This window comes from Streptomyces ovatisporus (assembly GCF_042653885.1).
In the GTDB taxonomy this organism is placed as follows: Bacteria; Actinomycetota; Actinomycetes; order Streptomycetales; family Streptomycetaceae; genus Streptomyces; species Streptomyces ovatisporus.
Map to the genome: position 1 here is coordinate 56108 of NZ_JBHSFH010000012.1, position 56603 is coordinate 112710.

Here is a 56603-nt window from a genome sequence, read left to right on the forward strand (position 1 = left end):
CCTCGGAACGCGGCGCAGGGACATGGCGAGGCGGCCGGGCCGGCGGGGGCGCTTCTCGCGGGGCGGCCCTGCGGGTTCAGGGGCCTTGCGCGTCCTCTCCGCGCCGCGTGGTTTCGCGGCCTTGCGCGTTTTCCTGGTCCTGCGGGGGTTCTCCTTCTGCCCGGCCTTCCCGGTCCCGTCGGCCTTCCCGGCACCGTCTGCCCCGGCCCCGTCTGCCCCGGTCTCGTCTGCCCCGGTCCCGTCGGTCTGCCCGGCCCGTTCCGCATCCCGCGGAGCCGGGGGAGCGGTGGACGGGTCCGCGGAGTCCGCGGCGGTCGCGATCTTCTTCGTGCGGACGTTCTTCGCAGGGGTGGACGCACCTCCGTCGGCCTTCTCCGGAGTCCCTTCCGCCGGAACTCCCTCGCCGGAGCCGTCGCCTTCGGAGCCCGGCCTCTCCGCAACTGGCCCTTCCGCAGCCGGCCCCTTCGCATCCGTGCTCGCCCCCGCCTCGGGCTTCGCCGGGAGGTCGGTCTCCTCCGTCCCGGTGGCGGCAGTGTCGTTCCCCGTGCCGCCGGTGGTGGTCTTCGCCGGGTCGTCGGCGTTGGTGGCGGCAGCGCCCGCAGCCGGTCTGGCGGTGCCGCCGGTCGCGCCGCGACGCGAGGAACGGTTCGTGCGGTTCGAACGGGAGACCGGGCCGGAAGGTGACTTCGCGCCCTGTGCGGCTTTGGACATTGCAGTGCTCACCTCGTTGTCAGGGGAAGGGTCGACGGCGTCGGGGCGGAGGCCGGTGCCACCGCGGGCGTTGCCGGGGCGGGCAGTTGCGGGGTGGTTCCTGTCGCGGAGTGATAGAGGGCCATCAGCCGTTCTGCGCTGCGCGCGATGTCGTAGCGCTCCACGACCGGCGGTACGGGCAGCCGTCCGGCCCCTGCCTTCTGGTACTCCCGCAGCAGCGCGGAGAGTTGGGGCACGCCCGTGCCGATGCGGCGGGCACCGGGCGCCTCTTCCGGCGCCAGGTCGTCGACGGCGGGACAGGTGACGTACAGCGCAGGAAGGCCCGCGGCGAGCGCCTCCAGCACGGCCAGCCCGAACGACTCCTCGGACGACGGCGACACGAAGACGTCCATCGCCGCCAGCACCCCGGGGATCTCCCACTCGCCCCCGCCGCCGGACGCGGCGACCGTGCCGTCGCACTCGCCGAGCAGGTGGACACGGTCCACGGCGCCGAGCACCGAGGCGATGGCGTGCAGGCTGTCGCGTTCCGGGCCGTCACCGGCCAGCACCAGCCGGGCGTCCGGCAGAACGGACACGGCCCGCAGGAGCGTCTCGAAGTGCTTGCCGGGGACGAGCCTGCCCACCCCGCCCACCACGAAGGCACCCTCGGGGATGCCGAGCCGTGCACGGGTGGCCGCGCGCAGCGCCGGGTCGAAGCGGAAGCGGCTCGCGTCGATGCCGTTGGGCACGGTGTGCACCCGGGACGCGGGGACGCCCCAGCACCGCAGCCGGCGGGCCACGGTGTCGGAGACTGCGACTGTGGAGCTGCCGAGCCGTTCGGCTGCCAGGTAGAGCGCTCTGACGCCCAAGTTGAGGGGCCGTCCCTCGATCGCCTTCTCGCCGAGGGAGTGTTCGGTGGCGATCACGGCGCGGACGCCCGCCAGCCGTGCCGCGAGACGTCCGTACAGGCAGGCGCGGTAGAGGTGGGTGTGGACGAGGTCGTAGCCGCCGTCGCGGATCAGCTGCACCAGGAGTGGAAGGACCGTCACGTCGCAGTTCCCGCCCATACCCAGATGGGTGACGCGGTGGCCGTCGGCGAGGATGCCCTCCGCGACGGCGCCGGGAGCGGTGAGGGTGAACACGTCGCAGCGTGCCGGAAGGTGACGCAGCAGCAGTCGCAGCTGCTGTTCGGCGCCGCCCACACCCAGACCCGTGATGATGTGTGCGACCTTCACCGCTTGCTGCCGTTCTCGTCGTCGGCGCGCTCGGCCGTCCGGGCGGGCTCACCGGCTCCCGCCGGGCCCGGGTTCGCGTCTGCCGCCTCGTCAGCCGGCCTCACAGGCACGGGGGTTGTGGTCCCGGAGACGGAAAGCGGCTTGCGGCGCAGCGGGTGCAGAGCCCTCTTGAGGAAGAGCCGCACCGAGTTGTCGGAGGCGTCGATGTGCACCCGGGGCAGGGCGTGTACGCCGGTGAGCGGCCCGGGATCGATCGCACAGGCGTAGCCGTAGCCCGCGGTGCGTACGGCGTCGACCGCCCTGGCGTCGACGGTGCCGTACGGGTAGCAGAACCCCGCCGGTGCGGTGCCCGTGATGTCGGCGATCAGGGTGCGGCTGTGCCTGGTCTCGCGTTCGAGTGTCGCGTCGTCGGCCGTGGTCAGGTCGGTGTGCAGCAGGCCGTGCGAGCCGATCTCCATGCCCTCGGCTTCTGCTGTCCGGATGCCGTCGGCGCTCAACAGCGGTTTGCGCGGGCCCTGTTCGTCCCAGGCGTTGTCGCCGTCGAGCCGTCCCGGCAGGACGAAGACGGTCGCGGTGCAGCCGTGCCGTCGCAGCAGGGGCAGTGCGGTGTCGACGAAGTCCGCGTAGCCGTCGTCGAAGGTCAGCCCTACGAGACCGGCACCGCGGCCCGAGGCGCGGGCCCGCATGAGCTCCCCGACGCTCACGCCCGTCAGGCCGCGGCTGCTCAGCCACCGCAGCTGCCGGTCCAGCCGGTAGGGCGAGACGGTGATCCGGTACGGATCGTCGGTGCAGGCGGAGACCGAGTGGTACATCAGCACCCATGGCGGCCGGCGGCGCTGCACGATCATCGGCGCGGCCGAGGAAGCCGTCACCGGCGGCCGGGCAGCGGCCGGCACGGGAACGCGGCGCTGCGGCTCGGGCAGGGGATCGGACACCGCGGGCAGGCGGGTGCGGAGTTCACTGGACATGGGCGAGCCTTCGTTTGACGGTGGCGAACAGCTGCGGCACTTCCGGCGCCCGTACGAAATGAGCCACGGACGCGAAGACGACGAGCACGGCAACACCGCCGGCCAGGGCCGCGGCCAGCGGGTCGGGGACGAGCCGGGCAGCGCCCCAGCCCGCGAGGGCGGCGGCAGCGCACGCCGCCGCGAGCCGGGCGATCCCGGCCGCCACGCTGCGTACGTCGACGGCGACCACGCGGGCGCCCAGCCCCCGCAGCAGCAGCAACGCCGCGAAGGTGATCCCGACGGCGTTGGCGGCGGCGATGCCGTGCACGCCCCAGTAGCGCACCGCGATCGCCCCCGCGATCACGGTGACGGAGAGCCCGGCACCCATGGCAGCGGCCGGATACCACGTCGGCCGGGCGCCGGAGAAGAAGGGGCGCACCAGGGCGCCCACCATGCTGTGACCGAGCAGGCCACAGCTGTAGACCCGCATCACCGCGGCGGTGTCGGCGGTGTCGCGGGCGTCGAACGCCCCCCTCTGGAAGAGGAGTTGGATGATCTGCGGTGCGCAGGCCGTGACGTACGCGGTGCCCAGCAGCACGACGATCCCGACCAGCGCCAGGTCCCGTTCCACACGGCGGCGTGCCCGCTCCCTGTCCCCGTCGGCCATGGCGCGGGCGACGACGGGGAAGGTGACGGTGCACACCATGAGGGAGAGCACCATCGGCATCTGCGCCACCTTCTGCGCGTAGTTGAGGTGCGAGATGGCCCCGGCGGGCAGCGGTGCGGCCAGGAAGCGTTCGAAGAGCACCTGGCCCTGACGCGTCAGGGCGAAGCAGATCACCGGGGCGAGCACCCCGAAGCCCAGCAGTGCGACGCGCTGCTTGACGCGCCCCTCGACGCGTCGTTGTGCGCCCTCGCGGAGGCCGCTTTGCGGGGTGGCGCCGTCCGTCCCCGTGGGCGGGCCGGCGCCCGGCGTGCTTGCCGCGGAGGCGCTCACGGCGGGATTACGGGTGGCGGGCGCGGTGAGGGGCGGCGTGAGGGACGTACGGGACCTGCGGCGGGCCGCGCGTCCGGGCAACCGTGCGATGAAGGACGGGAGTTGGACGAGCACCATCAGCAGTCCGCCGACGGCGACGCCGAGTGCCGCCGCCTGTACGCCCAACGCGGCGTGCCCCGCGAACATCACAGCGATGATCGCGGCGTTGTAGGCGACGTAGATCGCAGCGGGAGCGACGAAGTGCCGGTGGGCGCGGAGCGCGGCGCTGCAGTAGCCGGCGAGTCCGAACGTCACGACGGTCAGCGACGTCAGACGCATGCAGTCGACCGCCGTGCTCGCGTCCGGCAGCCCCGGCGCCAGCACCCGCACCAGCAGCGGAGAGGTCCACGCCAGGGCGGCGGCCGCCGCGGCCAGCCCCAGTGACAGCCGGGGCAGCGTCGCCGTCACCACGGCCCACACCGGGTCGGGCCCGCCGGGCGGGTCCCCGTCCTCCGTACGGCCGCTCGCCGCGCGCTGCGACAGGGCGAGGCTGAACGCGGGGACCAGGACGAGCGCCATCGCGTCCTCGATGAGGAGAGTCGACGCCAGTTCCGGCACGGTCCACGCGATGAGGAAGGCGTCGGTGTCGGCGTCGGCGCCGAAGAGGTTCGCGATGGCCTGGTCGCGGAGCAGGCCGAAGAACGCCCCGGCCGCGGTGAACGCCGCGGTGATGGCGGCCGCCCGTGCCAGGAAGCGGCCGAGCCGAGGAGGTTCGCCGGCTCCCGGTCCGCTGCCCCTCGGTCCGGCGCCCCCCTGTCCGCCTTTCTTGCCGGACAGAGGTGCGTCGTCGGCCGTACGGGAGGCGTGCGTGTCCGTCATGGGGAGGACGCCTCGTCGTCGGCTCCGGGGGGAAGCGCCAGCGCCCACCACGCGACCGCTCCGAGAACGACCGCCGTCAGTACGGTCGAGGGGCCGCCGATGTCGGCGTAGAGGAAGTCGACGGCCTGCCAGACCAGCAGTCCGGCGGCGACGAGTCCGCAGTCGACGGTGCCCGGCGCGCCGGCCGTGCGCGGACGCCCGACGCCGGGGAAGTCCCCGGGGGCGGGGGCGGGGGCGGCCGGACGGGCCACCCGGCGCGCCCCGTGCAGACGCCGCAGGCAGCACAGGCCGAGCGTGGCGCCGCCTCCGACGAACGCCACGCAGCCGACGAGGCCCTGCTCGCTCAGCACCAGCAGATACATGTTGTGCGGGGAGAGCAGCGGCTCCCGCTGGAACTGCATCCCCGCCCCGGCCGTGTCGCTCCCGGAGGACAGGCCGAGGGAGGCGTGTCCGTCGCGGTGGGCGGGGAAGTTCTTCGGGCCGACGCCCGTGGCGGGATCGGCCCGCCAGATGCTCACCGCCGCCGCCCAGAGGCTGTAGCGGTCGGTGACGGACCGGTCCGGCGCGGAGTTCACCTCGAAGATGCTGCCGAGGCGCTCTTCGAACATCGCGGAGCCGACCCCCGCGCCCCCGACCACCACCATCGCCGCGGCGGCCAGCGAGACGAGGACCAGCAGTGCTCGGCGTACCCCCGCGAGCAGCAGCACGACTGTGCACGCCACTGCCGTGGCGATCCACGCACCGCGGCTGTAGGAGAGGACGAGGGGGGCCACGAGCGCGGCCGCACAGCACAGCGCGCCCGTACGCAGCCGGCGCGGCGTCCCCCCGGGCGGGGCGACGCCCAAGGCGAAAGCCGCGACCAGGCCGTAGGAGACGACCGTGGACATCCCCATCACGTCGAGCGCGCCGAAGGTGCCCACAGCGCGGATGTCCTGGCCCATGTACGAGGCGCCGGTCCCGGTCAGGTTCTGTACGACGCCGACGGCTCCCTGCACCAGCGCGAGCAGCACCAGCGCGCCGCACACGACCCGGAAGTCCCGGGCGTCGCGCATGAGCAGCAACAGGGCCGCGGGGACGACCACGAAGATCTGCACGTAGCGGACGAAGCCGGTCAGGCTCCCGGAAGGATCGGCGGACGCGGCGGTGGTGACGGCGAAGGCCACAGCGGGTGCCCCGAGCACCAGCGCCGCCTTCGGCGTCAACCGCCCGCCGCGTCCGCGCAGCAGCCTCACCAGGCACCACACCACCAGCACCAGGGAGGCCGCGTCTGCGACGGTGATCTTGCCCGAGGCCGTGACGTCGCCGGTCTGCACCGGCGCGCACAGCACGAGCACAGTGGCCACCGCGGGGAGCATCGGAGCCCAGCGCGTCCAGAACTCGCCCCGCATCCAGGGCTTCCGGCCGTCCCTGTCGCTCCAGTGGTTCCGACGGCTCCCGTCACTCTGTCCGGGCCTGTCCTGCCGGACGTCCCCGGGCCCGGGGGCCGCTCCGTCTGCGTGGTGCGGCTGCCCGGCGGTCCGCCGCCACTCGTCCCCATGCGGCGGACGCCGGCTCTCCGGCAGCAGGACAGTCACCACGCTCACCGTCCTTCGAGGCGGAAGAACGAGGTCACGGTGCGGCACATGATCTGGACGTCCTGCCACAGCGACCACGTCTCGATGTAGTGGTTGTCGAAGCGGGCGCGGTCCTCGATCGAGGTGTTGCCGCGCAGCCCGTGCACCTGAGCGAGGCCGGTGATGCCGACCGGTGAACGGTGCCGCTCCGCGTAGCCGGGGAGTTCGTCGCTGAACTGCTGGACGAAATAGGGGCGTTCGGGACGGGGGCCGACGAGGCTCATGTCGCCGCGCAGTACGTTCCACAGCTGTGGAAGCTCGTCCAGCGAGGTGCGGCGCAGCAGCCTGCCCACCGCGCTCATCCGCTCGTCGCCCGCGACGCTCCACAGGGTCGCCGCCTCCTTCTCGTCGGCGGGCCGGAGCGTGCGGAACTTCAGGAGCGTGAACGGGCCACCGCCCAGTCCGACCCGCTCCTGACGGAAGATCACACCGGGCCCGTCGGAGAGCCGTACGGCCAGCGCACAGGCCGCCAGCACGGGCGCCGCGAGGACCAGCGCGGGCGTGACCAGCACGAGGTCCAGCAGCCGCTTGCGCCAGCTCCAGCCCGGACGCGGGCACTCCAGGGACAGCCGGCGGCACGAGAAACCCCACACGTGCGCCGGCCCCGCACCGTGAGTGCCGTGTGCCCCCACCGCGCAGCCGGGCCGCACCATCCATCCGGCGACGCCCCGCTCGCTGAGCAGTCCCGCCAGCAGCGCGTTCTGCGGCTGCTCCCAGGGGGAGCGCAGAAAGACCGCGTCCTTGACGGTGTTCTGGATGACCGCCCTGGTCACGTCCTCCAGCGTGACGACCACCGGCAGCGGCGCATCACCGGCCGACGTGCCGTCCCCGCCCGTGCCTGTACGGGGCGCCGAGAGATCGACGAAGCCCACCGGCCGCAACCCGTAACGCGGCTGCTGCGCGAAGACCCCGGCGACCGTACGCGCCAGCTCGCCGCTGCCCACGACGAGCGCGGGACGCGGACGCCGGCGGGCCCTGACGTGCCGCAAGCCGTGCACCAGGGCGCGCGCGGCCGTCGCGAGTGCGGATCCGGCGGCGATGGCGGCGAGGAGCACCATCCAGTGCAGCGCGGCGGGACGGTCGAACGCCGCGAGCAGAGCCGCCCCCACGCACCAGGCGATCGCTGTGCGTGCGGTGAGAGCGGGCAGTTCGTCCAGCGCGTACGTCTGGAGTCCCGGCTGGTAGAGACCCTTGCGGGCGTTGAGCGCGAGGACTCCGCAGACGACCGCGCCCAGCAGGACCGGATCCGCGGTGCCGCCCCCCAGGGCGAGGACGACGGCCGTCGACGTCAGCGCATCGGCGGCGACGAGTGCGGCGGCACCGCGGTGCCGGCGGCGCAGCAGGTTCCGCCGGCGCCGCAGACCGCCGACGGGTGGGGGAGGGGCCATCTTCGGCGACGTGTGGGACGGAGCGAGTGCGATGCCGCTGTCGGCTCCGCCGTCCGTTCCGCCGCCGTCTGCTCCCGGTCCGGCCTGTGTGCTGTCCGTGCCGACGACCGTCCTGGTCGCCACACCGGTGACGTGCGCTCGCTCTTCGGTGCTGTCCGTCGTCATCAGGCCTGCTGCTCACTGTCCGCAGGGGCCGGTGCGCCGAGCACCTCGCGGTACAGGTCCAGTACGGCGGCTGCCGTCTGCCGTACGTCGAACTCCGCCCGTACGTGCTTGCGCGCCGCCTCACCGAGGTGGGCCCGCAGCTCGTCGTCGCGCAGTAGCCGTGTCACGGACGCGGCCAGCGCCTCGGGGTCGTCCGGAGGCACGAGGCACAGGTCCTCCTGCCCGGGCGGCAGGCACTCGCGAGCGCCGCCCACATCGGTGACGACCACGGGCCGTCCGCAGGCCATCGCCTCCAGCGGTGTCAACGCCATGCCCTCCCAGCGGGACGGCAGCACGGTCAGATCTGCCGCGGCGTACCACCGGCTGACCACGTCGCTCGCCCCGGCGAACAGCACCTGTTCCGGCGCTCCGTCCTCCAGCGCCGCGCGGTCCGGACCGTCGCCGACGAGTACGAGCCACGCCCCGGGCACGTGTTCGGTGACGCGGGACCATGCCCTGAGCAGAGAGCGCTGGCCCTTCTGGGGGCACAGCCGGCCCACGCACACCACGAGGGGTGCGTCCGGGGGCACCGCCCGCAGCTGCGGAAGGGCAGCCCGGCATGCGGCACGCGCGTCGTCGTCGTCCTCCTCTCCGCCCGCGGAGGAGGCAGCGGAACCCACCGGCTCGCCCGTGCCGGAGGCCCCGGCGAGAGCGGTGAACCTGCCGAGGTCCACACCGTTGGGCACGACGGCCCAGCGCCCGTCGATCCGTGCCTGCTCTCCCGTACGCCGTTCCGCCTCACTCACGCACAGCAGCCGGTCCGTCCAGCGGGCCGCCGAGCGCTCCCAGGCGCAGGCGAGCAGCGCGGTGCCGCCGTGGACGGCTTCGAAGGACCAGGCGTGCGGCTGGTAGACCGTCGGGACACGTCCGCGCAGAGCCAGCCTCGCGGCCAGTCCCGCCTTCGCGCTGTGCGCGTGGACGATGTGCGGACGTACCCGCCGCACCAGCTGATGGGCCCGTACCGTCTCCGCGGCAACCTGCGGGCCCAGTTCCCGGACCGCCGCCCAGTGCTCCACGTCCGCGCCCGCCGCCATGGCCCGTCCGGCGAGACTGCCGCCCGCCGGACAGCCCACGACGACGCGCACCCCGTCCCGTACCTGGGCCCCGACCAGATCGGTCACGACCCTCGCCACCCCGCCTTCGACTGGCTGAGCCAGGTGAAGAACCGTGAGACGGTTCTTTCTCTCTTTGCGCTGGGAAAGCACCCGAACGTCTCCTCAACGTCACTAGCGAAAATTTCTCCGGCGGGGTGGGGGAATTCAGCGGCGGGTGCCGAACTGGGCGAACACGGCGCCGAGCAGGTAGTCGTCCTCGGGCGACGCGAAGCGGAAAAGGAGACTGCTGGCGCCTGCGCGCAGTGCCTCTCCCGCGTCGAAGACGTCGGAGTCGTATCCGAGCGTGTTCCGGTGCGCGGGGACTCTGCCCGCCGCTGCACTTCCGCGGTCGGTGATCGTCGAATTGAACGTGTCGCCCGCCGGGTTCGCCGAATTCGAAAGCGGGGTGCCCGCGCGCCTGTTCGCGGCGAGAGTGAAGGACTCGCCGCCGGAGCCGCGGTCGCCGTCATAACCCACGACGCCCACGGACCCCTTGGCGTTCGCCGGGATGTTCGTGCGGCGCGTCGCGAGGGGAAGTCCTCCGGGGTGGTTCTCCGTCGCCGCGAATCCGTCCCAGATGGTCAGGTCCCGCAGCGGCGACTTGCTGTTCTCGTAGGCCACGACGAGCGTCCAGCCGCCCCACGCACCGGCCTTGGAGTGGCCCATCGCCACATTCAGCTGAGCGACGGTGTACGCACCCGGGCCGTGGTTCCTGACCAGGGACGTGACGTTCGCGGACGCCTGGTACGCGTCGGCGCCGTCGTGGCGGCGGTGTTTCCGCACGGTGTCGGCCTTGACCGCGCGGTAGCTCCCCCCGGGCTCGGTGACCAGCACGCGGCCGTTGTCCTTGGCGGGCTTGACCTCTCCGACGCGGAGATTGCCGCCCCAGTACAGGCGTGCGTAGGAGACCTTGGAGTTCTTCGGCAGACGCAGTGCCGCACGCGTGGAGTTGTACGTGTTCTTGTCGCGGTCGATGTCGGAGTAGAACATCTTGTAGCCGTCGTTACGCTCGGCCCCGCCCTGCTGCGCCGAATCGCACGGCGCTGAATCCCCGACGGCGCTGCGGCAGGTGATCGAGGAGTTCGCCGCGCGGGCGATACCGCCGTGTTTCACGGCGTGGTAGCGCTCTTTCAGCGCATTTCCGGAAGGTGCCTCCGCGGATGCTCCCCGCCCGGATGCCTCTTTCTGCGCCGCCGTGTGCGTCGCAGAACTCGCAGGCGCGGTGAGCGACACCGTCGCCGCCGCGCACAGGGCCGCGCACCACAGACCGTGAGCGGTTGTTCTTTTCTTGTCCACCATGGATGACTCCGCCTCCCGTCACGAAACAGAGCGACCTTGACAAAGGCGCGCATCGATTCCCGAGCGGCTCGCCGGTCATTTTTCCTTTTTCACTGACTAGCGGACACTCGATGGTCGCTACGGAGCCGAACGGAGCATGGGAAGGAGTCGAACTAATGGTGGGCTAGGGTCGAACTATGCCGCTGAGCTTCGAAATGGACCCGTCGATCACGCGCGAACTCCACGACGGTCTCGGCTCGTTGTGGGCGGACGTCACCAACGCGGACGGAGCGGTCGGCTTCCTGCCCCCGGTCACTCCCGAAGACATACGTCCGGATCTGCTCACCCACCTGGCGGCCGTCGACTCCGGCCGTGCCAGGATGCTGATCGGCCGCGACGAGCAGGGCAGCGTCGCCGCGAGCGCGTTCCTGGCCTTCAACGCCCACAGGCTCAAACGCCACTGGTGCTCGGTCTACACGGTGATGGTGCATCCCGCCTCACAGGGCATGGGCCACGGCCGGGACCTCATGTCGGCCGTCGAGAAGGAGGCGCGCGGCATGGACGGCATCGCGGCGCTGCGGCTCAGCTGCCGTGGCGGGCTCGGCCTGGAGCGCTTCTACGTCAGCTGCGGCTACCGCGAGGTCGGACGGCTGCCGGACGCGATCATGGTCTCCGAGGACGACTTCAGGGACGACGTCACGTTCTGGCTTCCGCTCACCCCGGTCCGGTCCTCCGGCAGCTCTCCAGGCCTCTCCCGCGGGCGGGCCGGGCACGGCGAGGGGCCGGGATGATCGCGTCGAGCCCTGTGTTTGACTGGAATGCGAGCCGCCCGGCGCCCGCGCGTACGTCCTGCCGGCACCCGGCGCCGTTCCGTCCGAGAAGTCCGGAGAAGAACCCGTGAGCAGCAAGTCGCACGCAACGCTCCGCTACACCGCCATGCGGGCCGGTATCTTCGCCGGCTGCTTCGTGGTCGTCGCGGTCCTGGCCTATGTGGGGATCATCCCGGAGGGCATCGGCAAGTCGAACCCGCTGTGGGTGGTGCTGATCGCCCTGGTGATCTCGGCGCCGCTCAGCTTCGTACTGCTGCGCAAGCAGCGGGACGAGATGTCGGCCCAGCTCGTGGACGGCGTCGACCGTGCCAAGGAGAGGCTCGCCGCCAACCAGGGGCAGGAGGACGGCGCGGCATAGCAGAGCGACGCCGCGCCACCCCGGGGTGCCTCCTCGGGGGCGTCCCGAATGTCATGCGAGTCACGCTCCACTCCTCGCACCGCCGGGAATGACCGCTGTGCACGGGCGCGTTGTGGGTCGTCGTACTCCGCGGAGGGAAGCCTTCGGGGAGCCCGACCCCACATCCATCGCCGAGCGGGAGTGCGACGTGACCTCGTCCCCAGATACCTCGAAGGACACCCCGACCGCGTCGCCTGCCGCGGCACCGGGACGCAGCCGGATACCCAGGGTCCCCTTCTGGGCGCAGATACTGCTGGGTCTGCTCCTGGGCGTCGCGCTCGGCTGGGCCGCACGCAGCGGTGACATCTCGTGGCTGGGGACGGCGCTCACCAAGACCGGTGAGATATTCGTGCAGTTGCTGAAGCTGGTCGTCGCCCCGCTCGTGTTCTTCGCGATCACGATCTCGATCACGAACCTGCGGAACGTCCACAACGCCGCCCGGCTCGCGACCCGGACGCTGCTGTGGTTCATGGCCACCTCGCTCATCGCGGTCGCCATCGGGCTCGTCATCGGCCTGCTCACCCACCCCGGTTCGGGCACCGGGCTCTCCGCCGGCGACGCCGCCGAGCCGGAGGAAGCCGGCACATGGCTGGACTTCCTGACCGGCATCGTCCCGACCGACATCGTCACGCCGTTCACCGAACTGCAGGTTCTGCAGATCGTGTTCATGGCCGTCGTCGTCGGCGTCGCCGCACTCAAGCTCGGCGAGAAGGCGGCACCGCTGCTCACCTTCGGCGAGGCGGTACTCGCGCTGCTGCAGAAGGCACTCTGGTGGATCATCCGGCTCGCGCCGATCGGCACCGTCGGCCTCATCGGCACCGCGATCAAGGACTACGGCTGGGACCTGATCGGCAAGTACGCCACCTTCACGGCCGATGTCTACATCGGCTGCGCCCTCGTCCTCTTCGGCGTCTACCCGCTGCTGCTGGCCACCGTCGCCAAGGTCAACCCCCTGCAGTTCTTCCGCGGGGCGTGGCCGGCCATCCAACTGGCCTTCGTCTCCCGCTCGTCGGTGGGCACCATGCCCGTCACCCAGAAGGTCACCGAACGCCTCGGCGTCCCGCGGGAGTACGCGTCGTTCGCGGTGCCCTTCGGATCGACGACGAAGATGGACGGCTGCGCCTCGATCTACCCGGCCATCGCGGCGATCTTCATCGGAGAGTTCTACGGGATCCAACTGGGGTTGCGCGAGTACCTGTTGATCGTCGTCGTCTCGGTCATCGGCTCGGCCGCCACCGCGGGCCTCACCGGCGCCACGATCATGCTGACCCTGACGCTGTCGACGCTGGGGTTGCCATTGGACGGCGTCGGCCTGCTGCTGGCGATCGACCCGGTCCTGGACATGATGCGGACGGCGACGAACGTCGCGGGCCAGGCCGTCGTTCCGGTGCTGGTGGCGGCGAGGGAGAAGATCCTCGACCGCGACAAGTACGCGAGCGCACGGGGCGCTGACCTGGACGGCTTCGAGCCGGAGCCGGAGCCGCAGCCGGCGCCCGCGGCGGCGTAGCGCGGTTCTGCCGCATCGGTGGCCAACTCCCCTGGCTTCTCCGGAGGTCGGGGGAGTTGCCTGTTCCGGTCCCATGCCAGGTGCCCTCGGTGGGGACGGTCCGTCTGGTATCTGCTGTGCTGCGTGCCGGGAGCTGGGCCTCGACAGTGAGGGCGCGAAGCTGATCCGCTTCGGCGAGAACGCGCTCTTCCGGCTCTCGGCTCGCCCGGTGATCCGCGGCCCCGGTTGGCGTCAGTGTTTGGTGTCCGCCCGGAGAGGCGGTCCAGTTGGCTCACCAGGCCCGCTGTCACAAGGTGCCAGGTGTGACACCCCGGTGCTTCAGTTGGGCCCGACCGCTGCTCGGGCCGGTGAGCGTATCCCGCTGTTCCGCCGTCTCGGGCAGGTCAGGGGATGCGCTGAGACAAGCAGGACAGGTGCAACACGTCTAGGACATCAGGAGTCCTGCTCCTCGTCCCCGCAGTTCGCGACGCCAGGATCTGGGGTCACCGATCCATGCGGGTCGACGTCGGCCAATTGCCCTTCGGGGAGCTCAGAGCCGTGGTTGACGATTCGGCCGGAGGTATGGCGTTCCCAGATGCGCCCGTAGCGGTCCTGGAAGTAGAAGCTGTGGAGCTTGGCGGAGTTGCCTCTGGGGGCCGCTCTGGCGGCGCGGGCGGCGTCAGCGAGGGCTGAAGCGTCGTCCAGCTTGAGGGCGGTGCAGGCGGGAAGGGCAGTGGGGCTGTGCAGGAGGAGACGGTCACCGCCGCTGACTTTGTAGGCAAGTCCCCAGCGGGGAAGCGGATCAAGGGACCGGTTCGTGATGACCACCGCTCCGGCTTCGGAGCCGGCGGGCCTGGTCCGTACGAAGCTGACAGTGGCGGCCTGGTCGCGCATGTCGAAGTAGTCGCGCATGGCCTGGCGATCGACGGCCCTGTCCTGGATGGCATTGGAGTTTTCCTGGGCGGCGGCCGTCACGGCCCCGACCCAGTAGGAAACGGCGACGGTGGCGAGGGCGGCCACGGCCGTAAGGACTGTGGCGGACGCCGTCGCGTCTAAGCGTCTGCGGTCGACCTCTCGGCCGTCAGGCCGTGTGGTGGTCCCGGAATCGTTTCCCTGGTTCGTACAAGGTTCTGGAACCGTGTTCACTGCGTCCTCCTCTGTGCGGTTGTGGTGGGTGTGGGTCCACATCGCGGGTCGTCTGCGGTCCCAGCAGCCGGTAGCCGAGCCGTATCAGCGCCACCTCCTCGGGCACGACGCGCTGGAGGTTCGATCCGGCCTTGAAGCCGAAGACTCGGGGCCCGCCGGCGTGCGGCTTGCCCTTTTTCCGCCGTTGCAGGAGGGGCTGTTGGTGCGCTCCGAACATGCGCTCGGTCTCCTGCTGGGCCACCGCGCCCCGGATGGTGAGACCATCCGGCCGTTGGCCGTTGGCCGTTGGCCGTAGCGGTGTCCTCGCCTTCGGTGGTGAAGAACTGCGGTCTGGCGGGCTCGATGGCGGCTCGGCCTCGTCGCGCTACTTGTAGATCTCGCGGTACAAGCCAGTGGGCGGGTCGCTCTTACCTCTGCGGCTGTTGCGGTTGTCCGCTGGTCGTTCGGCTAGAGGATAGTGGGCTCGGTCTGCCGCCGTCGCAGGTAACTGTGTTTGCAGCGCGAGCTGTTGGACGTGTTGCCGCCGAGGTGATCCTGGCTGGTGCGCGGCCCCGACGAGGGTGCCTCGGCAGGCCGCGAAGGGGCCGAGCCGGCCAGGTGCCCGCACACGCTCGGCTCGCCTGAGCCGACCGCGTAGGTCCGCGGATACGCGAAGACCGCGCGGCCAGGGCGCGAGGTCGAAAGCTAGCCAGTGCTCTGCTGCGGTGGTACCCGATCGAGCTTCTGCCGGATGTGCGACGACATCTTTTCGTCCAGCTGTATGTGCAGCTGCGTATTCCCGCAGGCCGCGCAGACGTAGGCGTCGAACAGTGGCTGCTTGGACCGGAACTTGCCCGTTCCCGCCTGGCGGAGCCCGGCCTGCGCCACGTACTCGCCCCGGTACACCTCGCCGCCGCCGCAGACCCCGCAGCGTCCGTAGCGCATATCCCCACTAGTCATGGGGATGAGCCTAGGTCCATGCACGGTCGAGCTGACGAATCAGCCCACGGCGCCGGATGCGGCCCTGCACGTCACCGCTTGACCATGACGTGTCCCTCAGTCGGTCAACCGCACTGGCCGACATGGATAGTTGGCGCACGGCGACGAACGTCGCGGGCCAGGCCGTCATTCCGGTGCTGTGGCGGCGAGGGGGAAGATCCTCGACCGCGACGAGTACGACGGCGCCCGCAGCATCGACCTGGACGCCTTCGCCCCGGAGCCCCGGCCGGTCACGGTGGCGGGGTGGTTACGGGCGACGTGCGCGGCGTGCGGCGTGCGGTGACGCCGCGCGAAGTCACCTGCGGCATCCGGGTCGTTCAGGCTGGGATTGCCCCCTTGAGAGGCCCCCGTCAGCCGATCACAGTGTGAGGCTGAGGTCCCGACCACGAGCGAAGCCGCAGGAGGAACGCCGACGTGGCAGTGATGTTGTTCGGGTCCTTGGACACCAAGGACCAGGAGTACGCATTCGTTCGCAGTCTCATCGTCGAGCAGGGACTCGACGTCGTGCTCGTCGATACGGGGGTGCTGGGGGCACCGGCCGTCGAGGCCGATGTGTCGGCCGCCGCAGTCGCCGAGGCTGCGGGAACGAGCCTGGAGGCGCTGCGCGCCCGGCGCGACCGGGGGCATGCGCTGGCCACGATGGCTGCCGGGGCCAAGGCCGTCGCCGAGGACCTGCATGCACGCGGGCGGCTCAGTGGCGTGCTGGCCCTCGGGGGAAGCGGCGGTTCCGCGGTCGCCGCGACCGTCATGCAGACGCTGCCCGTCGGCCTTCCGAAACTGCTGGTGTCGACGATGGCCGCCGGTGATGTCTCCCCGTACGTCGGCACATGCGACGTCACGCTGATGTACAGCGTGGTCGACATCGCCGGCGTCAACTCGGTCTCCAGGCAGGTCCTCGCCAACGCGGCGGCCGCCATCGCCGGGATGGCCTCCGCATACGACGCCCGGCGAATTGCCGGCGCCGCACCGCAGGACAAGCCACTCGTCGCGGCGACCATGTTCGGCGTCACGACGTCGGCCGTGGACACGGCCAGGCGGCGGCTGGAGGAACTGGGTTACGAGGTCCTGGTGTTCCACGCGACCGGCTCGGGCGGTCGCACGATGGAGGCGCTCGTGGCCGGTGGTCACCTCGCGGGCGTGCTCGACCTGACCACCACCGAGATCGCCGACGAGGTCGGTGGCGGCGTGCTGTCCGCGGGCCCGGACCGGCTCGGCGCGGCGGCCAGGGCCGGGGTGCCGCAGGTGGTCAGCTTCGGTGCGCTCGACATGGTGAACTTCGGTCCGCGGGGCACCGTGCCGGAGCAGTTCGAGGACCGCACGCTGCTGGTTCACAACGAGGCCGTGACGCTGATGCGGACGAGCACGGCCGAGGCCGCCGAGATCGGGGACGTGATCGGCAAGAAGCTCGCCGCGTCCACCGGCCCGGCCGCGTTGTTCGTACCGCGTGGCGGATTCTCCGCCCTCGACGCTCCGGGCGGGCCCTTCTGGGACCCCGGGGCGGACGCCGCGTGCGCGGGCGCCGTCCTCGCGGCACTCGAAGGCAGCGGCGTCGAGGTCGTCGACACCGATCTGCACGTCAACGACGCCGAGTTCGCGGAATCGGCCGCCGAGCACTTGCACCGACTCATCCAGAGGGAGCGCCATGGATCGTAATCAGGCACTCGCCGCCTTCCGCGCCCAGATCGGGGAAGGACGGCCGATCATCGGTGCCGGTGCGGGCACCGGGCTGTCCGCGAAGGCGGCCGAGGCAGGTGGCGTCGACCTGCTCATCGTCTACAACTCCGGGCGATTCCGGATGGCCGGGCGTGGTTCGCTGGCCGGGCTGATGCCGTACGGCGACGCCAACGCGATCGTGCTGGACATGGCCGGCGAGGTGCTGCCCGTCGTCGAATCCACACCGGTCCTGGCCGGGGTCTGCGGCACGGACCCGTTTCGCCGGATGCCGTGGTTCCTCGACCAGCTTCGGGCGATCGGGTTCACCGGCGTGCAGAACTTCCCGACCGTCGGCCTCATCGACGGGGTCTTCCGCGCCAACCTCGAAGAAACCGGCATGGGCTTCGACCTCGAGATCGAGATGATCAGGCTCGCTGCCGAACGCGAACTGCTCACCGCGCCCTACGTGTTCGACGCGGAGCAAGCCACCGCCATGGCCGAGTCCGGCGCCGACATCATCGTCCCGCACCTCGGCCTGACGGCGAAGGGCAGCATCGGCGCGAGGACGACCGTCAGTCTCGATCAAGCCGTCGACCGCGTCCAGGAGATGCGCGACGCCGCGGTCGCCGTGGCACCCCGGATCCACGTGCTGTGCCACGGCGGTCCGCTCGCGGAGCCGGACGACGTGCGCTACGTCCTGGACCGGACACAGGGCATCGCCGGATTCTTCGGCGCCTCGTCGATGGAGCGGCTGCCCACGGAGCGGGCCATCGCCGATCAACTGCGTGCGTTCAAGCAGCTTCCCGCCACCGGTTGACGGCGGGGCGTCACCCCTTGGAGAGGAGAGTCCACATGCGCCGAGAGCCGAGCGCGATCCCCACGATGGTCTTCGACTGGGGGTCGATCAAGTGGCACGTGACGCCCGACGCCGTTCCGGATGCGTCGTCGACCCTGGGAGAGGTCGTCATCAACCCCGGCAAAGGTCACGACAGGCACGAACACCCGGACGCCGACGAGATCCTCTACGTCATCGAAGGCGAGGGCAGGCAGACGGTCGGCGACGACCCGGAGTTCACGGTGCGGCCGGGCGACGCCGTCTGGATCCCGAAGGGCACGCCGCACTCCACGTTCAACACCGGATGGCGGCCCCTGCGGCTGGTTGCGACGTACACGCCCGGCGGTGCCGAGAACGCATTGCGCGGCATGCCCGGTTTCGTCGAGCTGGCACCGGGTGAGGTGCCGACCTGGGCGGTGGCGCCGGGGTGATGGCCCGGCCACGCCACCTTCGTCGCGTGGCACCCGTCAACCGCACCGGCCGGCCTCATGAGCTGGTGTGCGGCGACGAACGTCGCGGGGGCAAGCCGTTCTGGTTCTCCCGTCCAGCTGCTCGCCGGATCACCGGCCTCCGTGTGGGAGCCGGGTGACTCGGGCTGTCCCTGTGGGCCGGGCCGTCGAGAGCGGGACACAGGTCCGGAAACGTGGGTTTTACGTCCTTCGGAGGCAGGGCCGAGTGACGACACATCGGCATAAGGTCGCCTCATGAACCAACTGCGTGTGTTCGTAGTCGGATATCACGCGGCGGAGTTGCCGGACATCGCCTGCATGACGCCGAGCCCCGCCGCGGGGAACGTTCTCGGTGCCGCCCCGCCGTGAGAGGGGACCCGGGACACCACGAACGGAGCGCCCTCATGGCGCGACACGACGCGCGGACAGGCGAACGTCCGCACGCCGGGGAGAGTGCACGTCCCGCACTGCCCTAAGCAGCGATACGGGGTGACCGGCCGCGGGGAGGCCGTGGCGGGCCCCGGCACTACTCCCCGGGGAGCAGTGCTTGCGCCTCTCCGCGAGGGACGCTTCCCGGCGCGGGCCGCAGCAGACTGAGGCGCGGGCACAGGGCGGCAGGAACGGCTGCGTCTCGGCGGGAGAGACGCGATTGCGGTGTTCGCCGCCGCACGAGGGGCACGGCGCGGTTCCACGGGGGGCTGCCGCGCCGTGCCGCTGCTCGACGCGGACGCGGCACGCGGCCGACGGCCCGTTCGTGTACCTGGATCTCGCCCACGCGGCTTCTGTGCACGGACCGTTGTGCCCACCCCAGCTCCCCACTGACACCAGTCATCGGAGAGCCCATGTTGCGGGTGCACTTCACCAGCGAGGACATCGCCCGGGTCCGGGTCGCCGCGGCGCCCGATCCACTCTGGGAGATCACCAACAGTTTCCAGATCCTCATCACCAGAGGAGCTCCCCCGGTGTTCGCAGAGTGGCGCCACAGGGTCGGGCCCCGTCTGCCTGCGGCAAGCCGGCTGCTTGCCGAACTGCTGCCGGCGTCCGGCTACTCGCCCGACTTCCTCACACCCGACCTCGGTGGCCGCTTCGACCTGGGGAGTGCGGTGGAGACCGTGCTCGGCACGGCCAGGGCGGATCTGCGGAAGGACGTGGGCAGACTCGGCGCCTCGCGGGGCCGATTACGTCCGCTGTCAGCCGACGTCCGTGCCTTGGCCGACGGCGATGCGGCGACGCTGCGCCGGCTGCGGGCCGCTCTGTGCGGATACCACCGGAGCGCCCTCGCCCCCTTCTGGCCGCAGATCCGGGCGCAGGTGGACGCCGACCGCGCCATCCGTACGCGGGCGGTGCTGGAGGGCGGAATCGACGGGCTGCTGGCGAGCTTCAGACCCGTCCTGCGCTGGGAGCCCCCGGTGCTGGAGGCCGACTATCCGGTTCGCCGTGTCCTGCCCCTGGAAGGCCGGGGACTGCTGCTTCAGCCGTCCTTCTTCTGCTCCCGAAGACCCGTCACGCTGGCCGACCCCGACATGACCCCGACCCTCGTCTACCCCATCCAGCACACGCTCGGCTGGGCCGCGTCCCGAAGGGGCACGTCGGCGCGGGGCGCCGACCTGGCAGCTCTCATCGGCCGAACCCGTGCCGCTGTGCTGGAGGACGTCGCAGACGGCCGTACCACCGGCGAACTCGCCGAGCGGCTGAGCATCTCCGCGCAGGACGTCAGCTACCACACCGCCGTCCTGCGCCGGTCCGGCCTGCTGCTGAGCGTCCGGCGCAGCAAGAACGTGCTGCACACGATCACGCCTGCGGGGCTCACTCTCCTGACCGGTCCGTCGGGCACGCCGGGCGATGGATAAAAGCACATTTTTAGGGTGTCGCGGCGGTGAGGCCGCTGCCCCCAATCTGGCACCCACAACGGGGAACCACGGGGGGACACGATGCGAGGCCGCACCACTGCACTGATCGTCACCACCGCCGCGGTCCTGACGGCACTCTCGGGCTGTACGGAGGGCTCGGCGCCGCCGGCTGCCGGCGAAGGCGCGTCCCGCGCCCTCACCCGCGCCGAGCAGGCCCGCGTCGACCAGGCCGAACAGCGTTTGATCCAGGGCTGCATGAAGCGCAACGGCTTCCGGTACTGGGTGGAGCCGCCCGCCGGCGCCGACACCGTCCGGGCTTTCACGAACCGCTTCGTCCAGGACGACGTCGAGTGGGCGCGCGAGCACGGGTACGGCGGACGGCTCAGGAAGGCGTTCCTCGCCGCTAAGAATCACGACCCGAACCTCGCTTACCGCAAGCGTCTGTCCCCGGCCGAACGCGAGCGCTTCTCCGACGTGCTGGACGGTGGGTCGAAGACGCGGATGCTCTCCGTCCGGCTGCCCGCCGGAGGCGCCGTCAGGACCCTGGACGGCGGCTGCCGGCACTCCGCCCGTCAGAAGCTGTTCGGCGACACGAAGGTCTATTTCCGCACCGACAAGATCGCCACGAACCTCGTCGCGGTGTACACGCCGGAGATCAGGCGCGATCCGCGCTTCGCCAAGGGCCTCGACGCGTGGTCGCGGTGCATGCGCGAGGCGGTGGGCCGCGGCTTCGCAGAACCGGACGCCGCCCGTGCCCACGCACGCGAGCGGGCCGGGGGACTCAGCACCTCCGGAGCACACGCCGTCGAGGTGGAGCTCGCCGTCGCGGAGGCCGACTGCGCTCGGAAGACCTCCCTGCGCAGCACCCTCTCCCGGCTGGACCGCGAGCACGGCGACCCTGTGCGCGATCGGTACGCCGATGAGATCACCACCAGCAACCGGCTGAAACTGGCGGCCCTTCGAGAGGCGAAGCGGCTCGACCTCCGCGGCTGAACCGACCCCGGGCGCATCGACCGCGCCCGGACCTCATGACCGGGATACCGGTCACCCATCGAGTAATGGACGAAGGAGACACCATGCGCACAATCCGTGCGGTCCTGATGACCGCAGCAGTCACTCTGGCGGCGAGTACGTTCTTCGCGGGCACGGCCCAGGCGGCTCCCGAGCGCGTCACGGGGGCCAACTGCGACAGCCAGTACAGGGCTCACAAGGACGACGGGTACTTCCGGGCGTACGACGCGGTGGACTGCCGCGAGGAGCTCGGCGCGGCACAGGGCGACGACCCCAACTGGGCCGACGGCTCGGGGGCGTTCCGGGGCTCGGACAACGACAAGGCGACGTCGGTGCTGAACACCGGCACGTACTCGGGCGGCATCAACAACGTCCTGCTCTACCAGGGGGCGCAGGGCGGCAGCAACGGCGTGGGGTGCCTGTCCCACGGCGAGCTCTACGTCGACGACCTGCGCGACAACACCTTCACGGGCGGGGCGAACGCCAACAACAAGATCAGCCGCCACTCGTGGTCCAGCTCCTGCACCAACCCCTGGACCTGAGCAGCTTCTCGGCTCACCGACCGCATTCCTGAACGGCGTGCGGCGTGAGCTCTCCGAGGCACAGGGCAGCCCCGTCCGTGGAGGGGGCTGCCCTGTGCCGCAGGTCGGACAGTACGGCCCGGTGCCCGTCCCGTCCGGTGCTTCCCGGTCGCAGAACGCTCCGCGCAACATGCGCAGTTGGTGCGGGGCGGCGAACGTCGCGGGCAAGCCGTCTGCCGGTGGCGCGAGGTGAGAGGCGGACCTGCCCTCAGGCCGCCGGCCGGTTCCTTGTGCCGCGGGAATACCTAGGACTACTATGCATCACGGATCTAGGTATGAGGCAGGGAGGTCTCGTGAGAGTCACCAAGGATCTTGTGGCCGCCTCGGCGACACCGATGGTGCTCGGCATCCTGTCCGAGGGGGAGAGCTACGGCTACGCCATCCTCAGACGGATCAACGAGCTGTCCGGCGGAGAGCTGGACTGGACCGAGGGGCTGCTCTACCCGTTGCTGCACAGGCTTGAGCGCCTCGGGCACGTGGAGTCGAGCTGGCAGTCGGTCAAGGGGGAGCGGCGGCGCAAGTACTACCGCATCACCGACAGCGGCCTCGCCGAACTCGCCGAGCAGCGCCGTCAGTGGAACACGGTCGTGGACGCGCTCAAGCAGGTCTGGCTCGGCCCCGGCGGAGGAACGTTGTCGGCGCTGCCGCTGGAGGGCCGGGCATGACCCCGCCGGACGGCCAGGACGAACTGGAGGCCCAGTTCGCGCAGTGGCGGAGTTACGTGGAGCGGCGTCCGGAGCTGCGGAAGTCCGATGCCGAAGAGCTCGAGGACCATCTCCGGGGTTCGGTCGACGAGTTGATCGCGGTCGGCCTGCGGGCCGACGAGGCGTTCCTGGTCGCGGTCAAACGGATGGGCGGCCTGGACGACCTGTCCCGGGAGTTCGCCCGGGAACATTCCGAACGGCTGTGGAAGCAACTCGTGCTGACGGGCGAGACCGACGGCACGGGGGCGGACACCCGGTCGCGGCGTGATCTGCTCGCGATGGTCGTCTGCGCGGCGGGCGCGGCGATATCCGTCAAGGTGCCGGAACTGTTCGGGATGAGCTTCGAACACGATGGCGCGTTCTACGGACGCAACGTCAGCCTGTTCGCGCTTCCCTGGCTGGCGGGCCTGCTCGCCTGGCGCCGCCGGGCAGGGCAGGGGCTCGTCGGGGCACTGCTGGCGCTGTTCGCTCTCGGCGCCGTGGCGGCCAACGTCTATCCGCTCGCGGAGGACTCCCAGTCGGTGGTCCTGACCGCCATCCATCTCCCCATCGCACTGTGGTTCGTGGCCGGCCTGGCCTATGTGGCCGACGACGTGCGCTCGTCACGCCGGCGGATGGACTTCATCCGCTTCACCGGCGAGTGGTTCGTCTACCTCGCCCTCATCGCCGCCGGTGGCGGTGTGCTGATCGCCTTCGTCTTCGGGACCTTCGAGGCCATCGGGATCGTCCCGGAGGACGTCATCGCGCAGTGGGTCCTTCCCTGCGGCGGCGTGGCCGCGGTCGTCGTGGCGGGGTGGCTCGTCGAGGCCAAGCAGAGCGTCGTCGAGAACATGGCCCCGGTGCTCGCGCGGCTGTTCACCCCGCTGTTCGCCCTGGTGCTGCTTGCTTTCCTCGTGGCCTTCGGCTGGACGGGCGCCGGCATCGACATCGAGCGGGAAGCGCTGATCCTTTTCGACCTGCTGCTGGCCGTGGTGCTGGGGTTGCTGCTCTACTCGCTCTCGGCCCGCGATCCGCTGGCGCCGCCCAACGTGTTCGACAAGTTGCAGCTCATCCTCGTGGTCAGCGCACTCGTCATCGACGTGCTGGTGCTGCTGGAGATCACCGGGCGGATCAACGAGTACGGCACCACACCCAACAAGGCCGCGGCGCTGGGAGAGAACGTCGTCCTGCTGGCCAACCTCGCCTGGTCGGCGTGGCTGATGCTGAGCTTCGTCCGCCGGCGGACACCGTTCGCGGCACTCGAGCGCTGGCAGACGGGCTATCTGCCGGTGTACGCCGCGTGGGCCTGGATCGTGGCCCTGGTCTTTCCGCCCTTGTTCAGCTACCTCTGACCGGAGCCGGGGAGCCCGGAGCCCGGAGCCCGGAACTGTGGGGCCGCGGAGCCGAGGAGCCGAGGAGTCGACCCGGCATCACCGCTGCTCAGGACCGTGATGCTGCCGGGTCCGGCCTGCCGGGTCCGGCAGCATCATGTCCTCGCTCGCGTCCGCCCCGGAACCGGAGGCGGTGCGAGGTCGGCCTCCGCCGAGGCCCGTCTTCGGCGGCCTGTTTGTTTCCGTACGGGCGCCAGGTGTCGTGGGTTCCTCCCGGACGTGCCGCCTGCCGGGGCAGGCCCGGAGCGTGCAGCCGCTGTGCAGCGCGCAGGGAGTCCGGGGCGCTCCCTCCGCCCGTCGAGGTCCCGCGATCGGTCAGGCGGACACGCGGTCTCCGACGAGATCCAGGATGATCGCCGCGAGCTCTGCCGGCCTCGTCATGGGGACGTTGTGGTTCGAGGGGATGTCGATCAGCCTCCGGCCGGGGGCCGCGTCGGCGATGGCCTGCACCTCGTCGCGGCGCGCGGCGTAGGAGCCTTCGCCGGCCAGCACGATCGTCATGGGAGAGGCGACGCGGTCGTACACGTCGTTGCTCGGGAAGACCTCCGCACACTGCTCCACGTCGCTGACAGCCGCGATCTCCCCGATCACCGGTTGCCGGACCCACCGGCCGCCCCGGCGGAGGAAGGAGCGCCGCGCGACCTCGCCGACGAGTCCGGGCCGTGCTCCGGCGTTGAGCGGGTCCTCCCCGGATGTCCGCTCGCACTCGTCGACGTAGGCCCCCATCTGCTCGGAGTCGGCCTTCCAGCCGTAGCGGAACCTGGTCCGCAGACGGTCCGCCGCCTCGGTGGTCCGCGCGGTGGCGTGCCAGGCGAGCGCCGTGTCACGGTCGTTGAGCACCATGCCGTCCACGAGGCAGAGGGCCGCCGGTTCCAGCAGCCCGCTCGCGGTCGCCGCCGTCACCGCGTAGCCGCCGCTGGAATGACCCACCAGCAGGGGACGGTCCCAGGACAGCGCCGTGACGACGCTCCCGAGGTCCTGCCAATACTGTTCCGGCCCGGTGGAGGCCAGCCGGGTCTGCCCGTGACCGCGCAGGTCGACGGCGACCGGACGGCAGTGGTGCACCAGACGGGAGGCCACATCCGCCCAGGCAGCGGCGTTCTGTCCACTGCCGTGGACGAGCAGCACGCCTCTGCCCCGGCCGCCGAAGTCGACGCCCGACAAGACCCCGTCCACGACGGGGAGTTCGATCTCCGTCCCGATCATCTCCGCACCTCCTCACGGGAAGACAACAGGAGCAACTGCTTTCCTGCTCCGCGGAGTTCCGTGTGCAGAGAGGGCTCCTGGCTCCTGCTCCGGGCACGGCGACCTGTCGTCCGAGGGCGGCCGGTCATCTGAGGGCGACGTCGGCAACGATGACGAGCAGCCCGAGAGCCATGTCCAGGGTCCCGGCGAGGAACGCCGCAGGCCACCTGCGCCCCGAGATGCGGGCCGACCATGCCCCCGCACCGAAGAGCGCGGCCGTGTTGAAGGTGAGGGCCGTCTCCACCGCAGTGGCCTCCGGCCACCAGCCCGCGTATGCGGTGAGCAGCATGGCCATCGTGGGAAGTGCGGCGGCGACCAGCGGCCACTCCGCAGCCACGGTCCGGAACGCCGCTGCGGGGCCCCTCGCGTGCCCGGCGGAGCGACCGGCGATCACGTGGGCGTAGCCGTGGGCGGCGGCCCCCGCCAGCACTGTGAGCAGGATCCACAGCAAGTCGTTGCCGGGGTCGGGCCGTTCGCCTTGTCCGTCCAGTGCCGCGGACAGGGTGCTCGCCAGCACGAGCCCGTACGTGCCGCTGAAGAAGACCTGTTCGGGCGGCCGGTGACGCCGGAACCGCCGGGACGACTCGCCGGTGGAGGGCGGGACGGGGCCGCCGGGGTGGGGCATCGCGTCGCCTCGGGGAGATGGGCGGATGGACGCTCATGCTCTCCCCTCCCTGCACCGGGGCGAGGCGGCACACGCCGCGCGTGCACTGCTTGGCCCGAAGGGGGGCGCGAGCAGAGGGAGGACGAAGAGCGCGCCGTCGAGCGGATGAGCCCCGTACATGCCGAAGACCTCCATGCGCGACGGGGAGGGTTCCGCGCACGGAGGTCTTCGACGGGCGGGCTTCAGGTCCGGGGCCACGGGGCGCCGGAGGCTTCGAGAGGGCTTCGAGAGGCTTCGCGGCCGTACGTACAGGCTCCGCGCTGCCGGGGCGTCAGAACCCGGGCTCGGGGACCCGGCCTTCCGGCTGCTCCTCCGGGCCCCGGTCGCTGATGACCTTGGCGATGAAGAAGTCGTACACCTTTACGCCGATGATGCCGCCGATGAGCGGTCCGACGATCGGGATCCACCAGTAGCTGCTGAACCAGTCGAACTTGCCGGGGAAGGCGATCGCGCCCCAGCCCTCGAAGAACGTGAACAGCCGGGGCCCGAAGTCGCGGGCCGGATTGATGGCGTACCCGGCGTTCGTGCCGAACGTGAGGCCGATCGCGACGACCACGAGGCCGGTGATGAAGGGGGCGAGGTTGGCCATCGGGCCCGTGTTGCGCTGGTCGATGATGGCGCAGATCAGCAGCAGCAGGATGGCGGTGCCGATGATCTGGTCGACCAGGGGGCCCCAGAGCGAACCGCCGAAGTATTCGGCGGGGAACGTGGCGAAGATGGAGTAGGTGGGCAGCGATTCCTCCCGTCCGATTCCCTCCTTCGCGTTGAACGCGTCGATCGCCCAGTGGTACGCGGCGTAGACGAGGGCGGCGGCGACGAAGGCGCCGAGGACCTGTGCCGCCCAGTACGGGAGGACCTTCCCCCAGGAGAAGTGGCGCCGTACGGCGAAGGCGAGGGTGACGGCCGGATTGATGTGGGCGCCGCTGATGCCGCCGGCGACGTACACGCCGAAGACGACGGCCAGGCCCCAGCCCCAGGAGATGATCAGCCAGTTGGCGGGGCCGAACTCCCCGGCCTGGCGGCCTGATCCCGAAAGACCGACGACAGCGACAGCCACGGAGCCACAGCCGATCAGGACAAGAACAAGGGTTCCCAGGAACTCGGCGAGCAGCTCACCGGTGAGACCTTCCCCGTAACCGCGTCGGCGTGTACCGCGCTCTGCACTCTGCTCAGCCATCGGCTCTCCTTAATCGGATGGATCAGCCCTGTCCGCCCCTCTTTGAAACCGTAAGCAGGGGGCATCGCGGCGAAGTGCGCCTGAGGGCGCGTCACCCGGTATGTCAATCCGATGGCGTACGGGTATGACGAATGGGTCAGGAGTCGGCGCCGGGACCCGGCGCGGGGGCGGAGCCGGCACCGGCGGCGGACGCCTGTGCGAGACGCCGCCGGCCTCGGCCGATCAGGAACTTGGCCGGGAAGAGCGCGAGCCACACCCACTTGGCGAGGCTCGGGGAGACGAAGGCCAGGGGCACGGTCACGCCGAACACCAGCACGGTGGAGGCCAGGTCGGCCGCGTCGAGCCGCCGCACTCTCCGGTCGGTACGGCCGGAGGGCGGCCCGAGCCGCTTGTGGGAGGTGAGGAGCAGCGCCAGATGGACGGTGTTCTGCGCGGAAACGCTCAAGCCGTAGGTCGCGACAGCCAGGGGCTGGGAGCTGTACTCGGCGAGCAGCGCGGTGGGGAAGGGCAGTACGGCGGTCAGGCCCAGGCCCAGCAGGGTCAGCCCGGTCACCTTGCCGTCCAGGACGGGGAAGCGGGAGAGGATGCGGCGGTGGTCCCGCCAGAAGTCGGAGATCACGGCGAAGCTCAGCGCGTACGCGGCGATGTGAGGGAGCGTCCGGTGCAGCGCTTCCTCGAAGCCCGTGGTGCTCAGTCCCCGTCTGATGGAGATGTCCAGTACCAGCAGCGTCATCGCGATGGAGAAGACGCCGTCCGAGAGGTTCTCCAGGCGCTCGATACCGCCGCTGTCCGGGGCGGCGGCGCGCGTGTGGTCCACGTCCGGGATCGTAGAGCTGCGGACGTACCGCCCGGCTTGTACGCGCCGCCCCGGGCGGAGACCCACACGAAGTGCCGAGGCGGCGGCCGCAAGGCCCCGCACGCTCGGAACCGCACGCTGCGGCCCCGTCCGGCTCGGCACTGTCGAGGGCACCGCCCGGCTCGGCACCGTCGGGGGCCCGCCCGGCCCCCGCTGTGCAAGAGCGCCTTTCCGGGCAACCCTGCGCTCCCCGGTGCGATGACCCAGCGTCCGCGTACGCTTACGTCCGAGGAGCCCGTGGGGAGATGCGGTGAAGGGGCACACAGGTGGGGACCAGGAGCAAGGACGGTGCGGTCCGTCGGCGGATGCCGCGGGAGGTGCGGGAGCGGCAGATGCTGGACGCCGCTGTCGTGGGCTTCGCGCGGCACGGCTACCAGGCGGCGTCGATGGACGACATCGCCGAGGAGGCGGGGGTCTCCAAGCCGCTGGTGTACCTCTATCTGAAGTCGAAGGAGGACCTCTTCACCGCCTGCCTGCGGCGGGAGCGTGCCGCGCTCGTCGAGGCCGTACGGGGCGGCACCCAGGAGCGCGACGTCACCGCGGAACAGCAGCTGTGGAAAGGGCTGTGCGCCTTCTTCGCACACACGGCGGCACGTCCCGACGGCTGGGCGGTGCTGCACAGGGCGGCGACCCAGGGAGAGCCCTTCGCGCGTGAAGTGGCGGGTATGCGGGCGGAGATCACGGAGCTGGTGCGGCTGCTGCTGAGCCGGGCCGCGACGGACGCCGGCTGTGACAGCGAGTTCGCCGAGCGGGAGGTGTCCGGTCTCGCACACGCCATGGTCGGCGCCGCGGAGTCCCTCGCCGAGTGGGCGAACGCCCGTGAGGGCGACGCTCCGTCGGCGAAGGAGACCGCGGCGACGCTCATGAATTTCTGCTGGACCGGTCTCGGGCGGATGACGGAAGGCGCTCGCTGGTCACCTCACCGGTGAGGTGCAGCCGTCCCCCGGGGCTCCCGTCGCCCTCGCCGTTCCCGCTGCGCAGCTCGAAGCGGTGGACGCGCACCGGCGCCCGGTACGACCCGGCGGACGCGGTGGGCTCGTCGCAGCCGAAGGCGACGGCCGTGGGCAGCAGGACCGGTGCTTTGAACTCGGCGCGGGCGGAGACCTGTTCGCCCTCCACGGCCGCACCGGTGGCGGCGAGGGCCCGTGCGAAGGTCCACATGCCGTGCGCGATGTGCCGGGGGAAGCCGAAGAGCTTCGCCGTCAGCGGATGCAGGTGGATGGGGTTGCGGTCGCCGGACGCGGACGCGTAGCGGCGGCCGAGAGCGGAGGGCAGCCTCCAGTGGTCGCGGACGGGGAGCGGGGCCGGGGGTTCCGGCCGGTCGTCCCGGCCGGAACCCCCGGCCCCGCCTTCCTGCCGGTCACGGCCGCCGTGCCGGCACAGGTAGGTGCTGCGCGAGTGCCAGACGAGCCGTCCGTCCAGCCGGGCCTCGGTCACGACGTCGAACTGAGTGCCGCGCCTGTGCGGTGCGAGGTGCTCGGCGTGCACGGAGATCTCCGGCCGGTCCGCTGCCCGTACTGCGCGCTGCTGGGTGAGTTCGATGCCGGTGTGGACGAGTCCGAGCAGCGGGAAGGGGAAGGCCCGCCCGGCCATCAGCCGCATGGCGAGGGGGAAGCCGAGGACGTGTGGCCAGCTGGGCGGCAGCGGCGTCCCCTCGCCGGGCTCGGGGAAGCCGCAGACGCGGGCGTACGCGCGCAGGTGCCGCGTGTCGGTGGCGGCGTCCGGCAGGACGAGCCGCTCGTCGGGCAGCCGGACGCCGCCGTACGGACCGCGCTTCGCCGGTGAGGTGAAGGCTCCCCGCGCCAGGACGGCGGGCAGGCGGGGCGGGGCGGACAGGCGGGTGACGCGTCGCTCGGCGGTCATGACGCTCACGCTCCCAGCAGGGACTGACCGCAGACCCGCACGATCTGGCCGTTCACGGCGTACGAGGCGGGATTCGCCAGCCAGGCCGTGGTCTCGGCGACGTCCACGGGCAGACCGCCCTGGGAGTGGCTGCTCATCCGGCGGCCGGCCTCGCGGATGAAGAAGGGGACGGCCGCCGTCATCTTCGTCTCGATGAAGCCGGGTGCGACGGCGTTGACGGTGACTCCGTGCTCCGCCGCCGCACGCGGTGCGAGGGAGCGTACGAAGCCGATGATTCCCGCCTTGCTCGCCGCGTAGTTGGTCTGGCCGACGTTGCCGGCGATGCCCGCGATCGAGGCCGTGGCCACGACTCGGCCGGTACCCGGGCGCAGCGCCTGCTCGGCGAGGAGGTGGTCCGTCGTACGCAGCACGGAGTCCAGGTTGACCTCCAGTACCGAGTCCCAGCGCTCCGGGCTCATGTTGGCGAGGCGGCGGTCGCGCGTGATGCCCGCGTTGTGCACCAGGACGTCCAGGCCGTCGGCGGGCAGAGCGGCGGCGATACGGGCTCCGGCGTCGTCCGCGGTGATGTCGAGGGGGAGGGCGGTGCCACCGGTCGCTCCGGCGACGCGCTTCAGGTCGTCCTCCGCCTGCGGGACGTCCAGGCAGAGGACGTGTGCGCCGTCCCGTGCCAGGGTCGCGGCGACCGACTCGCCGATGCCGCGGGCGCAGCCGGTGACGAGGGCCGTACGCCCTTGCAGCGGGCGTTCCCAGCCGCCTTCGCCGCCGGTCACGGGCAGCGGCCGGTCCCCCGCCGGGGCGGCGGGCGCGCCGCCGATCTCGACGACCTGGCCGCTGACGTAGGCGGACTTCGGCGAGAGCAGGAACCGGAGTGTGGACTCCGCCTGCGCCGCTGTGGCTTCGGGCGCGAGCCGCACCAGTTGTGCGGTGCGGCCGCCGCCGGTCTCCTTGCCGAGGGAGCGTACGAAGCCCTCCAGCGCCTGCTGCGCCGCCGCCTGCCGGTGGTCGTCCGCCTCGGGTGTCGTACCGAGGACCACGATGCGGCCGCACTCCGCGAGCGAGCGCATCACGGGGTGGAGGCTCCCGTGAACACCGCGCAGTTCCGCGACCGTCCGTATCCCCGTGGCGTCGACGACTGCCGCGGCGTACCGCGTGCCCGGTTCCGCCTGCGTGCGGACGGGCAGGCCGGTGCCTTCCAGCGCCGCGGTCAGTTCCTTCGTGTGCCGGGTGCCGCCCCGGGGCGGCGCGGGAGCAAGATGGAGCAGCGCGCCGCCCTGCAGCACGGGCTGTTCGGCGGACCAGCGGTGCAGCGGTACCGGCCGGGGGAGGCCGAGGCCGCGGGTGAGGAGACGGCCAGGCCGTGTGTTGGTCCAATGCAGATAGCGGTCAGCCATTCCCCAATCCCTCCAGCTCGCGTAAATTTACTTCAGAGTAAGGTTACTTTCAGGTCAGGAGTTTGGTCGAGGATGAGTTCCAACGGCCTCATGTCTTCCGGCACTACGCGCCGTGTCGCGGTGATCGGCGGCAGCCGCATCCCGTTCGCGCGCTCGGACGGCCCGTACGCCACCTGCTCGAACCAGGAACTGCTCACGGCGGCCCTCGACGGGCTCGTCGACCGGTACGGACTGGACGGCGAAGCCGGGCGCGGCATCGGCGAGTTCGTGGCGGGCGCGGTGCTCAAGCACAGCCGTGACTACAACCTCGCCCGCGAGACGGTCCTCGGCTCCCGGCTCGACCCGCGTACGCCCGCCTACGACATGCAGCAGGCGTGCGGCACCGGCATGCAGGCCGTGATCGCCGTCGCCAACAAGATCGCGCTCGGCCAGATCGACGCGGGCATCGCCGGCGGTTCCGACACCGCGAGCGACGCGCCCCTCGGCGTCAACGACGAACTGCGCCGCATCCTGCTGGCCACCCGGAGGGCGAAGACGTTCCAGGAGAGGGCGAGGGAACTGGCCCGCATCCGGCCACGGCACCTCGTCCCCGAGATCCCGCGCAACGCCGAACCCCGCACCGGTCTTTCGATGGGCGAGCACGCGGCCCGCACGGCACGCGAGTGGGGCATCACCCGGCAGGCACAGGACGAACTCGCCGCCGCCAGCCACCGCAACCTCGCCACCGCCTACGACAGCGGATTCCTGCACGACCTCGTCACCCCGTTCCGCAGCCTCGCCCGCGACCAGAACCTGCGGCCCGGCACCACCACGCAGAAACTCGCCGAGCTGGAACCGGTGTTCGGCACCGGCGAGCCCGACGCGACGATGACGCCCGGCAACTCCACCCCGCTGACCGACGGCGCCGCGACCGTGCTGCTGGCCGCCGAGGAGTGGGCGGAGCAGCACGGACACAGGCCGCTGGCCTATCTGTCGGTGTACGAGACGGGCGCCGTGAAGTTCTACGACGAGGACGGCGGGCCCGGAGAGGACGGGCTGCTGATGGCGCCCGCCTACGCCGTCCCGCGGATGCTGGAGCGGGCCGGGCTCGGCATCGAGGACTTCGAACTCTTCGAGATCCACGAGGCGTTCGCCTCGCAGGTGCTCGCCACACTCGCCGCCTGGGAGAAGCGCGGACTGGCCCCCGTGGACCGGGAGCGCCTCAATGTCGCCGGTTCCTCCCTGGCCACCGGCCACCCCTTCGCCGCGACCGGCGCCCGCATCGTCGCCACTCTCGCCAAGCTGCTGGCCGAGCGTGCGGGAGCGAAGCCGGGTGCACGCGGCCTGATCTCCATCTGCGCGGCAGGCGGACAGGGGGTGACGGCCGTACTCGAGAGGGCCTGACCGCCCTCCGCACTTCTTCGTCACCGGGGATCGGCATCTCCTCGATCCTCGCCCGAGGCACGCCATGGAGAGGGAGCCGCTCATGTCGTCCAGCCCCGTCGGCCCGGCTGCGTCCGCAGCCGCCCCCGGCAGCGCCGTCGCCGGCGAAGCTGCCGCGCCCGTCCTCGTAGAACCCGAGAAGGAGACCGTCTCCGGCGTCGTACGGGAGGTCGCCGTGCCGCGGTTCGCGCCGCCGGTCACGAGCGGTTCCCTCGGCGACATCCCCTTCGTCAACGCCCGGGAGGCGCCCTCCGAGGCGGTGCTCAGCCGCAAGCGTCCGGACGGAACCTGGCGCGACGTGACCGCGGAGGACTTCGCGCGCGAGGTGCTGAACGCCGCCAAGGGGCTCATCGCCCTCGGGCTCGAAGCCGGCGACCGCATCGGCATCATGGCCCGGACGACGTACGAGTGGACGCTGCTCGACTTCGCGGGATGGGCGGCGGGACTGGTGACCGTCCCCATCTACCCGACATCCTCCGCCTCGCAGGCCCGCTACATCCTCCAGCACTCGGGCGCACGGGCCTGCGCCGTGGAGAACGTCGAACAGGGCCGGATGCTCTCCGCGGAACGCGGCGCCATGCCCCGGCTCGAACACCTCTGGCAACTCGACGCCGGCGCACTCTCGCAGCTCGCGGACGAAGGCAGAGCGGTCGAGGACGACGCCGTCGCCGAACGCCGCGCCCTGATCGGCCCGGAGCACGCAGCCACCCTCATCTACACCTCCGGCACGACGGGCCAGCCGAAGGGCTGCGTGCTGACCCACGGCAACTTCTTCGCCGAGGTGGACAACGACATCGAACTGCTCCACCCCGTCTTCAAGTCCGTCAGCAAGGACCCCGCCGCCACGCTGCTCTTCCTGCCGCTCTCGCACGTCTTCGGACGGATGGTGGCCGTCGCCTGCATGCGGGCCCGGGTGCGGCTCGGGCACGCGCCGAGCATCCAGACCGACGAGCTGCTCGCCGACCTCGCGGGCTTCCGGCCGACGTTCCTGCTGGGCATCCCGTACGTGCTGGAGAAGGTCTACAACACGGGCCGCGCCACGGCCGAGAAGATGGGCCGCGCCTCCTCCTTCGACCGGGCCGCACGCATCGCCCGCCGCTACGGCGAGGCCGTCGAGGCGCAGGAGCACGGACGCGGTGACGGTCCCGGCAAGGGACTGAAGGCGGCACGCGGCCTGTACGACCTGCTGGTCTACCGGCGCATACGGGCCGCGCTCGGCGGCAGGTGCCGCTACGTCATCAGCGGAGGCTCACCGCTCGGTTCGCGGCTCGCCGCGTTCTACGAGGGGGCCGGGATCTCCGTCTTCGAGGGGTACGGCCTGACCGAGACCACCGGCGCCTCCACCTGCACTCCGCCGCTCAAGCCCCGGCTGGGCACGGTCGGCTGGCCCGTCCCGGGCACGGCCGTGCGCATCGCGGACGACGGCGAGGTGCTGCTGCGGGGACCGCACGTCTTCAGCGGCTACTGGGACCAGCAGCGCCAGACCGCCGTGCCGGGCACGGGCGACGACGGATGGCTCGCCACGGGGGACCTCGGCGCCCTCGACCAGGACGGCTACCTGACGATCACCGGACGCAAGAAGGACCTCATCATCACCTCCGGCGGCAAGAACATCGCCCCGGCACCGCTGGAGGACTGGCTGCGCGCCCACCCGCTGGTCAGCCAGTGCCTCGTCGTCGGCGACGAGCGTCCGTACATCACCGCGCTGCTCACGCTGGAGCCCGACGGGCTCGCCCACTGGCAGCAGATGCACAAGAAGACCGGACTGACGCCCGAACAGCTCGTCGAGGACGAGGAGTTGCGGCAGAACCTCCAGCAGGCCGTCGACGAGGCCAACAGGATGGTCTCGCGTGCCGAGTCCATCCGGCGGTTCGCCGTGCTCCCGCACGACTTCACCGAGGAGGGCGGGCACCTCACGCCCTCGCTGAAGCTGAAGCGGGCAGCGATCGTACGGGACTTCGAGAGGGAGATCGCGGCGCTGTACGAGGACGTCCGCACCCAGGAGCGCGAGGGCCGGGCCGGGCCGCCGTGACGGCCTCTGCTCCGCCGGATGGTGACCCGGGCGGTCGAGTGCCGCTCCCTCGCGCGGAGTTCGCCTTTCCCGGGCCGCTGCGTGACCGGCTGGTCGCCGCGGTCCTGGACGGCACGAGGACGGCGACGGCGAGCCTGCTGCGCGCCGGGCTCGGTGACGAGACCTTCACCGTCGACGACACGACGCCCGTCGTCCTGGAACGCTTCCGGCTGGTGGAAGGGCTGCGGCCCCGCTGACGGACGCCGGGGCGCACGTCAGCGGGGCCGGGGGACGGGGCGGGCGGTCTCGTGTCTCGCTGGTCAGCTGCCGCAGTTGCCCTCTGTGGCCTCACCCTTGAAGCGGTCGGAGAGCCAGTTCATCGCCGGGATCGACGCGAGGATGGCCGTGCCCGCGTGCGGTGCGAGCGGGTAGCTCTTCCACTGCACGGTGTTGCCCTTCGCGCACCAGTCCGCGCGGAGCTGCTGCCCGACCTCGTGCGGGATGATCTCGTCGCCCTCGCCGTGGTAGACGTACACCGGGTGACCAGGCGCCTTGGTGCCGAGCTTGTCCTCGGCGAGGCGCTGCTGCCAGTCCGGCTCCTGGTTGGGGTCGCTCACGGTGACGTCCTCGATGGACTTGTTCGCGCCCGCCTCGGAGGACTCGGCGAGGCAGCCGTCCTTCATGATCCCGGCGATCCGCTTGCCCTCGTCGTTGAGGTAGCCGTCCAGGCCGAGTTCGGGGTAGGCGGCGTCGTGACCGATGGCGGACATCAGCACGAGTCCGGCTTCCGCGTCGCCGTCGTTGTACTCCGCGACCTTCGGCAGGTCGGCCGGCACGCCGCCGCTGGCGGTGCCCTTGACCTGCAGCTCGGGCGCGTAAGAGCTGCTCAGCTCCGCCGCCCAGCCGCTGGCCTGGCCGCCCTGCGAGTAGCCCATGATGCCGACGGGCGACTCGGCCGTGACGCCCTTCTCCTGCGCCTCGGGCAGACGCTGGGCGGCACGGGCGACGTCCAGGACGGCCGTACCGGCGGCGCGGCCGACGGTGTAGGTGTGGGTGCCCGGAGTGCCGAGGCCCTCGTAGTCGGTGACGGCCACGGCCCAGCCGCGCAGCAGAGCGCCTTCGATCAGCGCGGCCTCGTTGGCCGTCCCCTTGGCGAACTGGGTGGACGGCGCGCACTGGTCGCCGATGCCGACGGTGCCGAGGGCGTACGTGACGAGCGGACGCGGGCCGTCGGACTCGCCCAGCGGGACGAGGACGGTTCCGGAGACGGTGTTCGCCTGGCCCTTCGCGTCCGTCGAGGAGTACTGGATCTTCCAGGCGTGCGTGGGGGTGGGCACCCCGAGCACCTTGAACTCGGTGGGTTCCGAGCTGATGACGTCGCCGGGAGCGGCGGCGGAGGCCGCGGTCTTGGCGGATGTGGCGGGCGCTGCGGACGTCGGACCTGCGGGTGCGGCTGCGGCTGCGGGCGCGGCGGCGAGGCCCGACGCACACAAGGCGGTCACCGCCAGCGCGGTGACCGCCTTGCCTCGGATGCTGCCTCTGCCGCTCGCACCGGCCTTTCCGGTGCCTCTGCTGCGGGTGGGGAACTGCATGGGGGGTCTCCCAACGATCAGAAATGCTGGGCTCGTTGGGAGGGAAACTACTGACCCGTAAGTATCCCGGGAAGAGGTCTCGCACGAGCCTTGTCAGAGTTGGCGCAATCCGCGTCCTTCCCGGCAGGTCCGCTCGTCGCCGGTCGTCCCGGAGGCGGCGTCGTCCGGTGGCCTTCCCCGGCGTCACCCGCGTCGCGAGCAAGGCGGGATTTGTGAGACAGGGCCTAGAAGGGCCTGTCACCCGCGACGGCCACGCGTTCGGCGACCCGGCGGTGCGGCGCGTAGTCGTCCACCGCGTAGTGCTGGGTGGAGCGGTTGTCCCAGAACGCGACGTCGCCGGCCTGCCAGCGGAACCGCACCTGGTACTCCGGAACGTGGGCCTGCCGGACGAGGTAGCTCAGCAGACGGTCGCTCTCCGCGCGGTCCATCCCCTCGATGTGCGTGGTGAAGGAGGTGTTGACGAAGAGCATCCGCCGGCCCGTCTCCGGGTGCGTACGCACCACCGGGTGCTTCACGGGAGGGAACTGCTCCTGCATCGGGATCAGCTTCTCCGGCCCGTAGAAGCGGGCGAAGCCGGGGATGAAGTCGTGCACGGCCCAGGCCCCGTCGATGCGGGCCTTCACCGTCCGGGGCAGGTTGTCGTACGCGGCGGCCATGTCCGCCCACATGGTGTCCCCGCCGAAGGGGGGCACCTCGTGCAGCTGCAACACGGCACCCAGCGCCGGGCGTTCGCGGAAGGTGACATCCGCATGCCATACGTTCTCGAAGGTCGGCGTGGAGCTGCCGCCCTTGTCGAACCGTACGACCTCTTCCGAGGAGCCGCGGGCCAGCAGCGGGTTGGTCTCCAGCTCGCCCCAGTGCGCGGCGAAGTCGCGCTGCTGCTGCGAGGTGAGGGACTGGCCGCGGAAGAAGAGCACCTTCCATTCCAGCAGTGCCCTGTTCAGCTCCTCGCGGAGAGCGGGGCCGAGGGGACGGGAGAGGTCGACGCCGCGGATCTCCGCGCCGATGAGGGGCCCTTGGGGGACGAGTTCGAAGAGCTCGTAGGGACGCTCCCCGGTTCCTTCGGGGAGGCGGCGCAGGGTGCGGCGGCCTTCGTACATGCCGTCCGCGGGGACGCGTGCCTCGCGGAGGACGGAAGGGCCGGAGACAGGGGTGTCCGGGGTGACGGCGGTCATGGATGATCCTTCGGAGTCTGCGAACGGTCGGGGGAACCGGGGGCGTTCGAACGCGAGGCGCTCGACGCGCCGCGCTACAGACCGGAGCGCTCACACCCGCGCCGCCACGGGACGCCGAGGCGGCCCAGGGGGCAGGAGGTGTGAGGGATCATGACGGCATTCTCGGCGTGGGCACCGGCCGGCGTCAACGCCGGTCCGGTATGTGAACCGTGCAGGGGGCGGGGGTGGTCACACCTCGGGCACCGGCACGATCGAGCGGCCCGCCCACTCCGGTGCCGCCTCCACCAGCGACGCGAGACGCTCACGCACCGTCTCCGCGAAGGGCGCGGCGCGGCCGGCCTGCTGGTCGACGTGGATCATCAGGAGCTCCGTCGTGGCGACAGGCGCCGCCTCACCACCGCCGGGACCGCCCTCGTACATCTCGTGCACGAGCCGGGCCTTCTTCGCGTCGACACCCAACACCCTTGTGCGGACGGTGAGTTCGGCACCCTCCGGCAACTCGCGGAGATAGCGCACATGCGCCTCGGCCGTGTAGAGGGAGCAGCCGCTGCGCTTGCGGTACGGCTCGTCCATCCCGGTCTCGATCATCATGGCGTCGGTTGCGTGCCCGAAGACGAGGACGTAGAACGCCTCGCTCATGTGACCGTTGTAGTCGACCCACTCCGGCAGCACGACCGCCCGGTGGTCGGGGACCCGCTCCGTGCTCATCGCTGCTCTCCCTCGGCCGGTTCTGCTCCCCCTGTGTCCGTCCCCGCTCCGGGGGAGTCTGCCGGGGCGTCCTGCCGCTGTGAACCGCCCTGCGGCAGACGCCCCGTCGCGCGCAGTACGTCGATCACGCCCTGGTCCCGTTCCGCGACGAGCTGCGCGACGGAGCGTCCGGCGGCGGCAGCGTCGCAGCCCTCGACCATCGCGTCGCGCAGGGACGCGTCCAGCTCGGGCGCCTCCAGCCGCGTCCACGGCGACTTCAGCGACGGGCCGAAGTGGTCCAGCATGTGGGCCATGCCGCCCTCCCCGCCCGCGAGGGCGAAGGTGAGGCAGGGGCCCATGAACGCCCAGCGCAGGCCGGGGCCTTCGGTGATCGAGTCGTCGATCTCCTGCACGGTCGCCTCGCCGTTGGCGACCATGTGCAGGGCCTCGCGCCACAGGGCCTCCTGGAGGCGGTTGGCGATGAAGCCGGGCAGCTCGCGCTCCATGGTGATGACGGACTTGCCGGCGGCCTCGTAGAAGCGCGAGGCCCAGTCGACCGCGCCGGGCTCCGTCAGCTTCCCGCCCACGACCTCGACGAGCGGAATCAGATAGGGCGGGTTGAAGGGATGTCCGACGAGGAGACGGCCCGGATCGGCCGCCTCGCCCTGCATGTCCGTCATCGGGTAGCCCGACGTCGAGGAGGCGACGACGACGCCCGCGGGTGTGGCGGCGTCGATGCGGGCGAGCAGGGAGCGCTTGAGGTCCAGCTTCTCCGGGGCGCTCTCCTGCACGAACTCGGCGTCGGCGACGGCCTCTTCGAGGGTGGGCAGGACGGTCAGCCGCTCGGGCGAGGCCGACGCGTGCAGGCCGAGCTGCCGCAGCGCGGGCCAGGCCGCGTCGACGAGGCGGCGCAGCCGCTGCTCCGCGTCGGGCGCGGGGTCCCAGGCGGTGACGTCGTAGCCCCGGGCCAGGAAGTGCGCCGCCCAGCCGCCGCCGATCACCCCGGCGCCGACGCAGGCGACGCGGCGTACGGCGTCGGGCGGGCAGGGGGCGGGGTACGGCGGCCGGGCCTGGCGGGGAGCGGATTCGGGTGCGGGTTCCGGTGTGGCGGTCATGCCGGCGGCGTCCTCAGGGTCGGTGGTGCGGATGTCGGCTGCTGCGGCCGGACGAAGGGCCTGCTCAGGCGCGGGCCCTCAGTCCGAGCCGCTCGCGTGCCTGGTCGGGCGTGGCGACCTTCGCGCCGAGCAACTCGGTGATCTGGACGGCACGTTCGACGAGCTGGGCGTTGGTGGCCTTGACCCCCTTGCTGAGGTACAGGTTGTCCTCCAGGCCGACCCGTACGTTGCCGCCGAGCAGGATCGACTGCGCCACCCACGGCATCTGCATCCGTCCGAGCGCGAAGCTGGCCCACTGCGCCCCGGCGGGCAGGAAGTCGACCATGGACTTCAGCACGCCCGGCTCGGCCGGCGCACCCCACGGGATGCCCATGCACAGCTGGAAGACGGTGGGGTCGTCGAGCAGCCCCTCCTCCAGCAGCTGCTTGGCGAACCAGAGCTGACCCGTGTCGAAGATCTCCAACTCGGGGCGTACGCCGAGCTCCTGGATGCGCTTGGCGCCCGCGCGCAGCATGTCGGGCGTGGAGATGTAGAGGTTGCTGCCCTCGCCGAAGTTGAGCGAGCCGCAGTCGAGCGTGCAGATGTCCGGCAGCAGCTCCTCCACGTGCGGGAGCCGTTCGATGCCGCCCACGAGGTCCGTCCCGGGCAGGTGCTTCAGGGGTTCGCCGGGGTCGATGACGAGGTCGCCGCCCATCCCGGCGGTGAGGTTGACGACCACGTCCGTGCCCGTCTCCTTGATCCGCTCCACGACCTCGCGGTACAGGCGGGGATCGCGCGAGGGCACTCCCGTGTCGGGTTCGCGTACGTGGACGTGCACGACGGCGGCTCCCGCCTCGGCCGCCTCGACCGCGGAACTGGCGATCTGCTCGGGTGTGACGGGGACGTGCGGGCTGCGGCCGACGGTGTCGCCGGCGCCCGTGAGGGCGCAGGTGATGATGACGGAGTCGTTCATGGGCATGGCGGTTCCTCCGCTCGTAGGGGCTCGCCGGTTGCGTCGGTGTGCTCGGGACTCGGGACTCGGTGATCGGTGCTCGGGAGGGTCGGGACGGTCGGGCTGCGGTGGGTGCGAAGGGCTGGACGGGACTGGACGGGGTTCGTGTGCCGGACCGGTGCGGTGTGGCCTATTCGCTTGTCAATTCGCCGGTCATTCGCCGGTCATTCGCCGGTCACGGCGAGCCGGGCCTCGACGTGCGCGAGCAGCGCGGTGCGCATCTCCTCGGCGTCCATGCCGTGTGTGCCGCTCGCGCTGCGGTCCTCCTCACCACCGGGCTCCGACGCGGCCAGGACCTGCGCGGCGAGTCCGTCGATCAGCGCGGTCAGGTGCACAGCGCTGAACTCGGGGTCGACGTCCCGGAAGACGCCCTGCGCGATCCCCCGCCGGATGACGTCCGCGACGGTCGTACGCCACTGCCGGTAGTACTCGACGTGCAGCCGGCCGATGGCTGTCGAGCGCGCCGCCTCCGCCCACAGGTCGAGCCAGACCAGCCACTGCCGACGCTGCTGCGCGGTCCGGGGCGTCTGCAGTTCGATCAGCTGGCGCAGCTCGCCGGCGGCGTCGGCCGCCTCCGCGGTGCGGGCCGCGCGCCGTGCGGTGTCCTCGTCCATGCACCAGCGCACGGCAGCTTCGAGGAGTTCGGCACGTCCTGGGAAGTGGTAGTGGATCGCGGCGGTGCTCGTGGCACAGGCCTCGGCGATGTCCGCCACGCGTACGGAGTGGAAGCCGTGCTCGGCGATGAGCCGCACCGTCTCCCTCACGATCTGCAGCGGACGCCCGCCCTCGGGCTTCCCGCCGGAGCGGGCGGCGCCGCGGGCGACCGGGACGCCCGCTCCCGTCCCGCCCGTTCCGCCCGTCCCGGACGGTGCGGGAGCGGAGCCCAGCAACCAGGCGGCGTCGACTCCGCCCTCGTCCGCGATCCGGGCCAGCTCGGCGACGGTGAAGCGGCGGCTGCCGCCCAGCGAACGGGACAGCTTCGAAGGGTCCATGACGATCCGGCGCGCGAACTCCCGCTGGCTGCAACCGGCTTCGCCGATCACCTGCCGCACGCGCACCGCCACGCCGCCCGTGCTCCCGGCGACTGCGACACGGTTTCCGGACTCCTGCTCCATGGCAGGGGACGCTACGGGCGTGTTGAGGAAAACGCAACAGCTCGGGCCGTCAGATCTGCTGGAAAGTGCGATGTTGCGATGCTGACTGGCGCATCAGTCAGTGTCGTCGCGTCCTGCTCTGCGCACATCCGCGTGGCCTGATCGCCCGTCACTTCCGCCCGGATCGCGTACAACCCCCGCCGGACTTCGCCTGTCTCTTCTGTTGGATCAGCGGCGCCGTCCGCCGGTCCGGGTCGACCGACCATCGACCACCGACAACGACATGACTGGGGGAACAGTGATGCGTTCGAAGAGCGTCGCCATGGCAGCCGCCGTCGCGGCCATCGCCGGTACGGGCCTCGTCGCCACAGCCGGCACCGCCTCGGCGGCCACTGCCGAAGGCGCCGCAGCCAGGGCCGCGTACAACGGAGCCTGCGGCTCGGGCTACAGCGTCGTGAACCAGGCGGGGATCGCCGACCTCGGCACCGTCTTCCTGACCTACAGCAGGTCGACCGGGAAGAACTGCGTCGTCACCGTGCGGAACAAGACGGGGGACCCGGTCCACATGTCGGCGTCCGTGCGGGTGCTCCTCGACGACGAGGAGACCACTCCCGTCGTCGAGGAGGGCGAGTTCACTTCCTACGCCGGCCCGGTCTTCGTCGACGACGGTGCCGGCCACTGCATCGAGTGGGCCGGGGTCATCGGCGACGAGGAGTACTTCAACGCCGGCTCCAACTGCGGGACGCGCAAGTAGCACGACCGCGGTCGCACGGCCCGGCGGACGTGCGACCGCAGAGCGGCCGGGGGCGGTTGACCAGAGGGAACGTCAGTCGTCCTCGGCCGCGGCGCCGGCGGCACCGTTCGCCTGCTGCTGCCAGGTGTTCAGCGCGGTGGTGAACACCTGGTTCTGGTCGTCCCAGAGCCGGTCGCGGGCCTCGAAGTAGATGGTGTACTCCGTGCCGTCGGCAGCGATGTACGCCTGGTCAGTGGCATGCATCACCTCGCCCGAAGCCGTGGTCCACCTGAACTCCCAGATGGCGCCGGGGCGGCCCTGGAAGGTGTTGGCCTCGAGGCGGATCCGCTCGTAACTCGGGTCGTTGCTGCTCAGCTGCTGCTCGGTCTGCTGGAAGGTGGTGACGGAGGGGTTCGGGGCGTTGGCCGACTCTCCGATGCGGAGGACCTCGAGACCCGTCGGCGGCACGTAGTCCACGTGCGTCTCGCTGAGCGACCTGCGCTGCCACCCGTCCATCACCGCGAGGCTGAAGCCCATCTCGTCGTTCACGCGCCGGAAGCCGGCGGGAAGACCGTCGGACGGCTTCTCGGGCGGCTTGGCCTTCGTGGGGGAGGGCTTCGCGGACTTCGACGGTGAGGAGGACGCCGACAGCGGCTTGTTGGCCTTCTTCTTCTTGGCGGACTTCGACGGCGACGGATCGATGGAGATCACCGGGCCCGGCACCTTGTGCTGGGATATCCGGTCCTCGGTCGGGCCCTCGTCCCCGCCGCCGTGCTTGAGCATGAGCCCGGTCGTCGCTCCGGCGCCGACGAGCAGGAGCACGGCACCCGTCGTGATCCACATCCAGGGACGGCTGGGCCGCAGACTCAGCCAGAGAGCGGGGACGGAGTTGTGATCCGGCGCGGCGGCCGCGTCCGAGATTCGGTAAAGATCACGGCCGCACCCCGTGCAGGCATCAGCCGTCGCGGGCGATCTGGTGCCACAGTGCGGGCATGTGGTCGGCATGCGCAGACTCCTGCAGGTTCGGGCGGTCCCCACGATCCGCTACCGCTGTTGGACCCACAGACACTACTTCTCGGAGCGGCTCCGCGACCCCGGGGAACGCACGACTTAGCAGCACCTGACAAAAGCAGTGGTCACCACCCGCCGCATATACCAAGCGATTTGGAACGAATCGCAACAGCGCCCCGGTCCGGTCGCGGAAGCCTCACGGTGCAGCCGGTGGCGGCCCTGCCGCTGCGCACGGCCGTGCCCGCCCCTCCCGGACGGCACAGGCAGGAGCCCCCGCCGGCCGTGCCGGCGAGGGCTCCTTGGGTGGTGCGACTCAGGTCACTGAGGCGTGACGTTCTCCGCCTGAGGCCCCTTCGGACCCTGGGTCACGTCGAAGCTCACGAGCTGGTTCTCCTCGAGGGAGCGGAAACCAGTCGCGTTGATCGCGGAGTAGTGGACGAAGACATCGGGACCGCCGCCGTCCTGGGCGATGAAGCCAAAGCCCTTTTCAGCGTTGAACCACTTCACGGTTCCGGTAGCCATAAGCCCTCCTTGGGCCTATAAGGGTCGCCCTGCTCCCAGAACCCCGCTAAGAAGTCTCTGAAAACGACGAGAGCCCGCGGTCACATGCTCCGCAGGCTCTGTACTGCAAGGGAAACCAAACTGCAACTTGCGGCGAGCCTAGCACGGTGCCCACGTGCCGGGGAAGAGCTGACGATCTCGCTCGTGCGCTGCCCCGTTCCCTCCGACGGGCCCGCCGTGTACCCGTGCCGCCCACTGCCCCACGGGTGCGTCATCGCCCGCGGAGGGGGCGGCGTACGCTCCGGGGTGTGACTGCACTACCGAGGCTTCCGAGATCCCGGCCCCGTGTCGGGCACATCCAGTTCCTCAACTGTCTGCCGCTCTACTGGGGCCTTGTTCACACCGGCTCCCTGCTCGATCTGGAGCTGACACGGGACACCCCCGAAAAGCTGAGTGACCAGTTGGTGAACGGGGATCTCGATATCGGCCCCGTCACCTTGGTCGAATTCCTCAAGAATGCCGGCGAGCTCGTGGCGCTGCCGGATATCGCGGTCGGCTGCGACGGCCCGGTGATGTCGTGCGAGATCGTCTCCCGCGTTCCCCTGGACCGGCTGGACGGTGCCCGGGTCGCGCTCGGCTCCACGTCGCGGACGTCCGTCCGCCTCGCCCGGCTGCTGCTCTCGGAACGCTTCGGTGTGCAGCCCGAGTACTTCACCTGCGAACCGGACCTCGGACGCATGATGCGGGAGGCCGACGCGGCCGTCGTGATCGGCGACGCGGGCCTGCGCGCGTACCTGCGGAATCTGCCCGACCCCGGCCTGGAGGTCCACGATCTCGGTCAGCTGTGGAAGGAGTGGACCGGCCTGCCGTTCGTCATGGCGGTCTGGGCCGTCCGCCGCGACTACCTGGCGCGCTTCCCGGAGACCGTGCGGGAGGTGCACAGCGCCTTCCTCTCCTCCCGGGACCTGGCGCTGGAGGAGGTCGCGAAGGTCGCGGAGCACGCCGCGCGCTGGGAGGTCTTCGAACCGCCCGTGCTGGAGCGGTACTTCACGACGCTGGACTTCCGTCTGGGGAAGCAGCAGCTGAAGGGCGTCGCGGAGTTCGTACGGCGCACAGCCGGCACCGGTGACTACCCCGCAGACGTACGGGTCGAGCTGCTGCACGACCCCGCCTGAGCCGCACCGGCGCCGGCGCCGGCACGCCATGTCCCCGCCCCGCCCGGTGCGCCCGCCCGTACGGCGTCGGCCCCTTCGCGGCGTCGCCGCTCGCGAGGCCCGGGTTCTAAGCTGGGTGCGGCAGTCATGAGGCGGGGGGAACCGGATGCAGCCGCTTGAGCCTGACGATCCGCGCACGGTCGGGCCGTACCGGCTGCTGCGCCGACTCGGCGCCGGGGGAATGGGCAGGGTCTACCTCGGCCGTTCGCCGAGCGGGCGGACGGTCGCGGTGAAAGTCGTGCATCCGCACTTCTCCGCCGACGAGCAGTTCCGCCGGCGCTTCCACCGGGAGGTGACGTCCGCGCGCCGTGCCGGCACGGCGCCGCAGGCGCAGACGCCCGGCGGCGGCGGTCACGGCGGCCTCAGCAGCGGCGGGGGCGCCGCCTGGACGGCTCCCGTGCTCGACGCGGATCCCGACGCCGCCACCCCGTGGGTCGCGACCGGCTACGTCGCGGGGCCTTCCGTGCAGCAGGCCGTCTCCGAGCACGGACCGTTGCCCGAGAGGTCCGTGCGGATCCTCGGCGGCGGCCTCGCGGAGGCGCTGCGGCACGTGCACGGGCTGGGGCTGGTGCACAGGGACGTCAAACCGTCCAACGTGATGCTCACGCCCGGTGGGCCGCGGCTGATCGACTTCGGCATCGCGCGTGCGACGGCAGGCACCGCGTCGATCACTTCGACCGGGGCCTCGATCGGTTCGCCCGGCTACATGTCCCCGGAGCAGGTGCTGGGGGAGGACACGGGCCCGGCCTCGGACGTCTTCTCGCTGGGCGCCGTGCTGGTGTACGCGGCGACGGGTGACGCGCCCTTCCGCGGGGACGGTTCGGCAGTGCTGCTCTACAAGGTCGTCCACGAGCAGCCCGAACTGGGCGCGATGAGCGGGGAGTTGCGGGAGATCGCCGCAGCCTGCCTCGACAAGGACCCCGAGCGCCGGCCGCTGCCCGCCCAGCTCGCGGAACGGCTCGCGGGCGCGGGCCCGGGCGGCGGCTCCGCGGAGATGATGCGGAACGGCTGGCTGCCCGCACCGATCGTGGAGCAGATCAGCCGACGGGTGGTGGAGCTCCTCGACCTCGAACCGGCCGAACAGGGCGGCGGTGTGACGGGCGGCTCCGCGGGAGGCGAGAGGGAGGCGACGGGCGTCGGGGGCTCTGCGGACGCCGGACCGGAGTCCGGGCCCGTCCCGTTCACGACGCCGTCCGAGAGCCCGCTGCCGCAGCAGCCGCAGCGGACCCCGGTGCCGGCGGTCCCGCCGGACGGACCGGGGCAGCCGGAACGGCCCGAACAGCCCGAACAGCCGGGGCAGCTGAGCCGGCCCGAGCGGTCCTGGCCTTCCTGGCAGCCCGCGCCGCCCGTGCCGTCAGCGCCGCCCGGGGCCGCCGAGGTGCCCTCCCCCGCGACGGGGCACTCACAGGAGCCGGCCGGGCCGGGCACGGGGCCCGCACCGGACGGCGGCGGCGTCCCGTCCGGTGCACAGGGCCGCCCCGGTATCGCACTGACGGCCAGTGCGGAGCGGAGCAGGCGGCAGATCAGCTGCAGCCTCGTCCTGACGGTCGCGTGTCTGCTGGCGGTCGCCCTTCTCGGCACGTACTTCTTCCAGCTCCTCCCCGTCACCGGTGACGCCGGACCCCCGAGCGCCGGGAACGACCAGGACGCCGGAGAGCAGCGAACGGCCGTACCCGACGGCTTCGTCGGCACCTGGGAGGGCCGGGCGACCTTCGGCGACGGCGAGCCCGCCGGCACCATGCGCGTCACCATCGAGGAGGGCAGGACCGGCCAGCGCGTGGCACACGGCGGCCCGGACGGGGAGGGCGCGGCGTGCGACGCGGACTACGAACTCGACGCGGTCACCCCGAGCAGGCTGCGGATGACGCCGTCCGCCCCGGACGGCCCGGCGGTGTGCGCCGACGGGCAGTCCGTCGAGTTCACCCTTCGCGACGACGGCACGCTCCTCTACACCTCGCGCGGCACGCACTCGCCGGAGGCCGAGGCCGAGGCGACGCTCCGGAAGGCGGAATGAGGCCCTGGCGTACGCTGGCCGGGTCAGGGAAACCGAACAGCCACCTTCGGAGGGACGCCCCCGGTGCCTGAGACCGCCGACCGTCAGTCCGTACTCGACCGTGCCGCCGAGGGCGCCCGCATCACCCCCGAGGAAGCGCTCGATCTCTACCGCTCGGCCCCGCTGCACGCCCTCGGCGCGGCAGCCGACGCGGTGCGCCGCAGGCGCTACGAGGGTACGGAGCACATCGCGACGTACATCATCGAGCGGAACATCAACTACACCAACTCCTGCGTCACGGCCTGCAAGTTCTGCGCCTTCTACGCCTCACCCAAGAGCGAGGACGTGTGGACGCGGGACCTCGACGACATCCTGCGGCGCTGCGCGGAGACGGTCGAACTGGGCGGCACCCAGATCATGTTCCAGGGCGGTCACCACCCGGACTACGGCGTGGAGTACTACGAAGAGCACTTCGCGGCCATCAAGAAGCAGTTCCCGCAGCTCGTGATCCACTCGCTCGGCGCTTCCGAGGTCGAGCACATGGCCCGCATCTCCGGCGTGACTCCGGAAGAGGCGATCCGGCGTATCCACGCCGCGGGTCTCGACTCCTTCGCGGGCGCCGGCGCCGAACTGCTGCCCGCTCGCGCGCGCAAGGCCATCGCGCCGCTCAAGGAGTCCGGGGAGCGCTGGCTGGAGATCATGGAGACGGCGCACAACCTCGGCGTCGAGTCCACCTCGACGATGCTGATGGGCACCGGGGAGACCAACGCCGAGCGGATCGAGCACATCCGGATGATCCGGGACGTGCAGGACCGTACGGGCGGCTTCCGCGCCTTCATCCCGTACACCTACCAGCCGGAGAACAACCATCTGAAAGGGCAGACGCAGGCGACTCTCTTCGAGTACCTGCGCATGATCGCCATCGCGCGGCTCTTCCTCGACAACGTCGCCCACATCCAGGGCTCCTGGCTGACCACCGGCAAGGAGGTCGGCCAGCTGTCGCTGCACTACGGCGCCGACGACCTCGGTTCGGTGATGCTGGAGGAGAACGTGGTCTCCTCCGCGGGCGCCAAGCACCGCTCCAACCGGATGGAGCTGCTCGAACTCATCCGCGCCGCGGACCGCGTCCCGGCCCAGCGGAGCACGACGTACGAGCACCTCGTCGTCCACGACGACCCGGCGGACGACCCCGCGGACGACCGCGTCGTCTCGCACTTCTCCTCCACCGCGATCGAGGGCGGCAGCGCCCGCCCGGAGCTCAACCTCATCGAGGCGAAGTAGTCCCGCTCCGCGGCCCTTCCACGCGGGGACGGTGCCCCCGCGCGACGGGGCCGCGGCGGGCGGGGGACAATGAGCGGGTGACCCGCGCATCCCTCGACAAGCAGCCGCACGAAGTCGCCGCGATGTTCGACGACGTCGCCGCGCGCTACGACATCACCAACGACGTGCTCTCCCTCGGGCAGGCGCGGCTCTGGCGGCGGGCCGTGGCCCGCGCCGTCGACGCGCGGCCCGGTGAGCGCGTGCTGGATCTCGCAGCAGGGACCGGCACTTCGTCCCAGCCGTTCGTCGAAGAGGGTGCCTACGCGGTGCCCTGCGACTTCAGCCTCGGCATGCTCGCCGAAGGCAAGAAACGGCTCCCCTGGATGCCCTTCACGGCCGGAGACGCGACCCGGCTCCCGTTCCGGGACGGCGCGTTCGACGCCGTGACCATCTCCTTCGGGCTGCGCAACGTCCAGGACACCGACGCGGCCCTGCGGGAGATGCTGCGCGTCACCGCGCCGGGCGGCCGCGTCGTCATCTGTGAGTTCAGCCACCCGACTTGGGCGCCGTTCCGCACGGTCTACTCCGAGTACCTGATGCGTGCCCTGCCGCCTGTGGCACGGGCGGTCTCCTCCAGCCCCGACGCCTACGTCTACCTCGCCGAGTCCATCCGCGAGTGGCCGGACCAGCCCGGACTGGCGGGCCGTCTGCAGAAGGCCGGCTGGGCGAAGGTGGCCTGGCGGAATCTGACAGGCGGCGTGGTCGCGCTGCACCGCGGCGTACGCCCTTAGGCCGGACAGGCCTCAGGGGGCCCTCGACCTGCGTGCCGACCCGCCGCCTGCCGACCCGCCGCCCTGCCGCCGCGCCGACCGGCGAGGCCGTGCGGCGAGGCGGCCGGTCCCGCGGGAAGTGCCCGTGAGTCGCCCTTGGAAGCGCCGGTCGGACGCCTGTCGGACGGGGTGTTCCCTGACGGCCCGAGCGGGCCTCTTAGACTGCCAATGCCCTACTGCCCAGCCTCTGCGGGAGCCCTCGTGACCGAGACCGTCACCTCCGACCGGACAGCCGATGTGATCGTTGTCGGTGCCGGCCCCGCGGGGGCCACCACCGCCTACCACCTCGCCCGCAGCGGCCTCGACGTGCTGCTGCTGGAGAAGACCGCCTTCCCGCGGGAGAAGGTGTGCGGCGACGGCCTCACGCCGCGCGCCGCGAAGCAGCTGATCGCCATGGGCATCGACATCTCCGAGGAAGCGGGCTGGCTGCGCAACAAGGGCCTGCGCATCATCGGCGGCGGGCAGCGGCTTCAGCTGGACTGGCCGGAGCTGTCCAGCTACCCGGACTACGGACTCGTGCGCAAGCGCGACGACTTCGACGAGCAGCTCGCCCGGCAGGCCGAGAAGGCCGGCGCCCGGCTGCACGAGCGCTGCAACGTCGGCGAGCCGGTGCTGGACTCCGCCGGACGCATCACAGGCGTGCACGCCAAGCTGGGCGAGGAGAAGACGCCCGTCACCTTCCACGCCCCGGTCGTCGTCGCGGCCGACGGCAACTCGACGCGGCTGTCGCTGAAGATGGGCCTGCACCGGCGCGAGGACCGCCCCATGGGTGTGGCGGTCCGTACGTACTTCAACTCGCCCCGCCACGACGACGACTACCTGGAGTCGTGGCTGGAGCTGTGGGACCGCCGCGGTGCGCAGGACCGGCTGCTGCCGGGCTACGGCTGGGTCTTCGGCATGGGTGACGGCACGAGCAACATCGGCCTGGGCGTCCTCAACACCTCTGACGACTTCAAGGAACTCGACTGGCGCGAGATCCTCAAGGCGTGGTGCGCGTCCATGCCCGTCGAGTGGGGCTTCACGCCGGAGAACATGACCGGGCCCATCCGCGGCGCGGCGCTGCCCATGGCCTTCAACCGGCAGCCGCACTACACGCGCGGACTGCTGCTCGTCGGCGACGCGGGCGGACTGGTCAACCCCTTCAACGGCGAAGGCATCGCGTACGCGATGGAGTCGGGCGTCATCGCCGCCGAGACCATCGTGCAGGCACAGGCGCGTTCCACGCCGGCACAGCGTGAACTGGCCCTGCGGCGCTATCCGAAGATCCTCAAGGAGACGTACGGCGGCTACTACACGCTCGGACGTGCCTTCGTGAAGCTGATCGGCAACCCCAAGGTGATGAAGGTGGCCACCGAGCGGGGCCTCTCCCACCCGGTGCTGATGCGGTTCGCCCTGAAGATGCTGGCCAACCTCACGGAACCCTCCGGCGGCGACGCGATGGACCGCGTCATCAACGGCCTCAGCAAGGTCGCCCCGCGCGCCTGACGTCCCCGCTCCGGCGGTGCGCCGGGCCGTGGCCCTCCGCCACGGTCTTCGGCGCACCGCCGTCGCGCTGTCCGGACCCGGAGGGTTCGGCGAGACCGGCACGGCAGACGAACGCCCCCTGCACGGCTGTCCTGCCGTCCAGGGGGCTTCGTTCGGTGCCGGTGTTCCCGTAGGTGTCGCGTCAGCGGGATGCGGCGAGCGTGCGGAGTGCGGGGACCGTCACAGCACGCGGACCGCGCCGGACGGCGGGTCGTAGTCGAGGGGCTTCTCGACGACGCCCGTCGAGGAGTTCTGGGCGCCGATGAACTTGCCGCCACCCACGTATACGCCGATGTGGTACGCACTGCCCCGGCCGCCCCAGTAGAGGAGGTCGCCCTCCTGCAGCGCGTCCATGGAGACGGGGGTGCCCTCGAGGGACTGGGTCTGGGAGGTGCGCGGGAGGCTCACGCCGACCTGCTTGAAGGCTGCCTGTGTGAGGCCGGAGCAGTCGAAGGAGGAGGGGCCGCTCGCGCCAAGGACGTAGGACTTGCCCACCTGTGCCTTGAGGAAGCTGATGACGGAGGAGACGTTGCCGCTGCCCGACGAGAGGTCGGTGCGGGCCGTGGAGCGGGAACTGCGGGCGTCGGCAGCCTTCTCCCGCGCTTCGGCCTTGCGCTCGGCTGCGGCGTCGGCCTTCTTCTGTGCCGCATCCTGCGCGCGCTCGGCGGCCTTGGCCTCGGCCTGGCGCACCTCGTACTGCAGTGCCGTGGTCTGGAGGGAGTCGGCCGCCCTGGCGGAGGAACCCGCCACCGTGTGACCGACGTTGGAGACCGCGCCCGCCTCGGCTGCGGCTTCCGACTTCGCCGAGGCCTTGTCGGCCAGGGGCGAGGCCGGGGACATCGCCGTGGTGAAGGCGATGGCGCCGAGGACGCCGCCGGTCGCGCTCACTCGCAGCGACCTGTTCACGCTGCTCTCGCGAGGCTTCCGGTGTCTGGGTACGTGAGTGTTCCGGGACATGGGGCATGGATAGCAGCCCGGCGATGATCCGTTCAAAATCTGTTCGATGTGACACAGTCGCCGCGAAATCGCCCAGTTGAGGCTCCGTTGATCTTCACAGATCTCGTTCCGGTCACGGCCGGTGCCCAACTACCCCGCTGTGACCACCCAGTTATCTTCACCGTGACGGGAAGTAGCGGCGTATACCACGACCTTCGCGAGGCTGGCAAAGGTGGCAGGGGCTGCCAGGGGTGCGGGTGGCGCACGTCACATCGCCGCTGTCGACTCCGTCCATGAATGGGCTTTTGATGCACGGTCATCCACTTTTGTGGCTACGGGGGTCGATGTGCGAACGGTGAATGAAGTGGTGAATCAGGGGAGAATTGTGCCGACGTTCACGAACGCCGCATTCACAGACGGGCTCGGCCGTTCCGTCGGGCGTCCGCTCGCAGGCGCTTTCCGGCGGGGTCGCGCGGGCGCTTTCCGGCGGCCGCGGGGAACGCTGTTGCCGATCTTGCGCATTGACGAGCGGCACGCCTCTGACGTGCGGTTTCACCGTCGCGTGTTGGAGATCACAAGCCTCTGGGGGGACCCCGTGTCGCACGTCACAAGGCCCGGGCATAAGATGCCTCCCGCAAGGGCTTGTGAACTGCCTCACATAGAAGCGATCTTGGTGAAGGCGGCACGAGCCCGGTGGACAGCCGGCAGTCAGCGTCGACAGTCCCCTGGGCCTACCGGTCCGGGAGGTCTCCAGGGTCGACTGGAAGGAGCGGGGAGCGGTGAACGCCTACACGCCAATCCTTGTACTGGGAGCCATCGCGGCGGCGTTCGCGATCTTCTCGGTGGTCGCGGCATCGGTCATCGGCCCCAAGCGCTACAACCGAGCCAAGCTGGAGGCGTACGAGTGCGGCATCGAGCCCACTCCGCAGCCGGCGGGTGGCGGGCGTTTCCCGGTCAAGTACTACCTGACGGCGATGCTCTTCATCGTCTTCGACATCGAAATCGTCTTTCTCTACCCGTGGGCCGTCCACTTCGACTCCCTCGGGATCTTCGGCCTCGCCGAAATGCTGGTCTTCGTCGCCCTCATCGGCGTCGCGTACGCCTACGACTGGCGGCGCGGCGGCCTGGAATGGGATTAGGGGCAGGTACTCAATGGGACTCGAAGAGAAACTGCCGAGCGGCTTTCTGCTGACCACCGTCGAGCAGGCCGCGGGCTGGGTGCGCAAGTCGTCCATGTTCCCCGCGACATTCGGACTCGCCTGCTGCGCCATCGAGATGATGACCACCGGCGCGGGCCGCTACGACCTGGCGCGTTTCGGCATGGAGGTCTTCCGCGGGTCGCCCCGCCAGGCCGACCTGATGATCGTGGCGGGCCGGGTCAGCCAGAAGATGGCGCCCGTGCTGCGGCAGGTCTACGACCAGATGCCCAACCCCAAGTGGGTCATCTCCATGGGCGTCTGCGCCTCCTCCGGCGGCATGTTCAACAACTACGCGATCGTGCAGGGCGTCGACCACATCGTCCCCGTCGACATCTACCTGCCCGGCTGCCCGCCCCGCCCCGAGATGCTGCTCGACGCGATCCTCAAGCTGCACCAGCACGTGCAGGGCGAGAAGCTCGGCGTCAACCGTGAGCAGGCGGCCCGGGAGGCGGAGGAAGCAGCGCTGAAGGCGCTTCCGACGATCGAGATGAAGGGGCTGCTGAGGTGAGCGACACCGCCAACGGCAACGGCGCCGAGAACGCGAACGGTTCCGTCCCCGCGCCCCGTCAGGACGCCGGCGAGGTCATCGGCGTACGCCGCGGCATGTTCGGCGCCGACAACGGGGGCGACACCTCGGGGTACGGCGGCCTGGTCCGTACGATCCGGCTCCCCGGTGCGAGCAGCCGCCCCTACGGCGGCTACTTCGACGAGGTGGCCGACGAACTCGAGGGCGCGCTCGAGGAGCAGGGCCTGCCGCCCGAGGAGGCCGTCGAGAAGACCGTCGTGGACCGCGGTGAGGTGACGTTCCACATCGCCCGCGAGCACCTGCTCCAGGTGTGCCGGACACTCCGGGACGACCCCGCGCTGCGCTTCGAACTGTGCACCGGCGTCAGCGGTGTGCACTTTCCCGGCGACAAGGGCCGCGAGCTGCACGCCGTGTACCACCTGCGCTCGATCACCCACAACAGGGTGATCCGCCTGGAAGTCAGCGCTCCGGACAGCGACCCGCACGTCCCCTCGGTCGTCGAGGTCTACCCGACCAACGACTGGCACGAGCGCGAGACGTACGACTTCTTCGGCCTGATCTTCGACGGGCACCCCGCACTGACGCGGATCATGATGCCCGACGACTGGCAGGGCTTCCCGCAGCGCAAGGACTACCCCCTCGGCGGCATTCCCGTCGAGTACAAGGGCGCCCAGATCCCGGCTCCCGATCAGCGGAGGTCGTACAGCTGATGAGCACATCCACCACCCACGCGACCGCGGGAATCCGCGAGACCACCGAGGGCACGGTCTACGACGTCACCGGCGGCGACTGGGACGAGATCGCCGCCGCTGCCGCCCGCAGCGACGACGAGCGGATCATCGTCAACATGGGGCCGCAGCACCCGTCGACGCACGGCGTGCTCCGCCTGATCCTGGAGATCGACGGCGAGACGGTGACCGAGGCGCGCTGCGGCATCGGCTACCTGCACACCGGCATCGAGAAGAACCTCGAGTACCGGACGTGGACGCAGGGCACGACGTTCGTGACGCGCATGGACTACCTCACGCCGTTCTTCAACGAAGCGGCGTACTGCATGGCCGTGGAGAAGCTCCTGGGCATCGAGGACGACATCCCGGACCGCGCCAATGTCATCCGTGTGCTGCTCATGGAGCTGAACCGGCTCTCCTCGCACCTGGTGGCCATCGCCACGGGCGGCATGGAGCTGGGCGCCACCACGGTCATGATCTTCGGCTTCCGCGACCGCGAACTCGTCCTGGACCTGTACGAGTTGATCACCGGTCTGCGGATGAACCACGCCTACATCCGCCCCGGCGGCCTCGCCCAGGACCTCCCGCCCGGCACGGTCGACGCGCTGCGCGAGTTCCTGAAGAAGATGAAGAAGAACCTGCCGGAGTACGACGCGCTGTGCACCGGCAACCCCGTCTTCAAGGCCCGTCTGAAGGACATCGGCTACCTCGACCTGGCCGGCTGCATGGCCCTGGGCGCCACCGGCCCCATCCTGCGCTCCGCCGGTCTGCCGCACGACCTGCGCAAGTCGGACCCGTACTGCGGTTACGAGAACTACGACTTCGAGGTCCCCACCGTCGACACCTGCGACTCCTACGGGCGGTTCCTGCTGCGCCTGGAGGAGATGCGCCAGTCGCTGCGGATCATCGAGCAGTGCATCGACCGCCTGGAGCCCGGGCCCGTCATGATCGGCGACAAGAAGATCGCCTGGCCTGCGCAACTGGCCCTCGGCCCGGACGGACTGGGCAACTCGCTCGACCACATCAAGAACATCATGGGCACCTCCATGGAGGCCCTGATCCACCACTTCAAGCTCGTCACCGAGGGCTTCCGCGTCCCGCCGGGCCAGGCGTACGCGGCGGTGGAGTCCCCGAAGGGCGAGCTCGGCGTGCACGCCGTGAGCGACGGCGGCACCCGCCCGTACCGCGTGCACTTCCGCGACCCCTCCTTCACCAACCTCGAAGCCATGGCGGCAATGTGCGAAGGCGGCCAGATCGCCGACGTGATCGTCGCCGTCGCGTCCATCGACCCCGTGATGGGAGGCGTCGACCGATGACCACCGCGCCCGGCAGTGCCCCAGGACAAGGCCCCGCCCCCGAAGCACCGATGCTCGGCATCCCCTCGATGCCCGCGCCGGACTTCCCGGCCGACGTCCGCGAGCGGCTGGAGGCGGACGCGCGGGAGATCATCGCGCGCTACCCCGACAGCCGGTCCGCGCTGCTGCCCCTGCTGCACCTCGTGCAGTCCGAGGAGGGCCACGTCACGCGTACGGGACAGCGTTTCTGCGCGGAGATGCTGGAGCTGACCACGGCCGAGGTGAACGCCGTGGCGACCTTCTACTCGATGTACCGCCGCAAGCCGTCCGGCGACTACCAGGTCGGCGTCTGCACCAACACGCTGTGCGCGGTGATGGGCGGCGACGCCATCTTCGACGACCTGAAGCAGCACCTGGGCGTCGGCAACAACGAGACCACCGAGGACGGCAAGGTCACGCTCGAGCACATCGAGTGCAACGCCGCCTGCGACTACGCGCCGGTGGTGATGGTCAACTGGGAGTTCTTCGACAACCAGACGCCCGAATCCGCCCGGCAGCTCGTCGACGACCTGCGTGCCGGACGTGAGGTCGCCCCCACCCGCGGCGCACCCCTGTGCACGTTCAAGGAGACGGCCCGCATCCTCGCCGGTTTCCCGGACGAGCGTCCCGGTGCGGTCGAGGCGACGGGCGGCGGCGGCGACCCCTCGCTGGCCGGGCTGCGGCTCGCCAGGGGTGAGGCACCGCCCGGGCGGCTCGCCCACCCCCGCGGCCCCTCCGGCCCCGCCGACCAGCCCGTGCCGCTGCCGGGTGAGGAGGCTCCGGAGAGCCACCCCAGTTCGCACGACATGCCCCAGTCGACGGCTGCGTCCGACCCGGCCAATCCGTCCGGCCGCCCGCCGAAGCCGGCGCCGGGTGAGGAGAGCGAGTAATGGCGACCGAATCACCGGAGAAGCTGCTCTCCCCGGTCCTCTCCGCCTACTGGGACGAGCCCGGGGCGTGGACGCTCGAGACGTACAAGCGCCGCCACGACGGATACGCCGGGCTGGCCAAGGCGCTGGCCATGCCGCCGGACGACGTCATCGCGTACGTGAAGGACTCCGGACTCCGCGGCCGCGGCGGCGCCGGCTTCCCGACGGGCATGAAGTGGCAGTTCATCCCGCAGGGAGACGGCAAGCCGCACTACCTCGTCGTCAACGCGGACGAGTCGGAGCCGGGCACCTGCAAGGACATCCCGCTGCTCTTCGCGAACCCGCACTCCCTCATCGAGGGCATCATCATCGCCTGCCACGCGATCCGTTCCTCACACGCCTTCATCTACCTGCGCGGCGAGGTCGTGCCCGTACTGCGGCGCCTGCACCTGGCGGTGCGCGAGGCGTACGAGGCGGGGCTCCTCGGCAAGAACGCGCTCGGCGAGGGCAAGCACCTGGAGCTGACCGTGCACGCGGGCGCGGGCGCGTACATCTGCGGTGAGGAGACCGCGCTCCTCGACTCGCTGGAGGGGCGGCGCGGACAGCCGCGTCTGCGGCCTCCGTTCCCGGCCGTCGCCGGTCTGTACGCGTGCCCGACCGTCGTGAACAACGTCGAGTCCATCGCCTCGGTGCCCGCCCTGATGAACAGGGGCAAGGAGTGGTTCCGTTCGATGGGCAGCGAGAAGTCCCCGGGCTTCACGCTGTACTCGCTCAGCGGTCACGTCGCCAACCCCGGCCAGTACGAGGCACCGCTGGGCATCACGCTGCGCCAGCTGCTGGAGATGAGCGGCGGCATGCGCCCCGGCCACCGGCTGAAGTTCTGGACGCCGGGCGGCTCCTCGACGCCGATGCTCACCGACGAGCACCTCGACGTGCCGCTGGACTACGAGGGCGTCGGCGCGGCCGGCTCCATGCTCGGCACGAAGGCGCTCCAGTGCTTCGACGAGACGACCTGTGTCGTACGGGCCGTGACCCGCTGGACCGAGTTCTACGCCCACGAGTCGTGCG

Annotated in this window: 53 protein-coding genes (2 of these 53 running past the window's edge); 28 read left to right on the forward strand and 25 right to left on the reverse strand. The window is 71.1% G+C overall.

The features are described 5' to 3' along the window. From ACFPA8_RS20960 to ACFPA8_RS20995, 8 genes are all read right to left on the reverse strand, one after another. Positions 1-711: the 5' portion of a YveK family protein gene (locus ACFPA8_RS20960; RefSeq protein ID WP_386450790.1), read on the reverse strand. Its footprint begins 675 nt before the window's first position; only the first 711 of its 1386 coding nucleotides appear in the window; the start codon lies at positions 709-711; its stop codon lies beyond the left edge, outside the window. A gap of 8 nt (positions 712-719) precedes the next feature. Beyond that, the gene (locus ACFPA8_RS20965; protein ID WP_386450792.1) at positions 720-1925 is read right to left on the reverse strand and encodes a glycosyltransferase; all 1206 of its coding nucleotides are present in this window, start codon (positions 1923-1925) and stop codon (positions 720-722) included. Next, on the reverse strand, positions 1922-2773 hold the full coding sequence (locus ACFPA8_RS20970; protein ID WP_386450923.1) for a polysaccharide deacetylase family protein: 852 nt from the start codon (positions 2771-2773) through the stop codon (positions 1922-1924). Before ACFPA8_RS20970 ends, ACFPA8_RS20965 begins: the two co-directional genes overlap by 4 nt. Positions 2774-2882: 109 nt before the next feature. Beyond that, the gene (locus ACFPA8_RS20975; RefSeq protein WP_386450794.1) at positions 2883-4727 is read right to left on the reverse strand and encodes a lipid II flippase MurJ; all 1845 of its coding nucleotides are present in this window, start codon (positions 4725-4727) and stop codon (positions 2883-2885) included. After that, positions 4724-6070, reverse strand: a complete 1347-nt coding sequence (locus tag ACFPA8_RS20980) for an O-antigen ligase family protein (protein WP_386450796.1) — start codon at positions 6068-6070, stop codon at positions 4724-4726. The genes ACFPA8_RS20975 and ACFPA8_RS20980 overlap by 4 nt, the downstream gene beginning before the upstream one ends. Positions 6071-6306: 236 nt before the next feature. Next, positions 6307-7893, reverse strand: coding sequence for a sugar transferase (locus ACFPA8_RS20985; protein ID WP_386450798.1), 1587 nt, complete (start codon positions 7891-7893; stop codon positions 6307-6309). Next, complete coding sequence (locus ACFPA8_RS20990) at positions 7893-9137, reverse strand: glycosyltransferase (protein WP_386450800.1); 1245 nt, start codon at positions 9135-9137, stop codon at positions 7893-7895. Before ACFPA8_RS20990 ends, ACFPA8_RS20985 begins: the two co-directional genes overlap by 1 nt. A 54-nt stretch (positions 9138-9191) precedes the next feature. Continuing rightward, positions 9192-10325: a DUF3344 domain-containing protein gene (locus tag ACFPA8_RS20995; RefSeq protein WP_386450802.1), complete on the reverse strand. Its 1134-nt coding sequence runs from the start codon at positions 10323-10325 to the stop codon at positions 9192-9194. A 176-nt stretch (positions 10326-10501) separates the two neighbouring features. Here ACFPA8_RS20995 and ACFPA8_RS21000 point away from each other — a divergent pair, with 176 nt between their 5' ends. From ACFPA8_RS21000 to ACFPA8_RS21010, 3 genes are all read left to right on the forward strand, one after another. Continuing rightward, positions 10502-11095, forward strand: a complete 594-nt coding sequence (locus ACFPA8_RS21000; protein WP_386450804.1) for a GNAT family N-acetyltransferase — start codon at positions 10502-10504, stop codon at positions 11093-11095. A 106-nt stretch (positions 11096-11201) separates the two neighbouring features. Continuing rightward, a complete protein-coding gene (locus ACFPA8_RS21005; RefSeq protein ID WP_386450806.1) occupies positions 11202-11492 on the forward strand; it encodes a DUF4229 domain-containing protein in 291 nt (96 codons plus the stop codon). A gap of 187 nt (positions 11493-11679) precedes the next feature. Next, positions 11680-13038: a dicarboxylate/amino acid:cation symporter gene (locus tag ACFPA8_RS21010; RefSeq protein ID WP_386450808.1), complete on the forward strand. Its 1359-nt coding sequence runs from the start codon at positions 11680-11682 to the stop codon at positions 13036-13038. A 432-nt stretch (positions 13039-13470) separates the two neighbouring features. On the opposite strand, the gene ACFPA8_RS21015 is transcribed toward ACFPA8_RS21010, so the two are convergent. Together ACFPA8_RS21015 and ACFPA8_RS21020 are read right to left on the reverse strand one after the other, a co-directional pair. Then, a complete protein-coding gene (locus ACFPA8_RS21015) occupies positions 13471-14037 on the reverse strand; it encodes a hypothetical protein (protein WP_386450810.1) in 567 nt (188 codons plus the stop codon). Between the two features lie 810 nt (positions 14038-14847). Further along, the gene (locus ACFPA8_RS21020; RefSeq protein WP_386450812.1) at positions 14848-15102 is read right to left on the reverse strand and encodes a hypothetical protein; all 255 of its coding nucleotides are present in this window, start codon (positions 15100-15102) and stop codon (positions 14848-14850) included. A gap of 178 nt (positions 15103-15280) precedes the next feature. Between ACFPA8_RS21020 and ACFPA8_RS21025 the strand changes: the two genes are divergently transcribed. From ACFPA8_RS21025 to ACFPA8_RS21065, 9 genes are all read left to right on the forward strand, one after another. Then, positions 15281-15424: a hypothetical protein gene (locus ACFPA8_RS21025; protein WP_386450814.1), complete on the forward strand. Its 144-nt coding sequence runs from the start codon at positions 15281-15283 to the stop codon at positions 15422-15424. 140 nt (positions 15425-15564) lie between these two features. After that, positions 15565-16794: a Tm-1-like ATP-binding domain-containing protein gene (locus ACFPA8_RS21030; RefSeq protein ID WP_386450925.1), complete on the forward strand. Its 1230-nt coding sequence runs from the start codon at positions 15565-15567 to the stop codon at positions 16792-16794. Further along, the gene (locus tag ACFPA8_RS21035) at positions 16784-17611 is read left to right on the forward strand and encodes a phosphoenolpyruvate hydrolase family protein (protein ID WP_386450816.1); all 828 of its coding nucleotides are present in this window, start codon (positions 16784-16786) and stop codon (positions 17609-17611) included. The genes ACFPA8_RS21030 and ACFPA8_RS21035 overlap by 11 nt, the downstream gene beginning before the upstream one ends. Before the next feature lie 35 nt (positions 17612-17646). Then, complete coding sequence (locus ACFPA8_RS21040) at positions 17647-18060, forward strand: cupin domain-containing protein (RefSeq protein ID WP_386450818.1); 414 nt, start codon at positions 17647-17649, stop codon at positions 18058-18060. Positions 18061-18920: 860 nt separating this feature from the next. Beyond that, positions 18921-19928 carry an ArsR/SmtB family transcription factor gene (locus tag ACFPA8_RS21045; RefSeq protein ID WP_386450820.1) on the forward strand — a complete coding sequence of 336 codons (1008 nt, stop codon included), beginning with the start codon at positions 18921-18923 and terminating at the stop codon, positions 19926-19928. A gap of 81 nt (positions 19929-20009) precedes the next feature. Beyond that, positions 20010-20921, forward strand: a complete 912-nt coding sequence (locus ACFPA8_RS21050; RefSeq protein WP_386450822.1) for a hypothetical protein — start codon at positions 20010-20012, stop codon at positions 20919-20921. An 83-nt stretch (positions 20922-21004) separates the two neighbouring features. Further along, positions 21005-21481, forward strand: coding sequence for a hypothetical protein (locus tag ACFPA8_RS21055; RefSeq protein WP_386450824.1), 477 nt, complete (start codon positions 21005-21007; stop codon positions 21479-21481). Positions 21482-21813: 332 nt separating this feature from the next. After that, positions 21814-22185, forward strand: a complete 372-nt coding sequence (locus ACFPA8_RS21060; protein WP_386450826.1) for a PadR family transcriptional regulator — start codon at positions 21814-21816, stop codon at positions 22183-22185. Further along, positions 22182-23555 carry a permease prefix domain 1-containing protein gene (locus ACFPA8_RS21065; protein WP_386450828.1) on the forward strand — a complete coding sequence of 458 codons (1374 nt, stop codon included), beginning with the start codon at positions 22182-22184 and terminating at the stop codon, positions 23553-23555. The genes ACFPA8_RS21060 and ACFPA8_RS21065 overlap by 4 nt, the downstream gene beginning before the upstream one ends. Before the next feature lie 354 nt (positions 23556-23909). On the opposite strand, the gene ACFPA8_RS21070 is transcribed toward ACFPA8_RS21065, so the two are convergent. From ACFPA8_RS21070 to ACFPA8_RS21085, 4 genes are all read right to left on the reverse strand, one after another. Then, the gene (locus tag ACFPA8_RS21070) at positions 23910-24800 is read right to left on the reverse strand and encodes an alpha/beta fold hydrolase (RefSeq protein WP_386450830.1); all 891 of its coding nucleotides are present in this window, start codon (positions 24798-24800) and stop codon (positions 23910-23912) included. A gap of 124 nt (positions 24801-24924) precedes the next feature. After that, positions 24925-25464, reverse strand: a complete 540-nt coding sequence (locus ACFPA8_RS21075; RefSeq protein ID WP_386450832.1) for a hypothetical protein — start codon at positions 25462-25464, stop codon at positions 24925-24927. A 310-nt stretch (positions 25465-25774) separates the two neighbouring features. Continuing rightward, complete coding sequence (locus ACFPA8_RS21080; protein WP_386450834.1) at positions 25775-26680, reverse strand: MIP/aquaporin family protein; 906 nt, start codon at positions 26678-26680, stop codon at positions 25775-25777. Positions 26681-26816: 136 nt separating this feature from the next. After that, positions 26817-27497 carry a TMEM175 family protein gene (locus ACFPA8_RS21085; protein ID WP_386450836.1) on the reverse strand — a complete coding sequence of 227 codons (681 nt, stop codon included), beginning with the start codon at positions 27495-27497 and terminating at the stop codon, positions 26817-26819. A gap of 344 nt (positions 27498-27841) precedes the next feature. Here ACFPA8_RS21085 and ACFPA8_RS21090 point away from each other — a divergent pair, with 344 nt between their 5' ends. Then, complete coding sequence (locus ACFPA8_RS21090; RefSeq protein ID WP_386450927.1) at positions 27842-28465, forward strand: TetR/AcrR family transcriptional regulator; 624 nt, start codon at positions 27842-27844, stop codon at positions 28463-28465. On the opposite strand, the gene ACFPA8_RS21095 is transcribed toward ACFPA8_RS21090, so the two are convergent. Continuing rightward, complete coding sequence (locus ACFPA8_RS21095) at positions 28398-29399, reverse strand: MaoC family dehydratase (RefSeq protein ID WP_386450837.1); 1002 nt, start codon at positions 29397-29399, stop codon at positions 28398-28400. The genes ACFPA8_RS21090 and ACFPA8_RS21095 overlap by 68 nt on opposite strands. A 5-nt stretch (positions 29400-29404) precedes the next feature. Further along, positions 29405-30790 carry a 3-oxoacyl-ACP reductase gene (locus tag ACFPA8_RS21100; RefSeq protein ID WP_386450839.1) on the reverse strand — a complete coding sequence of 462 codons (1386 nt, stop codon included), beginning with the start codon at positions 30788-30790 and terminating at the stop codon, positions 29405-29407. Positions 30791-30862: 72 nt separating this feature from the next. Between ACFPA8_RS21100 and ACFPA8_RS21105 the strand changes: the two genes are divergently transcribed. The 3 genes from ACFPA8_RS21105 (at position 30863) to ACFPA8_RS21115 (ending at position 34480) form a co-directional block, all read left to right on the forward strand. Beyond that, positions 30863-32173: an acetyl-CoA C-acetyltransferase gene (locus ACFPA8_RS21105; protein ID WP_386450841.1), complete on the forward strand. Its 1311-nt coding sequence runs from the start codon at positions 30863-30865 to the stop codon at positions 32171-32173. 82 nt (positions 32174-32255) lie between these two features. After that, positions 32256-34244: an AMP-dependent synthetase/ligase gene (locus tag ACFPA8_RS21110; protein ID WP_386450843.1), complete on the forward strand. Its 1989-nt coding sequence runs from the start codon at positions 32256-32258 to the stop codon at positions 34242-34244. Positions 34245-34282: 38 nt separating this feature from the next. Next, entirely contained in the window at positions 34283-34480 is a 198-nt protein-coding gene (locus ACFPA8_RS21115; RefSeq protein ID WP_386450845.1) for an ASCH domain-containing protein, read from the forward strand. A gap of 63 nt (positions 34481-34543) precedes the next feature. Here the strand turns inward: ACFPA8_RS21115 and ACFPA8_RS21120 are convergent, their stop codons facing one another. From ACFPA8_RS21120 to ACFPA8_RS21145, 6 genes are all read right to left on the reverse strand, one after another. Next, positions 34544-35815, reverse strand: coding sequence for a lipase family protein (locus ACFPA8_RS21120; protein ID WP_386450847.1), 1272 nt, complete (start codon positions 35813-35815; stop codon positions 34544-34546). A gap of 224 nt (positions 35816-36039) precedes the next feature. Continuing rightward, positions 36040-36990, reverse strand: coding sequence for a TauD/TfdA dioxygenase family protein (locus ACFPA8_RS21125; protein WP_386450849.1), 951 nt, complete (start codon positions 36988-36990; stop codon positions 36040-36042). A 228-nt stretch (positions 36991-37218) separates the two neighbouring features. After that, the gene (locus ACFPA8_RS21130; RefSeq protein ID WP_386450851.1) at positions 37219-37698 is read right to left on the reverse strand and encodes a thioesterase family protein; all 480 of its coding nucleotides are present in this window, start codon (positions 37696-37698) and stop codon (positions 37219-37221) included. Then, on the reverse strand, positions 37695-38792 hold the full coding sequence (locus tag ACFPA8_RS21135) for a 3-hydroxyacyl-CoA dehydrogenase NAD-binding domain-containing protein (protein WP_386450853.1): 1098 nt from the start codon (positions 38790-38792) through the stop codon (positions 37695-37697). The genes ACFPA8_RS21130 and ACFPA8_RS21135 overlap by 4 nt, the downstream gene beginning before the upstream one ends. 64 nt (positions 38793-38856) lie before the next feature. After that, positions 38857-39744, reverse strand: coding sequence for a beta-keto acid cleavage family enzyme (locus tag ACFPA8_RS21140; protein ID WP_386450929.1), 888 nt, complete (start codon positions 39742-39744; stop codon positions 38857-38859). Positions 39745-39947: 203 nt separating this feature from the next. Next, positions 39948-40898: a TetR/AcrR family transcriptional regulator gene (locus tag ACFPA8_RS21145; RefSeq protein WP_386450855.1), complete on the reverse strand. Its 951-nt coding sequence runs from the start codon at positions 40896-40898 to the stop codon at positions 39948-39950. A 280-nt stretch (positions 40899-41178) separates the two neighbouring features. On the opposite strand from ACFPA8_RS21145, the gene ACFPA8_RS21150 reads away from it, so the two are divergent. Further along, entirely contained in the window at positions 41179-41631 is a 453-nt protein-coding gene (locus ACFPA8_RS21150; protein ID WP_386450857.1) for a spore-associated protein A, read from the forward strand. Between the two features lie 72 nt (positions 41632-41703). On the opposite strand, the gene ACFPA8_RS21155 is transcribed toward ACFPA8_RS21150, so the two are convergent. Beyond that, positions 41704-42453: a hypothetical protein gene (locus ACFPA8_RS21155; protein ID WP_386450859.1), complete on the reverse strand. Its 750-nt coding sequence runs from the start codon at positions 42451-42453 to the stop codon at positions 41704-41706. A 486-nt stretch (positions 42454-42939) separates the two neighbouring features. After that, complete coding sequence (locus tag ACFPA8_RS21160; RefSeq protein WP_028432886.1) at positions 42940-43143, reverse strand: cold-shock protein; 204 nt, start codon at positions 43141-43143, stop codon at positions 42940-42942. Positions 43144-43430: 287 nt separating this feature from the next. On the opposite strand from ACFPA8_RS21160, the gene ACFPA8_RS21165 reads away from it, so the two are divergent. The 5 genes from ACFPA8_RS21165 to ACFPA8_RS21185 all read left to right on the forward strand — a co-directional run bounded on the left by ACFPA8_RS21165 (position 43431) and on the right by ACFPA8_RS21185 (position 49904). Beyond that, entirely contained in the window at positions 43431-44297 is an 867-nt protein-coding gene (locus ACFPA8_RS21165) for a menaquinone biosynthetic enzyme MqnA/MqnD family protein (protein ID WP_386450861.1), read from the forward strand. A 145-nt stretch (positions 44298-44442) separates the two neighbouring features. Next, a complete protein-coding gene (locus ACFPA8_RS21170; RefSeq protein WP_386450863.1) occupies positions 44443-46350 on the forward strand; it encodes a serine/threonine-protein kinase in 1908 nt (635 codons plus the stop codon). Positions 46351-46413: 63 nt separating this feature from the next. After that, positions 46414-47610 carry a cyclic dehypoxanthinyl futalosine synthase gene (gene mqnC / locus ACFPA8_RS21175; protein ID WP_386450865.1) on the forward strand — a complete coding sequence of 399 codons (1197 nt, stop codon included), beginning with the start codon at positions 46414-46416 and terminating at the stop codon, positions 47608-47610. A 77-nt stretch (positions 47611-47687) separates the two neighbouring features. Continuing rightward, complete coding sequence (locus tag ACFPA8_RS21180; protein WP_386450867.1) at positions 47688-48380, forward strand: demethylmenaquinone methyltransferase; 693 nt, start codon at positions 47688-47690, stop codon at positions 48378-48380. A 207-nt stretch (positions 48381-48587) separates the two neighbouring features. Continuing rightward, on the forward strand, positions 48588-49904 hold the full coding sequence (locus ACFPA8_RS21185; protein ID WP_386450869.1) for a geranylgeranyl reductase family protein: 1317 nt from the start codon (positions 48588-48590) through the stop codon (positions 49902-49904). 219 nt (positions 49905-50123) lie between these two features. On the opposite strand, the gene ACFPA8_RS21190 is transcribed toward ACFPA8_RS21185, so the two are convergent. Further along, positions 50124-50831, reverse strand: a complete 708-nt coding sequence (locus tag ACFPA8_RS21190) for a C40 family peptidase (protein ID WP_386450871.1) — start codon at positions 50829-50831, stop codon at positions 50124-50126. Positions 50832-51658: 827 nt separating this feature from the next. Here ACFPA8_RS21190 and ACFPA8_RS21195 point away from each other — a divergent pair. The 6 genes in view from ACFPA8_RS21195 to nuoF are tightly spaced (at most 13 nt apart) and all read left to right on the forward strand, a layout consistent with a single transcriptional unit that may run on beyond the window. Further along, complete coding sequence (locus ACFPA8_RS21195; RefSeq protein ID WP_055488006.1) at positions 51659-52018, forward strand: NADH-quinone oxidoreductase subunit A; 360 nt, start codon at positions 51659-51661, stop codon at positions 52016-52018. A 13-nt stretch (positions 52019-52031) separates the two neighbouring features. Next, on the forward strand, positions 52032-52586 hold the full coding sequence (locus tag ACFPA8_RS21200; RefSeq protein ID WP_386450873.1) for a NuoB/complex I 20 kDa subunit family protein: 555 nt from the start codon (positions 52032-52034) through the stop codon (positions 52584-52586). Further along, positions 52583-53314: an NADH-quinone oxidoreductase subunit C gene (locus ACFPA8_RS21205; protein WP_386450875.1), complete on the forward strand. Its 732-nt coding sequence runs from the start codon at positions 52583-52585 to the stop codon at positions 53312-53314. Before ACFPA8_RS21200 ends, ACFPA8_RS21205 begins: the two co-directional genes overlap by 4 nt. Continuing rightward, positions 53314-54648 carry an NADH-quinone oxidoreductase subunit D gene (locus ACFPA8_RS21210; protein ID WP_386450876.1) on the forward strand — a complete coding sequence of 445 codons (1335 nt, stop codon included), beginning with the start codon at positions 53314-53316 and terminating at the stop codon, positions 54646-54648. The genes ACFPA8_RS21205 and ACFPA8_RS21210 overlap by 1 nt, the downstream gene beginning before the upstream one ends. Continuing rightward, a complete protein-coding gene (gene nuoE / locus ACFPA8_RS21215) occupies positions 54645-55556 on the forward strand; it encodes an NADH-quinone oxidoreductase subunit NuoE (RefSeq protein WP_386450878.1) in 912 nt (303 codons plus the stop codon). Before ACFPA8_RS21210 ends, nuoE begins: the two co-directional genes overlap by 4 nt. Further along, positions 55556-56603 carry the 5' portion of an NADH-quinone oxidoreductase subunit NuoF gene (nuoF, locus tag ACFPA8_RS21220; RefSeq protein WP_386450880.1) on the forward strand. 299 nt of this gene lie beyond the right edge of the window, so 1048 of the gene's 1347 nt are visible here — the first part of the coding sequence; its start codon is at positions 55556-55558; the stop codon falls past the right edge of the window. The genes nuoE and nuoF overlap by 1 nt, the downstream gene beginning before the upstream one ends.

Coding starts and splice junctions, on each gene's coding strand:
- ACFPA8_RS20970 (WP_386450923.1), bottom strand. CDS start 2,773: ATGATCGTGCAGCGCCGCCGGCCGCCATGGGTGCTGATGTACCACTCG.
- ACFPA8_RS20975 (WP_386450794.1), bottom strand. CDS start 4,727: ATGACGGACACGCACGCCTCCCGTACGGCCGACGACGCACCTCTGTCC.
- ACFPA8_RS20985 (WP_386450798.1), bottom strand. CDS start 7,893: ATGACGACGGACAGCACCGAAGAGCGAGCGCACGTCACCGGTGTGGCG.
- ACFPA8_RS20995 (WP_386450802.1), bottom strand. CDS start 10,325: ATGGTGGACAAGAAAAGAACAACCGCTCACGGTCTGTGGTGCGCGGCC.
- ACFPA8_RS21000 (WP_386450804.1), top strand. CDS start 10,502: ATGCCGCTGAGCTTCGAAATGGACCCGTCGATCACGCGCGAACTCCAC.
- ACFPA8_RS21020 (WP_386450812.1), bottom strand. CDS start 15,102: ATGACTAGTGGGGATATGCGCTACGGACGCTGCGGGGTCTGCGGCGGC.
- ACFPA8_RS21030 (WP_386450925.1), top strand. CDS start 15,565: ATGTTGTTCGGGTCCTTGGACACCAAGGACCAGGAGTACGCATTCGTT.
- ACFPA8_RS21035 (WP_386450816.1), top strand. CDS start 16,784: ATGGATCGTAATCAGGCACTCGCCGCCTTCCGCGCCCAGATCGGGGAA.
- ACFPA8_RS21040 (WP_386450818.1), top strand. CDS start 17,647: ATGCGCCGAGAGCCGAGCGCGATCCCCACGATGGTCTTCGACTGGGGG.
- ACFPA8_RS21045 (WP_386450820.1), top strand. CDS start 18,921: ATGTTGCGGGTGCACTTCACCAGCGAGGACATCGCCCGGGTCCGGGTC.
- ACFPA8_RS21050 (WP_386450822.1), top strand. CDS start 20,010: ATGCGAGGCCGCACCACTGCACTGATCGTCACCACCGCCGCGGTCCTG.
- ACFPA8_RS21055 (WP_386450824.1), top strand. CDS start 21,005: ATGCGCACAATCCGTGCGGTCCTGATGACCGCAGCAGTCACTCTGGCG.
- ACFPA8_RS21065 (WP_386450828.1), top strand. CDS start 22,182: ATGACCCCGCCGGACGGCCAGGACGAACTGGAGGCCCAGTTCGCGCAG.
- ACFPA8_RS21070 (WP_386450830.1), bottom strand. CDS start 24,800: ATGATCGGGACGGAGATCGAACTCCCCGTCGTGGACGGGGTCTTGTCG.
- ACFPA8_RS21075 (WP_386450832.1), bottom strand. CDS start 25,464: ATGCCCCACCCCGGCGGCCCCGTCCCGCCCTCCACCGGCGAGTCGTCC.
- ACFPA8_RS21080 (WP_386450834.1), bottom strand. CDS start 26,680: ATGGCTGAGCAGAGTGCAGAGCGCGGTACACGCCGACGCGGTTACGGG.
- ACFPA8_RS21090 (WP_386450927.1), top strand. CDS start 27,842: ATGCCGCGGGAGGTGCGGGAGCGGCAGATGCTGGACGCCGCTGTCGTG.
- ACFPA8_RS21095 (WP_386450837.1), bottom strand. CDS start 29,399: ATGACCGCCGAGCGACGCGTCACCCGCCTGTCCGCCCCGCCCCGCCTG.
- ACFPA8_RS21100 (WP_386450839.1), bottom strand. CDS start 30,790: ATGGCTGACCGCTATCTGCATTGGACCAACACACGGCCTGGCCGTCTC.
- ACFPA8_RS21105 (WP_386450841.1), top strand. CDS start 30,863: ATGAGTTCCAACGGCCTCATGTCTTCCGGCACTACGCGCCGTGTCGCG.
- ACFPA8_RS21110 (WP_386450843.1), top strand. CDS start 32,256: ATGTCGTCCAGCCCCGTCGGCCCGGCTGCGTCCGCAGCCGCCCCCGGC.
- ACFPA8_RS21120 (WP_386450847.1), bottom strand. CDS start 35,815: ATGCAGTTCCCCACCCGCAGCAGAGGCACCGGAAAGGCCGGTGCGAGC.
- ACFPA8_RS21125 (WP_386450849.1), bottom strand. CDS start 36,990: ATGACCGCCGTCACCCCGGACACCCCTGTCTCCGGCCCTTCCGTCCTC.
- ACFPA8_RS21130 (WP_386450851.1), bottom strand. CDS start 37,698: ATGAGCACGGAGCGGGTCCCCGACCACCGGGCGGTCGTGCTGCCGGAG.
- ACFPA8_RS21135 (WP_386450853.1), bottom strand. CDS start 38,792: ATGACCGCCACACCGGAACCCGCACCCGAATCCGCTCCCCGCCAGGCC.
- ACFPA8_RS21140 (WP_386450929.1), bottom strand. CDS start 39,744: ATGAACGACTCCGTCATCATCACCTGCGCCCTCACGGGCGCCGGCGAC.
- ACFPA8_RS21145 (WP_386450855.1), bottom strand. CDS start 40,898: ATGGAGCAGGAGTCCGGAAACCGTGTCGCAGTCGCCGGGAGCACGGGC.
- ACFPA8_RS21150 (WP_386450857.1), top strand. CDS start 41,179: ATGCGTTCGAAGAGCGTCGCCATGGCAGCCGCCGTCGCGGCCATCGCC.
- ACFPA8_RS21155 (WP_386450859.1), bottom strand. CDS start 42,453: ATGTGGATCACGACGGGTGCCGTGCTCCTGCTCGTCGGCGCCGGAGCG.
- ACFPA8_RS21160 (WP_028432886.1), bottom strand. CDS start 43,143: ATGGCTACCGGAACCGTGAAGTGGTTCAACGCTGAAAAGGGCTTTGGC.
- ACFPA8_RS21170 (WP_386450863.1), top strand. CDS start 44,443: ATGCAGCCGCTTGAGCCTGACGATCCGCGCACGGTCGGGCCGTACCGG.
- ACFPA8_RS21185 (WP_386450869.1), top strand. CDS start 48,588: ATGCCCTACTGCCCAGCCTCTGCGGGAGCCCTCGTGACCGAGACCGTC.
- ACFPA8_RS21200 (WP_386450873.1), top strand. CDS start 52,032: ATGGGACTCGAAGAGAAACTGCCGAGCGGCTTTCTGCTGACCACCGTC.
- ACFPA8_RS21210 (WP_386450876.1), top strand. CDS start 53,314: ATGAGCACATCCACCACCCACGCGACCGCGGGAATCCGCGAGACCACC.
- nuoE (WP_386450878.1), top strand. CDS start 54,645: ATGACCACCGCGCCCGGCAGTGCCCCAGGACAAGGCCCCGCCCCCGAA.